Origin of the sequence: Furfurilactobacillus milii, assembly GCF_009863985.1 — a bacterium.
In the GTDB taxonomy this organism is placed as follows: Bacteria; Bacillota; Bacilli; order Lactobacillales; family Lactobacillaceae; genus Furfurilactobacillus; species Furfurilactobacillus milii_A.
Genome location: NZ_WEZT01000018.1, coordinates 70717 through 120286, shown reverse-complemented (window position 1 = coordinate 120286; position 49570 = coordinate 70717). Strand labels below are relative to the sequence as shown.

Sequence of the window (49570 nt, the reverse complement as noted above, 5' to 3'; positions counted from 1 at the left end):
TAACCAGCGACCGCTTAAAATACTCGACTGGCAAACACCGTATCAGGTTATGCTGACAAATTTGTCCAAAAATTCGGATTAAATTTGCAATCTACCTTAATACATAATTAACAACATCAATATTATAAATAGTTGGCTTTTTGTCTTCGTTAAAATCAAATCCTTCTTTTTTAGACGTAGGGCTTACTTGTACAATTTTCCTATTTGCTAAAAATCGAAAGTATCCATACGAATCAGCAATATCTGAAACTATCCTCAACTTGCTCTCTTCCCACTGAGGACACAGCTCGTTGTCCACTTTTTTAACTTGCCATAAACATGCAGCAAGCAGTGTTCTCTCTTTAAGGTTTAAATCCTGATAATTACGTTGGTTTACATCTGAATACTCATATTCAGAAGCTATTGCCTTCGTTGCAACACTATCTGCCAATATATTATTTAATTCTTCATGTTTAACGTATTCTGTAAAGCCACAGCTTAAACACATATCTTCATATCTATATTTTCTAGTTCTAGAAAGCAATCTCGTCCTTACTTCTCCACCACACTTAGAACATTTGTTGTGAAAAATCAATCTCGGAAAGGTCCTTATTAGATTTTTTTCCGAAACTCCATCTATTTGATTTTTAGCGATAATATGTGCAATTGGCTTGTCCTCAAAGTATTCTACAATTACATCCATAATTTCATTGCTATTTAATTTTTTTAATTGTGATGAGATGCTGTCTAAATCAATTTTCAAATTACTATCCCCTTTTACTTTATCAAGAAATATCTTTAGATTATTTATGATACGGACTTCTGTATCGCTTATCCTTGCGGTACCACATCACTTATGATATGGCGAGCCCGAGTTAATCATAAATGCCCTGTATATCTGCTCACTCAGCACTAGACGCATCAGCTGATGTGGCAATGTAAACTTACCAAATGAAATTTGTGCGTTTGCACGCTTCAAAACTGCGGGTGTTAGTCCCAGTGAGCCGCCGATAACGAACGTTATGTCAGAATGTCCGTACGTTCCTAAGTCCTCTATCTCCTTGGCAAACGCCTCTGATGTCCGTTCCTTGCCTAAAATAGCCAACGCATAGACATATTCTTTATCTTTAATATGATCCAGAATTCGCTCCCCTTCTTTAGCCATAACCGTATCCATTTCGGACTGGCTTAAAGATTCGGGAGCTTTTTCGTCCGCAACTTCGACAATTTCAAACTTACAAAACTTAGACAAACGTTTCGCATATTCTGCAATGCCCTGCTTAAAATACTTTTCTTTCAGTTTTCCAACACCAATAATCTTGATATTCACGTGTATATACTCCGTTTCTAAATTTTGTTTTCATCCACAAGCACATCTGTTATGAAAAAGTTATCCACAGCTTTTACTTTTCCTTAACTTTCTTTACCAAAAATAATCGATTTTGCGACGCTATGTGACGCTGTCATTTTAACCTGTGAATAAAAGTTATCCACAGTTATCCACAAGGCATCTTCACACGAACACGCAGCCCGTAACCATTGATAATAAAGGGTTTTAAAATCGAACAGAGGTTTTTATGACCACTTATCCACCGCACTTTTTTGACCTGTGGATAACTTTTCCCACTGTTTCGAAATCCTTAGTTTTCGGCATTTATCCCCAATTCACAAACTTATCCACAGTTTTCCACATAGTTATCCACACCTGTGCAAAACAATTTTTTCATTGCATTTTTCGAAACGAACCACTTTATTTTTCATGGCTTAGTTTGTTCGGAAAACTCGATGCTTTTATGGGGCAATTTGCCGAAAATGGGTAATGTCCCAGGAAAACATTCGGTTTTCCAAATTGGACACCAGCTAACTAAACGATAACTACAGAATGCTGTTTACGTGACGGTGATTATTATGCAGAATTAATCCTGCATATTTACACTTTATTCTGTATAAAGACAGTTTATCCACACCACGTTTCGTTGTTTTATCCCACATTCCGTGACTTTCTCGTTTTCAAAAGTATACATTACATTATTCATTTGTGGATTGTTTACCACCTAATTATAGATAAAAAAAGCTTATAAATACACCCATACCAGTCGTTTAGACTAAATAGAAAGTAATCAAATTTCCCAGGAAATGATTATCATGATTCAATTTGAGTTTGTGAAATCCCCGAAGACACAAAAAAAGAGTAATTGTTTTCCACAATTACTCTTTAAAAGATCTACTTGCTTGAACTACTTAATTGACTCGTACTCTCGCTCAACGTTATCGTACCGGTCTTTTGTTGACCATCACGATAGTATTTCACGGAAACTTTATCCCCAATCTTATGGTTATAAAGCACATCACGTAAGTCTGCTTGTGACGTTACCTTGGTACCATCTATCTCGGTAATAACATCGTACTTCTTCAGGCCGGACTTTTCAGCAGCCGAATTGTTGTAAATTTTAACTAGCACAACACCGCCAGTTACACTGCTTGGCAGCTTCAAAGTATTCTTTTGGCTGGTACTGTCGACACTTGAAAGATCCACAAGTCCGACACCCAACGCTGGACGAATAACCTTACCATTTGTAATTAATTGATTAATGATGGACACAACTTCGTTAGAAGGAATCGCAAATCCAATCCCTTCAACCGACGTACCACTCGAAGATGACGCCAACTTCATTGAGTTGATACCGATGACCTGACCAGATAAGTTGATCAATGCCCCACCAGAGTTACCAGGGTTGATTGCTGCGTCCGTTTGAATAACGGTCGCATCCCCAGTTTGATTACCAGATTCATCTTCTACTGGCACCGTTCGTTTCTTGGCGGAAATAATCCCTTCAGTCACTGATGTTGCATACTGTGACCCAAGTGGTGACCCGATGGCTAGGACAGATTGGCCAGCCTGAATCGCAGTGGAATCACCGAATTGAGCAACCGTGTTGATGTACTTAGCATCCACACGGATAACAGCTAAATCAGTCGTGGAGTCCGTGCCAACTAGCTTACCTGAAATCTTCTTCCCGTTGCTGAGAATAATTTCCAAGGCACTGGAACCTGAGACCACGTGATTGTTCGTCACAATATAGGCATCATTTCCGGATTTCTTATAAACAACCCCGGAACCTTCACTAGCGGTTTCCAAAGATGATTTGCTAGATGAGGAATCTGAGTCACTACCACTTGAATTTGATGATGAGCCACCACCAAAGATACCGTACAAGCCTTCGCTATCACTTGATGATGACTGCTTCTGCATGTTAACAACCGAAACAACCGCGCCCTTAACCTTGCTAAAGGCCTTCGTAGCATCGGAGTTGCTCTTTACAGTGACATTGGCGACCTTAGTCGTTCCATTTTTATATGACGTATCACCATTATTATTGTTATTCAGGGCAGAGGCACCCCCATAGGCAATACCACCACCTAATAATCCGGCAACTAAGCCAACAATGCCGACCTTCACTAAACCTGAATTTGATTTGCGTGGACGTTGTGGTCCTTGCCCACCTGTTTGCTTATTCTCGTCATTATAATCCATAGGCTTTTGCGAAAATTCGCTACCTCCTCTAAAAATTGATTACTCTACAGAGACCATTATACAGTTTCAACTTAAAGCGGGCTTAAACGGATGCCTCGCAAACTCATATTTTTTCTAATGGTGACTATTTGGCTTAATTATTGTTTCATTTACAAACTGCCAATGACGCCTCTGCTTCAGGTAAGTTTTACACCCCCCTCGCGCCGTTTGAAAGGTCTAACTTTTTCGTTTTATTTTTAAACATAAGTGGTGTAGCATTCATGCCATAATAGACGAGGAGCAAATTAACACATGAGTGAAGCTGAACCAATTTACAAAAACGGCGTTCAGGCCACACTAGCCGTCATGGGAAACAAATGGAAACCGCTCATTTTATGCCACTTAGGACACGGGCCCATGCGGACAGCCGATATTCGGCGAAATGTCACTGGCATTTCGCCCAAAGTTCTGACTGAACAACTGCGTGAGCTGGAGCACGACGGCATTGTCACCCGGAAAGTATTCAACGAAGTGCCGCCACACGTTGAATATAGCGTGACCGAATACGGTAAAACGCTGAACAACGTGCTTATTGCCATGTCGGAATGGGGCGAGGATCGAATTAAGATTCTTCAATCGCAGGGGCAAAACGCCTCGTTGCTCTTCCCTAATCATGATGGTTATGAAAATTAACGCAAACAACGGTTTGATTTCGCGTCATAAACGTCGAATCAAACCGTTGTTTTCTTTTTGTCTTTAACCAATCGTCAACTAGTCGTTACATGGCCATGTTACCAATCATGACACCACCGACCACGACCAATAGCAGACCAACAACCGTCCATACTAGGCCTCGAGGAGTGCGGTGCTCACGTAAAATGAAGATGCCGCCAAGTGTTGCCAACACAACATTCATTTGTGAAAGTGTGAAACCAGTGGCCACGCCATTTCGTTGAGCCGAAATCAGATACGTCAGCGCAGCAATGGAAAAAACAACACCATCAATCAAGCTAATCCACGTAACCCGTTCACTCAAAATATGCGGGCCAGCCGTCACAAGCGTCAGTACAAGTGCCATCAAAGCCATTCCCAATCCTTGTGGTAAGAATCCCTGCCATCCGGATACGTTTGCCAAACGTGGAAAGGCTGAGTATCCCACATACCCCAGAGTAGATAGTGCAAAGATCAAAATTGTCACCCAAATTGATGGTCGTTTTTCATCCGTTTGTTTGGCGCCATCAACTGTCGTTAGCACAATGCCAACAACAATAACCACTAGCGCAATAAAGCCGATCAATAATTCCACAGAGCCAGACCATTCGCCGAATGCCAGTACCCCCAACAACGACGTGCCAACTAATTGCAGCCCCGTAGAAATTGGCATCGCCTTCGAAACACCGATTCGCTGAAACGCCATGTACTGAAGATACTGTCCAAATGTCCACGAAGCACCAGACAAAACAGTCAGCCAAAACTGACCAACGCCAATTTCTGGGCGAATGAATAACCACGTGATGATGGCCACAATAAAGGTACCAAATGTCGTGCCAATAATCTGATTAACGGGCTTCCCACCAATTTTAGTTACCACGATGGGCAAAACGCCCCACGCAATTGCCGGAATCAATCCAATCAAAATACTCACAATCGAAACCTCTCTTCTGTCGATATGGCAGCCTTATACTAGCCGCATTTTTTATCTCATCATAAATCCTTGAACGCTAACCCTTACCGTTCTGGAATGAAGGATACAGCGTCATCCCACCATCCACAAACAGAGTCACACCTGTAACGTAACTAGATTGATCAGATGCCAACCACGCTGCAGCGGCCGCAACATCTTCTGGATCACCGATTCGTTTCATTGGTACCATTTCTAGCGTGTCCTTCATTTGTTGTGGATCAGCAAACTTAGCAGCGTTGATTGGCGTGTTGATGGCGCCAGGGCCAATGGCATTTACACGCACACCACGGTTGGCATATTCCATCGCAATCGTCTCATTGAATAATTTCACGCCACCTTTTGAAGCAGCGTAATGGGCAAAGCCAGGCCACGGAATTTGTTCATGAACAGAGGACATGTTGATAATATTGCCCTTCTTATCGTTCTTCACGAAATAATCCAGTGCTGCGCGTGATCCTAAGAAAACACCCGTTAGATTAATGTTCAACACGCGTTGCCAATCTGATAGTGGCATTTCGTTTGTCGCAACACGGTTTTCCATCCCCGCGTTGTTAACCCATACATCAAGCGTACCAAAGTTATTTAGCGCAGCATTTAGCAATGCCGTGGCACCGTCTTCTTCGCTAATATCTGCTTGAACGGCGACTGCTTGGCCACCATTTTCTTCAATCAGTTTGACCGCTTCATCAGCACCCGTTTTATCTGACCGATAATTGATAACAACTGACATGTGCTCTTCGCCAAAGCGTTTTGCAATTGCCTGACCAATACCCTTTGAGCCGCCTGTTACAACCGCTATTTTGTTCTTTAAATCTGAATACATTTTCTTTTCCTCCGAATCTTCTCGTTAATAATCTGAACTCTGTCCGACCATTTAGTTCCTTACATTTTCTTCTCAAAGCCTTCCATCGGCGCGACCGAATTCGTATAGTCCACAACCGGTGTGTGATCATTGCTAAAGTGCATAACCGAATAGAATGCACCTTTTAAATAGTGCTGCATCGCTACTGGGATACCCAACTCGTCCATTTCAAACGGTGAAATCTGGTAGCGAATACTATCTTCATCATCCCCAGCAACCTTTTCGTACCATTGCGGTTCACGAATCATTTCACGACCGATTGCCGCAAAACTAGCACCAGCAGCCAACACCTTTTCAGCATCATCAGGCGTTTCAATCGATCCCACACTTATCAATGGTTTACGGCCATCTAACTGCCGAACTATTTTGTCCAAAATCGGTTCCTTATCCGTTGCGTCATTCAACGAAGTGCGCCATGCAGATCCCATTGAGGTGTGTACATAATCAATTGGTGTCTCACTCAGCATTTCGACAAAAGCCATCGTGTCATCCAAACGAATACCCAGCTCGCCGATTTCTTCCGGCGAAATCCGATAACCTAGCAAGAACTTGCCATTCGTTTCCTGGGAAATAACTTCGTGAACGGACTGAATAACGGCTCTTGCAAAATTCATCCGTTTGTCACGATTACCACCCCAACGGTCTTCGCGGCGGTTGGAATGCGGTGAGTAAAATTGCTGCAGTAGATAAGTGTTAGCGCCATGGAGTTCAACGCCATCGAAACCCGCTTCAATTGCCCTGTGAGTCGCGTCGGCAAATGCCTGAATGATTGACTCAATTTCCGTTTCGGACAACGCTCGTGGTGTTTCCGCATCTTCAGGACGATTAGGTTTTACCGCACTGGCACTGACAGTTTGCGTGCCCCGTAAAATCTGTGAATTTGATTTTCGCCCGGCATGAAAAATCTGTAGCACAGCCTTTGTCCCGTTCCGTTTGATTGCACGGGCCATCTCTGCCAATCCGTCAATGTCGCTATCATCTGCAATCGATAGCTCGCCTTCAAATCCCTTCCCACCAGGCACAACATTGGCAACCTCAGCGACTACCATGCCAACACCACCGGCGCGCATCTTATAGTAGTCAATTTCTTCATTAGTCACATGACCATCATAATAACTGGACATTGTGGTGGTTGGTGCCATCACCACGCGGTTTTTAATCGTGACGCCGTTGGCAAACGTATATGGTTGTTCAAATTGATATTTCATAACTTTTCTCTCCCTCTGTTTTCTTGAATGATTCATAGTTTAATGGCTGCCATCTAAAACTGAAATAAGGCACTTTTTAGTACCATTAAATTGATCTGTCAGTAGCTGCTTCCTGACGATGTTTACCCCATTCAGCCATTAATAATAAAAACGGGCGCGTTGATTGACCGGCTTTTGTTAACCGACAGCTTAATCCCCGATGTGTCGTCAACCGAAGTTGGATCAGACCATTTCGCCATAAACTACATAGTTGAAAGACAAACGAACACAAATTACGTTTCGGTAAGTGTTGATATAAATTCAGTAGCGATTGTGGGCCATCTAGCAGTGCTGTCACAATCAATGGTCGACACGTGCCAGCTAATACGCTGGTTGTATAACGGAGCCCTTTATCTTCATCATCCATTAGCCATCCTCCAATTCCTCAAGTGAATGACGCTAGTGTACTGACTCTGTATGGACAAAAAAAGAAGGCACTTTTGAGTACCTTCCCAAAAAAACATTTGAATTTAACCAACTTGATTCAAAATATCTGCGTAACCGCTGTGATCAGGATTTAAAATTTCAACAGGCTCGCCCGCTTCATTCAATTGCTCAATCCGCTGTTCACCCCAAACGGACATTTGAACCAGAATGCCACCCAGTGTTTTGCCAAACGCCGTTAAGTCATACGTCACACAGAACGGCGCCTTCGTGCCATGAACATGGCGAACAATGATGCCATCGCCTTCCAGCTCACGCAGTTGTTGGGTCAGCACTTTTTGCGTAATGTCAGGGATTTCACGCCGTAACTCACTGCTGCGTTGTTGACCCTTGCCCAAGTGGCACAAAATAATCGGTTTCCACTTACCACCAATCACTTCTAACGTTGCTTCAACCCCAATATTGTATGTCTTTGCCATTCTTACACCTCCTCAACCATCATCAGTTGTTCACCAGTCTACAGGCTTCAACTTCACGTGTGAAGTAGGTACTTTTGGGTAACCTAGCCATGAGCTTAACTGAAGTGTTCGATTTGCTGGCGACTAGCTAGTTTAGAAAGTTTTCACTGATGCTTACAATCTAACCTAATTAGAATCCTGACAGTGAGTAACGTATACTTATGGTACTGAGCGTTTCAAACGAACACTACTGGAGGTTCATATGTATAAAACTTTAATTTATGATTTTGACGGTACTATCGGCGACACACTTCCAATTTGCATCGCTGCTTTCAAAAAAGCAGTAACCCCTTTTTTAGACCGCGACATTTCTGACGAAGAAATTGTCTCGACGTTTGGTCCCAGTGAGGAAGGTACGATTCAGGCTTTAATTCCTGATCACTTCGACGAAGGAATTCACGCTTATTGGCAAGCCTACAAAGAACTGCAATACATGGCTCCTAAAGCATTTGATGGCATTCAGGAATTGCTTGATGACACTGCCAAAGCTGGTTTTCAAAACATCCTCGTTACTGGTAAAGCCCGCACCAGCGCCGACATTTCACTTGAACAATATGGACTCACAAAAGATTTCAAAATGATTCTGACAGGTTCTCCAAAAGGACCTAACAAACCTGAAAATATTGTCAAAGCCCTGAAAGAAACTGGCACTAATGCGTCTGATGCTCTCTACGTTGGTGATGCGCCCAGCGATATCACATCCGCTCACGCAGCTAACATTAAAATTGCTGCCGCACTTTGGGGTAGCATCATCGAACCAGAAAAAGTGGCTGCGTTAAAGCCTGACTATACGTGTCGTAGTGTGGCTGACTTCAGGCAGATTGTGTTACCGGAATAAACTGACAAATTGTTCCCTGTCTTCTTCACTTTTTTGAAGCAATCTAAATTATATATTGAATGACTTTTAATACCGACCTAACCAAACGGATTTCAATTTGGCTAAGTCGGTATTTGTTTCACGTGAAACGGTTCACCTTTTATTTACACTACAGCATTGTTGCCATATTACTCTCGGAAAAAGTTGCAGATTAGACCAATACTGGCATAATTAAAACTATATCTGAATTATTTCAGTCATTATGGGGGAAAGCATGGATAAAGATAATCATACGGGTTCTACACCAGAGGTGCCGCTATCAAGACGACATCATATGAAAATTCCGTGGAAGGATCTGATTGAGGACAACGACGTTGAGGCTCGTGATGCCAGCTTGCAAGAACGGGCATCCATTGTCGGCCGAATTGGCATCACAATGTTGTCCTGTGGTACTGGGGCTTGGCGAGTCAGAGAAGCAATGAACACGGTCGCCAGATCCTTAAAACTAACCTGTTCTGCTGACATCAGCTTAATCTCGATTTCCTATACTTGTTTCAGCGATGAGCACAGTTACACACAGGTGTTATCCTTGCCAAGCACCGGCGTTAACACCGATAAATTAAACATTCTAGAGGAAATGGTCAAGAACTTTAATAACGATTTCTCGTTTTTGCCAGTTAAGAAAATTCATCAGTTCATTGATAAAGTTCAACAACGACCGAAACAATATTCACCATTAGTTTCTGGTTTGGCTGCTGCAATTGCCTGTGCGTCATTTATCTTTTTGCTAGGTGGCGGTATTCCTGAAATGATCTGTACCTTCATTGGTGCAGGACTTGGTAATTTCGTTCGCGCTCTGATGGGTAAACATTCGATTACAGTAATTGCTAGCATTGCAGTTAGTGTCGCCGTGGCTTGTCTAACCTATATGTTTGCTTTCCGGATTTTCGAAATGTATTTCCATGTCTTGGCGCTACATGAAGCCGGCTATATTGGCGCGCTCCTCTTCGTGATTCCAGGATTTCCGTTTATTACCAGCATGCTGGACATTTCCAAGCTGGACATGCGTTCTGGTCTAGAACGGCTAGCCTACGCAATCATGATCACACTGGTCGCAACGTTAGTGGGTTGGTTAGTGGCCACCATCTTTGGATTTAAACCTGCCAACTTCTTGCCGCTTGGATTATCCCCATTAGTCTTAATGCTATTACGTTTGCCAGCTAGTTTTTTCGGAGTTTACGGGTTCTCGATTATGTTTAACAGTTCTCAGAAAATGGCGATTACCGCTGGATTGATCGGCGCCGTAGCAAACACACTCCGACTAGAACTGGTCGACTTAACAAACATTCCGCCAGCATCTGCCGCATTCTTTGGGGCTCTTGTGGCAGGTCTGATTGCTTCAGTGGTTAATCGGTTCAATGGTTACCCACGAATTTCTTTGACTGTACCTTCGATTGTTATCATGGTCCCTGGATTGTACATTTATCGGGCCGTTTTCAACATTGGTAGCAATCAAATTGCGGTTGGTTCCTTATGGCTGACAAAAGCGATTTTGATCATCATGTTCCTGCCATTAGGACTCTTCGTTGCTCGAGCTATCTTAGATAAGAGTTGGCGACATTTCGACTAGGTATGAACCTATGGGCATTTCCCTTACGTTGCCATCCAAACCATGCTGAAGTAATCCGAAATTTAATACTGACTTGTAAAACATCGCATCTTTGCGATGTTTTTTATTTAGATATTGACAATACTTTGTTTTGATTTAAAATGACTATTGGTCAGATTGACCAATAGTCATTTTAAAAAGAAGGTTCTCATATGAAACAAAGATGGACAACAACTGAAATGGGTAATCAAAAGAACAAAACATTCGTGATTACTGGGGCTACTAGCGGTCTTGGCCTAGCAGATACAAAAGCACTTTATGAAAAAGATGCAACTATAATTATGGCGGGACGCAGCGCTAAAAAAGGTCAACAAGTATTAAATGACATCGAAAAATCCGTAGTCACGCATACTGGAAAACTTTTGTTTATTCCTGTCGACCTTGCTAGTCTGGAAAGTATTCACCATTTCGTAGAAGTCCTGTCAAAGACAGTGTCATCCATTGACGTATTGATTAACAACGCCGGTGTTATGGAAATACCAACCAGACAGTTGACTGTCGACGGTTTCGAAAAACAATTTGGAACAGATTTTCTAGGTCCATTTGCGCTCACCGGTCTCATGCTTCCACTATTGAGAAAGTCTAAAAATCCTAGAATTGTTACAATTAGTAGCATTGCTCAAAAAGGTGGGCGAATTAATTTCCAAAACCTACAATCAGAAAAACGATATACGCCAGTCAGTGCCTATAGTCAGGCAAAGCTGGCAGATGTTATCTTCGCCAAAGAATTGCAGCGGCTTAGTGACGAAAATGGCTGGGGACTGCACAGTTTTGCCGCTCATCCTGGCGGTGCCCGAACCAACCTGTCCCGTGGAGCCGGCGAGCATAACTTCAACCGTTTCTTTTTAGACATTACACATCGCTTTTTGATGCCCGCAGAAAAAGGAGCATTATCAACATTGTTTGCCGCAACGAGTGATCAAGCCGAGGATGGCAATTTCTATGGTCCAACTGGCTTTCTAGAAATGTGGGGCTGGCCCGGCATCGCAAAAGCACCCCGCGCCAAAGATCCAACTGTTGCTCGCCGGCTTTGGTCTGTTTCCGAACAATTAACGGACGTACACTATGGTAAAATGTTTGGGGGTACCAAACTATGAAAACCGCAAAAACGGCTGCTCAAAAAAATCAGCGGGCCGAGAAAATTTTAACAACTGCAGCTGAGCTTTTCGATCATAATGACTACAGTCAAATTACTATGAGCGATATTGCTCAGCATTGTGATCTCAGTAAAGGTACTATTTTTAATTATTATCCAACAAAAGAAGCATTATTTCTCAGTTTGCTGAACACTAAGTTTTCTCAGTATATTAGCGTTTTTTCCACAACATTTAACGCTACCGCAGACATGTCAACTGACGAATTCAAAAAAATTATCATCGATTCAGTATGCTCACTGTTTGACACAAAACGTTTTTTAACCTATTTGAGACTTATGGCTATTCGAACAACGGTTCTTAATCCTGGAGCGGACGCTAAAACTCTCAAATTGGTTAATTCAAATTTGTCACAATCAAGCACTGATTTGGCCGTCAATATAAGTCAACATTTGCCAGGCGTTGTTCCACAGCAACTGGCCAATCTTTTTAGCGCCATTAATGCGCTTGTTTTAGGTTTTTTTATTAACACAGATCTATCATCAAATTTTATATTTCCTGAAAGTAAACTGCCACTTATTAGGCAAACCGTTACAGATTATCTCGATGGTTTCTTCAACAATTCTTTAAATCAAAAATAGGGCCCAAACAAAATAAAACAGCTATCAGTCCTTGGCAGGTCGCCACTGGATTGATAGCTGTTTTAATGTCACACGTGAAACATCATATTACAAGGTCATCAGATTCGTTGCTGAATCGGGATCCGTATCTAAAATACGGAAATCATGTTCAACACCAAAATCATGTTCTTCCATCATGGACGCGACTGTTAAGTGAGCCAACGTTTTCATGTTGTTTTCTTTACTCAAGTGGCCAAGAAAAATTCGTTTGGTCCGGTTTCCCAGCACCTGCATCAGGGCATTAGCGCCATCTTCGTTGGACAAGTGACCCGTATCACTCAAAATCCGTTGTTTTAATGGCCATGGGTACCCGCCCATTCGCAACATTTCCATGTCGTGATTACATTCAAATAGATAGGCGTCTGCGTTTTTAATCACACCAGCCATTCGTTCAGACACATAACCTGTGTCTGTTAAAATCACAAACGATTTGCCGTTAGAGTGTAATTCGTAAAATTGAGGGTCCACAGCATCGTGTGACACTGGAAAGCTTTGAACATCCAAGTCTCCCATCGACTGAATTTCACCAGCCTCAAGATCAAACTTTTGGTCCAACGGAATTTTACCAACCTTGTCAGAAATAGCATTCCACGTTTTTTCGTTTGCATACACGTTAATGCCATATTTCCGCGCCAGAACACCAACACTCTTGGAATGATCGGTATGTTCGTGCGTTACAAATAAACTGTCGACATCGTTCAAATCACGCCCAATTTGATGCATCAGCTCATTAATCTTTTTCCCGGAGAGTCCGGCGTCGACTAAGACCTTATGCGTGGGCGTTTCGATATATGTTGTGTTGCCAGTACTCCCGCTGGCCAGCACACTAATCTTCATTTCGTCAGTATCTGTAGATACTGCGTTTAAGGAATACGGATTACTTAAATCAATCACAGAGCCATCTCCATTATTTATGTCCAAATAAAAACTACCACTCATCGTAACATGAAATGCGCGGTAGTTTTAGTGCTGCAATCATATTTTAATTTCCGCTAGTCGCCGTGTTATCTTCATTATCCACGGTAATGCTTGATGTACTGCTACTGCTCCCTGAGGAACTACTGCTATTTGTCACCTGAGTTGTTGAATCTGTCGATTTCATAACAGCGCCGGTAAATGCGTTGACCCGTTTGATGACCACGTTATCCGTGTTCTTCGACTTCAAGGCAATGAACCAGGTTGGCACGTACACATTATTATCCGATACGCGTAACAAACGTGAGTAAGCTAGTTTAGACCACAATACCTTCGTGCTGTTTGGCAACTCGTTGTACTGGTATAACCAAATCAATGCCTTTTGTTGGCTAATGGTGGTGGTTTTTTCTCGAAGTGGTTCAGCCTGAATTACATAACTCTGTGTGTAACTAATCACCTGATTTTTAGCACCGATACGGAAACGCAATTGACCAGAAGGCGCCATAATCGTGCCGGATGGAACTTTCTGAACATAGACTACCTCGTTGGCAGAAACTTTAGAAAGTTCCGCGCTATAAACATATTCATCTCCGGCTGTGACGTTGGTATTGCTCTTAACAAACCGGTTCAATTGCGTTTGTGGCTTTTTAGGACTAACCGTCAATGTCTGATGCAGATAGCTGGTCATTTCAGTAGCGTTAAAACGGAGATCCTGGTAGGTTAAATTATCAACACCTGCGCGCAAACGTGAGAGGCCAGACTTTGCGGATACATAATAACCTTCCGCCTCTTTAGACGAGGGAGTAGTAAACGTAATGCCATCATTTTTCATTTCACGAAGAATGGTGGTCGCATTATTCGCGTTTCGTTGTGAGGATTCCGTTACGGTTGAATCACTCTTCTGCCAAGTTACAAACAAAAAAGTATTAATGGCTACAAAGGCCACAATAAAAATCCATTGAATTCTGCGAAAATCCATACTGCCCCTCCTTCCTACTGGGTGCCACCGCCATTAAGCAGATCCGTGTATAGTTGCCACTTACCACTCGTGTAAACATAATAAGTCGGTTGTAGATCCACAACCTGTTTGGAATCGTAATTATTTTCCCATTGATAGCCGAGCACAATATCTTTAATTTTGTTTTTCGAAATACCAGCCGCCTCAAGTTGCGCCATCACTGTCGATGTTGCTGGCAACGTCACGTTACTATTGGAATCTGTTGGCAGTGGCACCTGAAGATTGGTCAACGTAAAGTCAATTTCTTCGGTACCAGACTTTTTGTTTTTGACCTGAACAGCGCCAAAATCCGTTTGATTAAAAATTGGGAATCCTTCGACAAACGAACGGTAGGTTACTTCCCGACCATTGTTTTCATTGTCAAAATACCGTACAGAATCCAACGGCATGCCAGTGCTGCTCAACCCAGCAAACGAAGTCTTTAGGTTTCTGCCTAAATCACGAGAAATTGAATTCTTAGCGTTGTAGTTTTCAAACATGACCGCGCCCGTCTTATCGTTTACGGTCATCCGTTTGTACGCACCGTCAAAATAAATCGTGTGACCATCATGACGCTGGACACTGACGGAAGTAGCTTCTCCAGAATTCAGCAACGACGTAACAAAAAAGTTTGCGCTCTGTTCACCAATAAGGTAACTGTACTTAGGAATATGAACTTCATTAGTATAGTAAGTTAGCGTATGATCCTTTGACGTAATCTGCTCAACTGGATAACGTTTGTCTCCCTCGGCAATCACGCGACGAACCTTGCTCAACTGCTGTTTGGAAACACTAATTTTATAAATCGTTAAGTCGTTATCGTTCAGCAGGTACAGCTCACCTGGTTTCGTCGTTGAAAACAAAATTCGTGAGAACTTAGCAGTGGGCGACATAAGCAATCGTTGATCATAAGAACTGTTAAAAATAGAGCGGCCAATGTTATCGGCGTAACTTAACTGTACCGTGTTCTTTTGATTCAGCAATTTTTGATAGGCATCTTTATCCTTTTGGCTAACCTTGCGAAAATTCGTCATGCGCCAATTCTTAACTTCGTTTTTAACGGTGGTGACCAAATTAATTTTTGGATTATAAATTGATTCAGCGTGTCCGTGCGAATCCGTCACGATTACCTGCGTTGGCAAGTAAATATCATCAATGGACCGGGTCGATACTGTTGAATGAGTCGACCGGGTCGACGAAGTAGCGGTCCTAGCACGATCAAAACGGGCCGGATTAATCCAAATTAATAGTGATAAAACAATACCGAGTCCGATCAACAACGTTAGTGCGACCGGTAATAAACCATTTCTTAGTCTAGTCCACATCCCAGTCATCCTCCTCAAATTGCTCGAATGGCAGTGAAATATAGAACGTGGAGCCCTTGCCTTCGGTACTATCAACCCAGATTCGACCGCCCAGCATCTGAATAACTTCCTTCGAGATGGCTAGTCCTAGTCCTGTACCACCTTGAGCACGGGAACGGGCCTTATCAACTCGGTAAAATCGGTCAAAGATGTGGGTCAGATCCTTATGTGGAATACCTAATCCCTGATCGGAAATACTCATGATGACCTGGTTATGCGTCTCTAGTAAACGACAAGTAATCACACCACCATCTGGCGAGTACTTGATTGCGTTGTTCATGATATTATCGACCACTTGTGTAAACCGATCAGTATCGATTTCAACCCATAAGTCTTTGTCGGTAAAGTCACGCTCAATTCGATAATGCTTTTCAGGATTGTCATCCGTTTTTATCATCATGTCAAAACGATTCAAAATATAGTTGAACAGTTCGTTCAAATTGACCGTTTCCATTTCAAGTTTAGTGGTTCCAGAATCCATTCGGCTAAGGGCTAACAGATCATTGACCATCCGGATCATCCGTTCCGTTTCATCTTGAGCGACCTTCAAAAAACCAGGTGCGACTTTTTTATCTTCCCAAGCGCCATCGACTAAAGCATCGATGTATGAGCGGACGGAGGTTAACGGTGTCCGCAATTCGTGAGAAACATTCGAAACAAACTGCTTACGGTCTTCGTCTTCCTTCTGCTGTTCAGTTACATCATGAAGAACACAAACCAGGCCTGAAATGAACCCAGATTCACGTTGAATCAGCGAGAACGTCGCATGCAAGATCAGGTCACGACCCTCTTCTGATAAATCAAGAGCGACCTCATCCTGGCTTTCCAGCAACTCCCGGAGCGTATACTGATCACGAATATGCAAAATATCTAGGATAGATGTGCCTTCTGCTTCTATTTCATCGACATTCAAGAAGTCGCGAGCTGCCGAGTTGATGATATTAATGTTTCCGCGTCGATCAGTGGCGATGACCCCGTCACTCATATGGGCCAGCACCGAATCCAACCGGCGTCGTTCAGCTTCTGTGGACTCCTGCGCTTCTTCAACACGCACGGAAAGGTTATTAACCGCACTGGCCAATTGACCCAGCTCATCAGTTCCATAGACACGCACTTGACCAGAATAGTCACCTTGCGCAATTTGAACCGTTTGCCGCTTCATTTCGTCAATTGGGCGGGTTATTGCCCGGGAAATAACTATCGACATAATCAAACCTAAAATGATAGCGACCGCCGCCGCAGATAGGTAAATCAACGTGATGTTATTAATGTTCTGATAAACACCTTCTAGTGAGGCACGAATGTAAAGCACCCCAACCAGCGTATTCCCGTTATTACCGGAGGAGCTTAACAATGGCACAATCGAAACATAGTACCGATTATTATCACGGGCATCGTAAACATCTCGTTGATAGGACCGGTTATTGTAAATTGCGTTCTTAACGTTACTATCCGTGGTCTTCTGACCAACAATCGTTTGATCGTTGACATTACTGGTACCACGGACTGTTCCTTTGTTATCGATAACGCGAATTTCAGTGATGTTCGCGTTATTCACTTCCGATAAGATGCTACGGATTCTCGTATTGGCAGCTGTAGTATTGCTGCGCATCAACTGGTCAGATAATGAATTATCAATATAGGCTGACAATTGAATCTGCTGTCTAAACGTACTCAAGTTCTGCTGTTCCAATTGGCGTACGAAAAAAGCCCCGACGACTTCCAGCGTAATCAATAGCATCAGGGCAAAAATGAGCGCAATTTTAAAATTAATTGATTGGAAAAAACGAATCTTTTTGTTCACAATCCAAACTGCTCCTAGTTTTTAACTTAATCTGTTTCTGGCTTGCGTAAGTAATAGCCGACACCCCGGCGGGTAACTAACCAAGCTGGGTGACTTGGTGTATCTTCAACTTTTTCACGCAATCGTCTCATCGTAACATCGACGGTCCGGACATCACCAAAGTAGTCATAGCCCCAGACCGTTTGTAACAAGTGTTCACGTGTCATAACCTGACCGATGTGCTGGGCAAGGTAGTACAACAACTCAAATTCACGGTGGGTCAATTCAATGTCATCCCCACGTTTGGACACCATGTAGGCATCTGGATCGATTTTTAGATCGCCGACTTCAATTGAGTTGGATTCATTTTCCGCAGCGGCAGAGTTTTTAACCACTGTATCCTGCCGGCGTAAATTGGCCTTCACACGGGCAACCAGCTCACGGTTTGAGAATGGTTTCGTAACATAATCATCGGCACCCAGTTCCAAGCCCAAAACCTTATCGATTTCAGAATCCTTGGCTGTAACCATAATAATTGGCGTGGTGTACTTAGTTCGAACACGACGGGCAACTTCCAGCCCATCAATTTTAGGCAACATTAAATCAAGCAATATCAAATCTGGCTGTTCATCATCAACTTTGGCGATTGCTTCTTCGCCATCAGCCGCCGTGACAACGTCGTAGCCCTCTTTTTCAAGGTTGAATTTGATAATATCAGAGATTGGTTTTTCATCATCAACAACAAGAATTTTACTCATGTAAACATATCCTCCACTGGAGTTAAGTAATTGAATACGAATTTCATATAAAACGTCGCTCAAGACTATGAGCAACCTCTACTATTATATCACAGCCACTAAATTGACTAACGAGGCACGCGTCGAAGCGGAATTAACCATATGATGACGTTTAAAATCATTGATAACAACGCAAACGGCGGGAAAAAGAACGTAATGATGATCACCAAAACATTAATGATCAAGGACCACTGGTTTCTTCTCTCGGAATCGGCCGATATGCCCTCTTTAGTAGACAGTTGATTAGCGTGTTGAACAGCATGGTTCAAGATGATAAACGAAATGTTAAACGGCAAGACAATCAATGGTACAGCATAGCGCTTGGCCTAGCAAAGATATCCGTGCCATACCACGCCGTTACCGCGGGAATTAAGGACATCCAGAACAACAAATTCATGTTTGCCCACAAAACATGTGCATTCGTTTTTTCGACTGCGGCAAACATCTGGTGATGGAAATTCCAAATTTCAGCAATCATTAGAAAACTAGCGACGTACACGACAAACGGCATTCGCATTTGCCCGAACAACGCGGCCCAAGTGTGTTGTTCGGGCAATTTTAGATCCAAAACTAGAATGGTAATAATGATAGCAACAACGCCATCAGTAAATGCCTCTATTCGTGACTTTGACATGTGTTTACAACCTCCATATCAGAGTTTAACAGATTCAGCGTGCTTGTCATTAACGATCCTGTTGTTGGCGCTGATATTCATGTGGGGTCAGCCCAACATAATGTTTAAACACCTTGGCAAAATGACTCTGATCGCCAAAGTGCAACTGATAGCAGACTTCCGTCACACTTTGCTGAAGTAATAGTGTTTTAGCCACCGTCACCTTACGCATCAAAATATACTGTTTCAGCGTCCACCCCGTTTGCTGGTGAAAATGCCTGGTAATGTAATCCGCCGACAGCTCCATCCGTTTGGCAACGTCCACAACGCGCAGACGAGTCTCTATATGTACATTGATATCTTTCACAATCTGGTTCACCAGGTGATCTCCACTGAGGCGAGAACTGTTAACGCGGCGCCGTTCAAACGCCACTACCAGCTGTCCTGCCAGTTTTGCGCTAGTCATATCATCATTGCGGACATCCTGCCACCATTGACTGACAATCTCCGTAAAGTGGCGTAAACGTCCGTTTACCGTCAATTGATGCCCCACAAACAGTCCTGCAATCAGCGTTAACCCGATCAGATGTTGGGGTCTCGGCGTAACTTTGACAAAATGTGCTTTAACAAAGTTACTTAAAACTTCCCAGTTTTCCTTCGCAATGCTTGAATCAACGTGTGCACCGGTTCTATGTGAAACGGTTCAAGTCTGGCTTCGCTGAGTTTCGGTACCACCAATGGCGACCTGCCCAGCAAACCGACATATAAACAGAGCGCACATAACCGTAACTGCTGTTCGTCCATATCTGAAAAACCAACGCCGCAAACGATGACGCCTAACTCTGCCTTAAAACAGAAGGCCTGTCGATGCTTAACTGACGCATGCTTTAACATCGTTATTTCTGTTTGTTGCACCTCCTGAACGGCCGCCTTGATTAAGGCACGATCTAGGATATCGAGGTCATTATCTGTAACGTTTCTTTTTATGTGTCCAAGTTCGTCCAATTCAACCAGTTGAATCTTCATTAATTTAGCAATTTCTGATTCCAATAGACGCTGCTTGCTAGTCATCTTTTTTGCCTCCATATCCACGACGGATTTCAACCATTAAGTCGCCTTTATCATATCTGAATATAGGCGAACTAATTACACTCTAAACAGTTGGTAAGGGTTAGTAATAGACGTCAGTGATTGATTACATTTAGGGGGCTTTAAAATGTTCAATATTGATGAAGTACGTTTGCAAAAACAAACAAAGCAGGAAGCCGTTAAGCATACGATCGAAACCTATTTTCAAGCATTGGATGGGGGAATGGATGCCGCTATGCTAACGAGTCTATTTTGTTCCGAATCCTTTTTACGTTTTAAAAGTCATGAACGGGCTGGTCATGCAGCCATTCTAGAAATGATTCAAACCTTACTAACCAACCCACAACACCTAACTAACATGACGATCGATGTCCCATCACTAGAATTAGTCGCACTTGTTCACGGTCATGTAGTTATCCAAGGAACTGATAATTATTCAGAACCTTATAGCTTCACGATGACACTCGTATCGGACCGCCTGATCCGCAACCAGGATCACAATCGTTGGTTGATTCATCGATTGAATTATCAACCTGTATAATTTGCACTAAAATTGCCGCTGTAGACGAATCACTACGCCTGCAACGGCTTTGTTTTGTCATAATCTAAACTTTTTCTGAAAAACCTGTTGTCAGGGTTTGGAGCATATGATACTATATAAAAGTTGAATTGATATGGATCGCTAGCTCAGCTGGCAGAGCAACGGACTCTTAATCCGTGGGTCCAGGGTTCGATCCCCTGGCGATCCATCAAAACAATTAACCACCAATCACGCTGGCTCAGCCCGTGATTGGTGGTTTTTTTCTATTTTCATAAATCATTAAATATCACCGCAAAGCATGAAAACGTAGCTTTTTTACGGCAAAACGTAGCCAAGCGATAGAACCACTAAAACTAATACTATTTATTGCCTGTGTGGGGCGTTGACCGTATACTTCATCGTACATAGCTTTTATTTTCACTTAAAGCACTGCAAATCAATTCATCATGAACACTCAAGGGGCAAGCAAGGGGTAGCCAAATTAGACAAAATTAAAAACCTACTCATCAGTGGGCAGGCCCTTGCATGATTAATCTATCCATTTTAGAGAGGTAATGCTTGTTCGACGCCGGTATGAGTACGGATTGTTCAAACTCTCAGTATGTAACCGTGGTGGGTACAAAGAAATTTCGTCCTTTTGCCTTTCTAAAACCTAGTATTACTGACTCAAACTGCTCGTTAACCATAAATACAATATCTAACTTAAGTCTATTAGGCTTCATGTTGCTTGTTACTACAAAGGCGGGTATGTCTTGATCTAAAAAAACCGTTGCAGAATGTTGTAATGCAGCATCCTTTTTTAATTTGTTTTCCCCACAGCGAGCTCGTCTTAGCCACTGTTTTAGCTAGGGTGCCCGCTTTAACCTGTCTAATAAGTTGACTAGCGTTTACATTCTTACTAGTTAGCTTTTCCCAACCCATTAAATATGGAAAATCCCGTTCGGTAAAAACAATATCAAACTCACTCAAAAGATTATAATTAGTCTCAATTCTTACTCGATGACCAGCAAAAACATGATCGTAGTCTTCTAACATCACCTTAAAGTCTATTGAAGCCTCATTCGTCACAATAAAGTAGCTTGATGACGGCTTTGGTAATTCATTCATTAAGATATTCCTCCCTAAAAAATAACCGCTAGTATACACTGACGGCTACTGGAGTTTGAGTTAAGAAGCTTCCTTAACTGCGACTAGCGGTCAGATTTAGGTCTCTGCCAGGCAACATAGCAACTCCCTACTATTATCCAATATGCGACACTCAGCAAGGCACCCCCTTGCTCGATAAGTATTATACCGGTTCCCTACTCGCAAAATTAAGTTATTACTGTTTCTATAACATCTCATGAAACTTATTAGGTACTCTGAGTCTAGCATCATTCATCTACTCATCTTTCAGTAACCTCGAAAGGCTTCTGTAGAGTGTACGTATGCTCACCGTTTGTAACGGCTGTACTGTGATTGTCCTAAACAAATGTGCATCATCGCTTCTACGTTGCTAGGTTCACTGGAATGAAAGTAAAGTGCTTTTGGAATCTCCTGAGTTCGGTTAGGACACAGTTCAATGGCAAACTTTAAATGTAACTGCATCACTCAAAAGGTATTCTAAGTCCATGTAGTCTTCATCATCATGGCAAAAGTTCTCTCCATCTTGAACTTTAAAAAAATTCATCAGCGTTACACCAGTGTGATTGCGAACCTGATACGCCTCGCCTGCTCCACTAATCGACGTTACTTGATCCTTTAACATACTCAGTTAACAATTCCTTGTCGTTAGTCCCTAACTTGTGGAGATGATTTGTATCAGTTCGTTCCAGTGAAACCTCTGCAAAATTATAAACATCTGCATAATTTTGTTTTGGCTCAGTTCGAGAAACAGTCGTGGGCACGGTGGAAACGCCTATACTGCGCACTTCGTCATTTACGATTGCTTTATTATCAGCACTTTCTACCGTGCCTTTTTTTACACGGCGAACAGGCTCTTGAGGTTTGTCGTAAGCTTCATACACTGGAGCAGCAAACTTACCGCCCTTACGTCTCTGATTCTTGTTTTTCCTAACAACTAAAGCCAAAGTCCTGCAACTCCTTAATAGCCGTACTGTAAGCCTGTCTTGACAGACCAGCCCGCCGTTGCAACTCGCTGGCGCTAAAATTCCAATCTGGCGTGTTATCTAACATAGTTATCCAAAGAATAATGGCAGAACGGTTCAATTTTCTATGAATCATGCTTTGAAATACGTCCATATTCAAATTCAAAAAACGTGTACGTTCAGCAATCATCTGCTTTGCTGGTGTGGCGTGTCCATCCATGCTAGACCTCCTTTCCTGATGTTCAGATGAATTTAATTGAATAGCAAAACGCCCTATTTCCGGGGAATGTTTTTAGCCAACCATCTAGCAACCAAGTGTCACCCATCTGTTAACTAGCTGCAGAAAATGTTTTTAAAATGTTCCTTAATTACTGGATACATAAGCTTTTATCTGTTGTTCACATTTTCGTCATTCATACATTTTTGTTGTTCAAACGTTGGTCATTCACCTTGGCCATCATGAATAGCTTTTATTTTTTAATTTCTGCACATTCGGAGACAAGGACGGCACATGTGTGAGCTGTCCCAAATCACACAAGGGACACCCCCTTTTTAGTTCGAATTAGTCTCTGACTCATCCTGTTTAACATATTTTAATGGCTGGATTGCAAAAAAATACTTATTAACTTTGCGTGTCTTGATAGTTTCAGAATCAACAAACAAATGAATGAAATGGCGTACTTGATAACGGGTAGTTTTCCAATGCTCAGCTAATCCAAAAACAGTAGCTAACATCTCACCAGCCTCTTGCCCATTGAATGCGATCATTAACCAATCATGGCTTACGGTCTTGCCTTGAATCCTATTTCTAAGCTAAGTACCATTGCAGGTAGTCTGCCGCTTGCTTCTTAGTCATATACCTCGGTGTAGCAGCTTATATAAACGCCTGCTTAGTACTTGTTAAACATCAACAGCTTTAGTTCCTGTTGAGTGCTCTCTGGTAGTGATACTCGTAATTCTGGCATGTTACTTCACCTCATAGCCTAACAACTCATTAGGTGTAATGCCAAAAAAGCAAATTTTCTTCAACGTTTCGAACTGAATGCCTTTTGCTCTTTGATAATAAATACTTGTAAGCGTGAATCTGTGATAATCGTGTGCTATCCCAATTGTCCAATAACAAGAATCCAAGATATCCTTAAAATTATTGCTCATAATTTCCATCTCATTTTTTAATACTAAGCATCCTTGCCAGAAATGGTAAGAATGCTTAGTAAAGAAGTCGATATACTTTTAGCAAATAGTCTTGTCATTTCGTTTTTACAGGTATATGCTAAATTCAAGCAGAAATGAGGTGCATGTATGTTAAAAATATCTCTGAAACAATATATGAATGAACGTCATTTAACTATTCAAAATGTAACAGAGATGACGGGAGTATCCCGTCCTACCATTTCACAGCTTGCGTCCGGAAAAGCAAAAGGCATACAGTTTGAAACTTTATCTAAATTAGCCAATGGATTAAACGCTGACGTTTCAGAATTATTTGATAATCAATTTTCTTTTGAGACGATCCAGTATTATGTAAAACCAGTAACAGAAAGTTTATATACACCGGATGGTTCCATTACTACTGGCATTAACTGCTCATCCACACTAATAGATGAAGATGAAACAACTATTGAAGTTGGCTTCTACTATGACGGTAACATTACCGATGTCGGGACAGTGACAGAATTTAAGGTTCCTACTCGACTTATACTCAGTAACCCGATTAATGGCTCTGATACCGTATATAAAATTGAGTGGCTATATGATGATCTTGGTGAAGCACTAATAGAAAACTATAACGAACAAAAGCTATACGACTTTTTATCATCCTCACCTATCAATTCTCTGGAAAAGATATTAGGTGGAGTATCTCGTGGCATTATTCAGCTACTTGAAACTAGTCTCACTAGCAAATACAAAACAGCTACATACGTTAGCTTCAATTCAGATTTGCCAATTCATAGACTTCCAAATGAATCCTTAAATTTTCTTTGGGACAAGAAGACGCTTCTTAACAAAAAACTATTCGACCAATTGATAGACATTAAATACTGACTACATTAAACAGGTCCTTTCAAACGACCTGTTTTCAACAAATACAAGTCATTTAAAATGATTTATTCTTAACAAACTCAAATCTGCGCTGGTTGAAATACCAACAATGGAGATACCTATAAAAGACACCCCCCCAACCACTCAAAACGGCTCGTTTTTACGGAGGCACTCATGGAACCAAATTATTTTGGTCAGTGGAAGCAATCAATTGTGAAACAACTTCGCGACACAAAAAAAGATAAATTTATTAGAAGACTTGATGACGATAGTCTGGTAATCAATTACCTCACTTACATTCGCGAATGCGTTTTACATTCTGTAACAGTTCATGAATCTAAAGATATACTGAAACAACTGCCTACACTAAGTCCGAATGAGGCAGCAAATTATCAAAGAATAAAGTCCAATCTAATATCTGGAAGTGGCATTTCTCCATATTTATCTACCAACGCCAGTAAGCTAAGACCAGATGATTTATTTCTAGCGCTAGGGATTATGCACCTGCACATGGGTCAAATAATGGATGTAAGCTGATTCCTGAGACAACTTTTAAGAGAGGGTATAATGAATAAATCGTCTCTCAAAAGGAAGAAATTTTTACATGCCAACTCGTTACGACGATCAGCTCCTAAAAGATGGGTTTGTGGTAAACACCATTTTAAAGGAAGCTGATCTTTTTTGTCCGAACAGCGTTCGGATTAATTTTACAATCTACCTTGTTACTTAGTGGCCACCACTTCAACAACCGTTACTATTGCTCCATCAACTGGTGAGGGTGTCGATAGTCAATTTCCGAACAAGACACTTTCAAAAGCTGACCTTTTAAAATCACTCGTTCCAGATGAAACCTATTTGGCTAGTCTAAAAAAGAACACAGCAGCCGCTGAACAAAATGGTAAAGAGGCCTTAGCAGAGGCAAGCTCACTGTCAAACGATGCAAACAGTAGCTCAAGCGATGATGATCAGAGCGACTCAAACAACGACCAGAGCTCAGTTGATTCAGACCAAGACAATGACTCTAACCAAACTGACAGCAATCAAGACACTGACGACGACACAGACCAGTAAAGATATTGTTCTGTTTAACTTCTAGGAGATAAAGCACCATGCTACTGTTACTCACAATCATTTTTTGCTGGGCTACTTATAAATTCTTTACTAAATGGGTTTGGATCCTGATACCAATCGTTTTAGTAGTCTCAGCAGGTTCATGGCTTATTCATCACCCGTCTGCAGTTGTTCTAATAGTCGCTATTATTGCTGGTATCTACGACCTGATTTACAGGCACTACCACAACGGACAAGATCCGTTCTTAAAGCAGACTAAGTAGCACATTACCAGTTCTGAGTGTGTGCAATGAAAGGAGTGAGGTCTATAACTAATGCCGTCGCAAAACGCGACCCCCTCACAAGGATATTTACAACTACCCTTGTATTTTCCTAACAACGCCCCGCACAGGCCGTTGGGAGAAATAAAATGACACAGATTAATTCATACCAAGACAAAGATGGGAATACACTGTACGGCTTTCAAATCTATCTAGGGGTTAACCATCAAACTGGTAAAAAGAAACGTACTCGCCGCCGTGGTTTCAAGACAAAAAAAGAAGCCGCCATTGCTCTATCTCGCTTACAGGTTCAAACAGAGGATAATGGCGACGTTCCTAAAGAAAACAATATTCTATTTGCTCAAGTGTTTAACGAATGGTTTCCAGTTTATCAAAATACTGTCCGTGAAAGCACTTGGGCGAAAACTAACAAAATGTTTGATAACCACATCCTACCCGCTTTTGGTCAGTTTCGCATCCGTACTATTACGATTGCCCAAGTACAATGGGCAGTGAATGAATGGTTCAAGACTACAACTGCTGGCTATCGACGGTGGTACTACTTCACTTCACAGATGTTTCAGTTCGCTATGAAACGTGGTTACATTGACCGCAACCCAGCAGCATTAGTTACTTTGCCAAAGCATGAGGCTACACCAGGGCAACAACGTGAAAACTTTTGGAGTCGTGATAAACTTGCTCATTTTTTTAAATGTCTTGATTCACACACTGAACCTGAAAAGTTTGCCCTCTTCTGGACGTATGCTTACACGGCTGCCCGTAGAAGCGAAATATTAGCGCTGGAGTGGTCAGACATTGACTTCAGTAAATCCACCATGACCATTAGTAAGACACTCTCACAGGGTGTTGGCGGTCATACAGTAGTGAATGCTACTAAGACTGCTAAAGGGATGCGAACCAAACCCCTAGACACCAGCACCGTATACTATTTTCGACAATGGCGGTTAGCTCAGCAACGGTATTTGTTAACAATTGCTAACGTATCTAGCGTAGATAAGCATCAACTGGTATTTCCTAACTCAAAGGGCAAATACAAGTCACTAGACACGCCACACAAATGGCTGGCTAAGATCATTAAGGATAATGGACTACGTTACATCAGTGTCCACGGTCTACGCCACACAAGCGTGTCAGCTATGTTTGCTGCTGGCATCCCCATTAAAGAGATTCAGAACCGTATGGAGGATGCTGATATTCAAACGGTACTCAACACTTATATTCATACGACTGCTGAGCAAGAATGGCATGCAGCTAACCAGTTGGCAGAATACCTAAAGGGTAGCCAAGCACAATAAAGTTCCATGTGAAACACGTGTAACAACTGCTGTTACGGCATTTATCATATCGTTAGGTCTGTTCCCCTGGCGATCCATCAAAACAATTAACCACCAATCACGCTGGCTCAGCCCGTGATTGGTGGTTTTTTCTATTTTCATAAATAAAGGCCTACTCATTAATGAGCAAACCTCGAACAAAATTTTGAAAACCCTAGTTTTAAGTTTCTCGAAATGCCGCAACAGCTTACGTTTGCCAAATCTAGTAAAATTGCTATAATAATGCCATTGGAAAGTGAGGAGAATTTTAGCGGAGACTCCTCGCTCGCTGGTCAAGTATTGTTGGGTAAGCTGTCTACTTTATGTAGTCAGCTTTTTTTATTATCGCAAACGCTTGAGCCAGTGTTTTTACCGACCTAGCTACGATATATAACGACACAGCAAGCTGTATCATTACCCAATCTTTCCTAAGTGATATTGCATGCTCCTCATCCCTTGTTAGTCACTGATTGGTGATGATGAGGATACGTAATACCTGCCAGCTTGAACGACAGCAAGTAATAAGCTGGCTGAACGTCCATGTACTTAGAATACCTAAACCGCCTGCTAATTCATGCTAGTTTTTACATATTTTACACATCAGTGAACCATCTGTTGTCGCAAGTGATCCATTGCGTTCTTTCAATGATTCAAATTTTGGATTCTTTTAAAGGGTACTTAAGGAGTTGAAACAAGATGTTACTATTACTCGCCATTATTTTTTGTTGGGCCACTTACAAGTTGTTTACTAAATGGATCTGGACATTAGTTCCTATCATCCTCATAGTCTCGACTGGTTCATGGTTAACTCATCATACGTCTGCTGTCGTCCTAATTTTAGCGGTCATTGTTAGTATTTACGATGTTGTTTACCGACATTTCCATGATGGACAAGATCCATTCTTAAAACAGAACAAATGACTCACGTTTACCTTTTTCCAAAACACAATTGCACTAAACTATGAAAAAAAATAAATAAAGCGTGTAATCCCTCAAAAAGGGATTACACGCTTTATTGAAATATGCCGAGGGACTCATCGATCGGGAAATTTAGTTTGGTCAAATTAATAACTTAAATTTTGGCTAACATACCTCTGGTTCGTTTGATATGACTCATCATCAGTTGAATCCGTATCTGAATTACTATCGTCAGAATTATCAGTCGAATCTGAGTCGCTATCCGAAGCGTCTGAACTGGAATCATCGTCATTGCTGGAGTCTGAATCACTGTTAGAATCCGAATCATCATCCCCCGGTGTCGACGTATCACTAATTTTCTTGGTAGCATGGATGCTCCTAATCTTGCCAGCGCTGCCAGTACCATCAAGGATAGCCACGTACTGGAAAACCTGCGTATGTGAGGCCCCACTGTCACCATAAAACTTATATTTCACGTTATAAGTGGCCTTTGTTTCAGCGTTCTTATTAGGCACTACGTGGAAGTCTTGGACGGTGAAGTTTACACTACTGATCTTTTTGTCATTATTGTAGTTCTTAGCCATGCTAACAATATCTTTATACTGTTGGCTCGACGTGCCATCGTCAAACAGAGAAGCAAGATCAGAAGGAACATCACCACTAGCTGACAGTAAGTCCATATCTGTGAAAACATCAGAAATTAAATTGTGAGCATCGTCATGAGACATCACTCCTGGGAAGCTGACAGATACTTCCTCATCTTCGTCTGAGTCACGAATTTTGCGTTGATTAGACGTAGCCTTCCCACCGTCGCCGCTGTAAACCATCGTTAATTCCATGTCATTAGACCACGGAATGTCCTGAAGATACAGGGAGCCTGTATTATCCAGGTTGCCATATGATTTGTTGTTGATCCTAACCTCAGCGCCAGGATAACCCTTTGCTGTGAAGGAAATCGTCTTTAACTCTAGATAAACGTCGCTAGCATTACTTGGCGTAAGCCAATAGTTACCGTCATTTTTCATGTGGTGCCCATGAACATTTCCCTCAGCCGTCAATTCGTATTGCCCAGCAATATATGGGCCAAAGCTGTGCGAAACGCTCGTCATTGTGGTTTTGTATGCGTGTTGATTGTTGACCGTCAGTTTGATATTCGGTTGATTGGTTCGTAACTTAGCCGAAAAAGTTTTAACCTTGATTTTATATCGTGGAAATAATAACCATGCCCGTCCAGAAGGGGCAAATGAATATGCGCCATCTTCGGTCACACCGTTATTTTTGAGTTGTGACTCAAACAGCTTCATCCCCGAGGGTTTATTTTTCAATTCCTTGATCAAGGGTTGCAAACTTTTGTGACTCAGTTTGAATTGTTTATCAGAAACCGCAAAGTTTTTTGCTAAATTCTTATCGTTCTTTTTAACAGAGGTCATTGCGCGCTTCAGTTGATTATCTTGGGAATAGTAGTTTTTGCCAAACATATATCCACCGGCTAAGATAATAAGCACAATGGCGGCCGTAATCCACGGCCATTTTTTTGTTTTTTTAGTTCTTCGCGTTGGTGCTGAACTGACAGCTGACGGTTTAGGGGCAGCTTGTGACTGAACAGGCTTACTTGCTTCTCTAGTGCCAGTGTGAAGCACACTATTGCTCTGACTGCCTGGCTGATTTGGTTGATTGAAACGATTACCAGACTTGGGAGCAGCCGACGCACTTGCTGGTTTACTTGCTTGACTTCCGTTACCGACATTCTTTTTTGCCGCTTTATAGTTAGCAATGTTAAATCCACAATTACCACAGAATAGCGCACCTGGTTTTAATTTTGCACCACAATTTGGACAGAATTGTAGTGAATCTTGTTGAGCCATGAGTTGATCCTTTCCTTGTTTTATTTAGTTCAAATAATGCATGTTTTCTATGCGCCTAACTTCCTGGTTAAACTTCGCGCCGTTTGGCATTGTTTTAACTTTCTTGCTTGAAATTGCAGCATCGAAATCAAAACTAGGTTTATGAATATCTAGGAGTCGTAAATGTTTTGTCCCATAAAAATAGTGAACAATTTGCTGACGCGAATTAAAGTTCTTTTGACCTTTGAAATTCTGTGACCAACCCATTGTTTCCACTTTGCCCTTGAAAGTGACCCCAGCTGCAGACTTATCGGACACTCCGAGCGACTTAATCAAATTAATTTCAGCCTTATCATTCTTTGGCAATCCTTTTTGTATACTTGCGAATTGTTCTGGCCAATAAAGTTTCGTTAAATATTGCCCGTCATTGTAATCTAGCTGCAACTGCGATCCTTTTTTATGAATCGGAATACGGCTCGAAACTAAAAATATTTGATTATTATTGTCCGACGGCACCTCAACAGTCACCATATTGATGAAATGATCATTAATTTGAATATATGTCTTAGGAATAAACTTAAGCGTATAACTCTCTGGCGCGGCATCATAGTCATGTGGCATTGAGTAAATGTCATAGCGATTTCCATAATATTGTTTAGCGCCGAAAACGCCTGCCCCAATAAGCACGATTAGACCAACAATCAACGCGACTAGCTTTCCACTAGTAAGTTTCCCATGTCGGCGGGGTTTTCTGGTTTGTTTAGTAGCCTGTTGTTGTGTTGCCAATCCTTGACTCATCGTTGCTTGCTGAACGTCTGTCCCATTGTTGCTCGGAGCAGCCGCTACGCTATTTGCTGAACTAGCATATTCACGATTAGCCGCCCCACAATATGGGCAAAACTTAGTCGTCCGCGAAATCTGTTTGCCACAGTTTGAACAAAAGACCTTATCATCCATTTATCTATACCCCACTAGAACTGTTTAAGCAGCGACATCAAACTTGATAAAGCAGACTGCGCGGCAATATCGGCAACGATGAAAAGAAGTACATTAATGACAACTGTCGTTAATATCGCTGTGTAAGCGGAATCGAAACTACCTGTTACACCCTGTTGTGGTGCAACAGACAATAGGCAGCCACTCAGCAAGATGAAGAGTTGTAAGACGACTAGAATGGTGTAAAAGCCCACGCCATTCGTTGAATTAACAGCAAACGAATCAAGAAATTGAACAACAGCCAAAACTAAAATGCTACTTGTGTAGTGAGCAAGTCTATTCGTGTAAGCTAAGAACGTTTGATCAAGATTGTGCGTAGCATAGTGGCTAAAACAGTAGCTAACGCCAACAAAAATGGCATAGATTACCAAACCGACAAAGATAAATTGCATCCAGAATGACGACTTGGCACCGCTTTGAGTGCTGGCACCAAAGGCTCCAAGCATTGAAGAACCCATTTGTTCAACCCGCTGAATAACGGTGTTGAATGAAAACGCGTTAAGCAAAATAATAATTGCAAAATTGATTAATCCAAAATATTGTCCCGCGCTCTCATCATTATTAAATGGTTTTTTCAATGCATCCCATAACCATTGAAAATAATTCGTTGCATAGCCTTGAACGGCCGTAACAGTTTGGTTAGGTTGTGCTGGCGTAGATGTAGGTGCGGCTTGGGGTTGGCTTGGTTGTACAGGTCGCACTTGTTTAGCAGCCCCACTCGTTTGCCCCTCAACTGGCAAAACGAAACCACACTTGGTACAAAATTTATCATCAGGAGCTATTTCAGCTCCACAATTTGGACAATACTTCATTGTCCATCCCCCCTTTTTCGTAAAAAATATTTATCGAAAATCACCTTCAAATCAAAAATGCAATTTTTAGGAGACCTTCACATAATGAGCACTACATTCGCATTTTATAACAGAATAAAATGCACTTTATATATGCTATGCTAGTATATCCTTTTTACGTTAAATATAAATAATTCATTTTCCGATTTCGAAAAAAATCCTCAGCATCTCGGCCAAAAACCGAGTTGTTGAGGATTCGTTTGCAATCATTTATTGTTTTCAAAATTCAATCAATGTAATAGTTTCAGAATTGCAACATTCGCTATGCAGCCGATGACTATAGTTGCATAGCGAATGTTATTGCGCCTATCCCAGTGTTGTTTACGTCTATTACCAGACAAAAAATCCCGTTACTGACGACTGATATACACCTCATGACTTCTAGGGAACTCACGTTTAAAAGCCTGTCGCAATATCACCTTACCTTCATGATTATCAAGTGAGACGCGTTTCGTTTCATTTCGGTATCCCTGCTCGGTCACAGTCAGTATGTGTTCCGACCGTTCAATCTTTAATGAGCGATCTTTTTTACGCGTTAACAACACAATTGCGACACTTTTACCAGGTTTGCACACTTGTTTCAGGATGTTTTCAGCCTGTTTAACTGGAATTAAACGCATCATCCTCGCTCCTTCAAAAATCGTTCCAATTCGTCAGTGAATGTTCGTTTTTGTAAGTCGGTCGATACGAATAGCACCGTTGCTAATTGGTTGTTAACATAAAAGGCCACCCGGGCCGAACCAATCGTGCCCAAATTTAAACGAAACTCATGAATGGAACGCCCGTTAATTCGCTCATGAGCGGCAATTTTTGTTTTGCTCATACCGCTGTTGATCTGTTCATCAACAGCTTCTAAAATTTCTGTTTGCATCTGATGCTGCTGGCTTCTGAACTTCTTGAAAAAAGACTTGCAACCCGCCTTGTCAAATATCACTTGCATCTTAACGCACTTCCTTCAGTTAAGGCGTACCAGCTTAGGTCCTCCTTGACTATTGAAATTACTACACTTTTTTAATTTACAACAAGTCGCTAAAAAGAAAACGCGGAATTCTGATTTTGAAATAAATCGGAATTCTGCGTTTTACATTTATCGATTTTCTAAAAACATGCGCGCACTACAGTTTCTGATTTACTTCATCTGGCGTCGCTTAATTTCATCCAGTTGATAACTGTAGACTTGATGCGGTTCGTCGATTTTACCATCACGCTGTTCCAAAAAATCTGACGGAATATCATGATCTGATAAAACTTTAACAACGCGCCGCATACCCCAGTGAACCACTCGATGTTGTCCTCAACATATGGTTGTGTGCTTAAACCAAACTCATACACGCGCAATGGATTAATCACAACAAGTAGCTTTTTCTTTCCCGAATCGGTGATGCGATTAACGTGCCGCAACAATTTTTGTGGAGTCATTCTATTCACCCTTCCTGTTGTCCAGTCTAACAGACATGCTGCTAATCTTTCTTTGATTTTGCTTGAAAATCCAAACGGTTAACATAAAATTAATGACCATTTATCCTGTCAAACTGACCGTTTGTCAGTAAAGACATGACAGTGACGCAATTTCTGCGTATGGTTAATTCAACAGAAGGGAGTGCTTACGGTGAAAATAAATTTTGAAATCATTTCAACAATTTTGGAACCATTCATCACCATTCACGCCGCTGAGAAAACGCCACAGCTTGTCCAATTAAGTGATGAGATTCAACAATTATCTAATTCGCTAAATCTAACTGGCTACCGCGACACCAAACGTAAAGTGATCTCCGTTTTAGAGATTAACCGCATTCAAACAAGCGGCAAACGTGTTATTTGCCAGACGCCTGATGGCGAGTACGAACTACATCAACGTATTTATGAGCTCGCTAGTACGCTGCCCCATAATTTATTTATTCGTACTTCAAGTAGTGAAATCATTCGCATAGCCTGGATCAAGGAATTTGCTCTAACACCGACCGGAATGTACCAAATTATTTTACGCGACGGTCAACAAACGTACACTTCACGAAGATACACGCGTGAAATCAGAAAGGAGCTACTCTCATGAAAAAATTAATCAACTATCTTCTTAGAGGAATAACCATTGGTATTACAACTGGTTTCCTAATCAGCCTAGCCTTTGCATTTATTTATCAGAGCAAAGACTACGCGCCTTCCGCGCCAACTTTCATGTCCCATTTCTCCTCGTCTACCTCAGCCACCGCTGTATCTGCATTACTCTGGGCCTTGATCGGATGTGTATTTGCAATTTCTAGCTTGGCGTTTGAAGTAGACCGATGGAGCATTACTAAACAAACAATAGTCCACTTTCTAATTATCTATGTTGGTTTCACCCCGCTGGCCATTCTTTGTGGTTGGTTCCCTTTAAACTTCTTCTGGCTTTCGTTTTTCACCGTCATTTTTGTCATCGTTTACTTCATCATTTGGTTGACTTCCATGACTACGGCCCGTCACGAAGTCCGCGCCTTTAACGCAAAATTACATGATTGAAATCTGTAATCACCATAATTCTCCCATCTAAACCAAACCAATCGGAGCCTAACATGTAAAACATCGATTTCACTAATATCGTCTTGGCACTTTTTGTACTATATGCCGTACTCAAACGTCAATTATCACCTCATCGAATTCAGCTCAATCTAACGTTTTATCTTTTCTTGATTTTGTTTGGCGCTGCATCAGTTTCCGATGCCATTACGCATAACTATTTGATCGTTACAGCAGATGCAGGACTGTTCGTCTTAGGATCATTAATCAGTGCTGTCTTATTTGGTTATCTGCGAACACTTTCTTACCGCCTGTGGATTGATAAAACTGGCACAGTCATGAGACAAGGTAACTGGGAAACAATTGTCTTATGGATAGTTGGTTTATTCATCCATTCTTTAGCCAGCCTGTCTTGGCACGGCAGTAATGCAACCATCTTGTTGTATCTTGGCATCACATTATTGGTTCAACGCGGATTAGTTTGGATACGCGCTAAAAGACAATATCCAGAAGCAATGGCTAACACTGTAACACTAAATGAAAACCGGCACGTAGAACGTGAGCAGCGGCGTCAACGCAGACGTGAGGAACGAATCACACGTCATAACAATGCTTAAAAAAGGCTTGAGAACTCGACCAAATTAGGTCTGCGATTCTTCAAGCCTTTTTAGATGACTAAACTGTATTTCGGTTCCACGTGTAACATTTTTAAACTTTTCAATTACTAGTGTGATTCCGTCAATCAATCTCATCATTTAGAATTCAATCAAATGATGCTTAATAGCATAACGTACCAAGTCGACATGAACATGGATATCCAGTTTGCGCATAATATTTGCCTTGTGTGCCTCGACAGTTTTTGTCGAAATGAACAGTTTGTTAGCAATTTCCTTATTCGAATAGCCGAGTGCTATCAGCGGTAGAACCTCTCGTTCACGTTTTGACAATGCTTGATAGCTACCAAGTTCTACATCAGTGGTATCCGGGTTGATCTTATCGATATCTGATGCCGTCATTTTGATATTACTATCGAGGTATTTCTTCCCGCTCGCAATAACTGTCAATCCGTGAATAACCTCTGTGTCGGGTGAGCTTTTAAGCACGTATCCCATCGCACCATTTTTGATGGCCTGATTAATATAAGTTCGTTCATCGTGCATCGATAAAATCAAAATTTTAGTCTTGGAAAACGCGTCATGCAAACGTTTCGTTGTCACCAAGCCATTTTCACCGGGCGGCATGCTGAGATCCATGACCAATATGTCAATGCCACCTTCTTCTACACGCAAAGATGCTTCAGTTCCAGTCGCGGCCTCGTCAACCACCCTTAACCCAGGCTGTTTATTGATTAAATAAGTCAGACCAGAGCGAACAACCGCATGATCGTCTGCTACTAATACACTAAGCATCCGGAAGACTTCCTTCCATCACTTTAATCGGAAACTTGACGGTAATTGTGGTACCAATGTCAAGTTTTGAGTCAATTTCAAAAACACCGTTTAACGCTTTAATTCGATCTGCCATATCATGTAAACCTAATGAATGACCGTTAAATGCTTGGTGGTCGGCCACTTCAAAACCGACACCATTATCAACAATTTGCAGTGATACATAATGTTGATGTTCCACAAACAAAAGGAGAACTTCGGTCGCCTCAGCGTGTTTCAACACATTATTGATGGCTTCTTGGGCAATTCGATACAACGTATTTTGAACCGCTGGGGTTAAGTTATCGCCAGTTGCATTGCCGGCCACGGTAATCGTAACACCAGTCGCTGTTTCAATTCGTTCCGCCAGTGTTTTAAACGCTTCAACTAGCCCAAAGGCATCCAATACCGATGGCCGAACATTGATTGCCATATCCTTTACTTCATGCAATGTGTCACGTAATTGCGCTTCAATGATTCCTGTCCGTTTGCGCATCACATTAGCACCTTCACAGCAGCAAGATTCGTTCAGTTTACGCACGCCCATTATTGCAGCATAGACACCTTGTGCAATGCTGTCGTGAAGATCTGCAGAAATCGTTTTGCGCGCTTGTTCCTGAGCGGCATTGATCGCGCAACTCTGTTTGCGTCGGTCAGCTAGCATATTCACACGATCAATGGCGCCACAGCTTTTAAGTGTCAACGCAAACGTGTTAGACGCCGCATCAAGCACCGTGTAAGTCATGGCATAATTTGTGAGTTGGCTGTCGGTGCACTGAGACAATACAGGCATTGAAAAGTCAGTCATTGAATCTATCACGCGGCAGTGTTGACAGCGGTCGCGATCATGATGACGACTTAACGTTGCTTGAACAATTTCAATCAAGTACTGAGGCGAAAAGTTTAACTTATTTTCCAAAGTCTGTGCCAAGGCATTACTGGCAACTAATTCGTCGTCTTGAAAGATCAAAATTGCCTCAGGTGCCTGTTCAAAGTAATTATGAATCGATTGATCTTTATCAAACACAAAATAACCCCCTTCAAACACACACTAAACGACTGTTACCATGCTGTTTCGCACACTAACTAAAATCGCTCAAGAGGAGAGGGCTGAACTCCGATAACATCTAAACCTTTTGATTAGAATAGTTCACTATTTCACAAGAAATGAACTATAATCCCTGAGCACGACCGTCTTTATACGGTCACATTGATATAAAATAGCTTAACATATACAGACCGTTTGTAAACGCTTACCGAGAATTAAACTGCACTTCTTATTGGGTTGTACGCAGTCTAAAAGGCTCTTGTAATCCTAGTCGACACGGTTTATGTATCGTTTCTCTAAATAGATACGACACAAACAAAAAACAGCAATGATCTACTCCAAATCGGAGCCTGTCATCGCCGTCTTTTTCGCTGCCTGTTCGGTTAATTACTACATTGTTGTTTAAATTGGCATTTTAAAGCGGCCAACTTCACCTGAACAACCTCATTGCGGTTAATTCGGGCAAAGGCCAAGGTCTCGTCTAACAATTGCTGAATTTCCGTGGCATCATGCCGCAAGTTAATTGCATTTTGTGCGGCCAGAAACTTAATACGCGACAAGTAATATGTCACCCGTTCGTCACAGCAAATTTTCAAACCTGCCTCAATCAGCCAATTACTACGACGATAGTTTTGCTGGGCGGCATAAAATTCCGCCGTAAAGAAAATGAGCGTCAACACCCGAAGATAGTATTGGTTTTCATCCCCCAGCGCCTCGTGTTGATTGAGACGGATGTATTGATACACTTTGTCAAAGTAAAATGATGCCTGCTTTTGCTGTTGATGGCGATCATACATAATGCCCGATCCCAAAAAGGCCAACTGCGTGAAGATTGTTTGATGTTTTTCATCCAAATCATTTAGAATCCGCGCGAAATCAAAGAGAATGTCATCTGGCTGTCGATTAATCAAGGCGTTTACAATACCGCGCAAATAACACAACTGCATCTTACTATTCAGCGCATCAATCTGTTTGTCATCAATTTTGGCGAGGCGTTTGAGTACCCCCTGATAGTTTTCAACCATCAATTCGCGCTCAATTTCGTCTAACTTTGTTTGTAACTCAACGGCGGTCGATTCCCCTTGATATAAGTCGTCTACCGTCATGCCCAAACGAACACACAGTTTACTCAGGATCGACAAGGCCGGCACACGGCGATTGCTTTCAAACTTACTTAAAGTAGCCTGCGTGCAAATTCCCTGGCACAACTTAACTTGTGAAATTTTAAGGGCTTTGCGTCGCTGAACAAACACTTGTGTCTCCATTTTGGCACCTTTCTGTCATCGTTTAATACGGACTTCATTTTGGACGGGCGTCACACCCTTTTATTCATGAATGCCCAATGCCACTTTGGCGTAACGGGTCATCATCCCCATGTTCCATGCTGGCTCCCATACGAGATGAATATCACAGTCAGTAACACCGTCAACTGACAGCGCCGCTTCCGTAATGGCATCATCTAACATGTTCCCCAGTGGACAACCCATAGTGGTCAGCGTCATAGCGATGTCACAATGACCGTCAACGACTGTCACGTTGTAAATGAGACCTAAATTCACCATGTCGATTCCTAATTCGGGGTCGATCACGTCAGCGAGTGCCGTCATAACCGCTGTTTCCGTTTTTGATAATGCCGCTGCTTCTCTTAACATTCGCTGTCCTCATCTTTTCATTTCAATAATTGAACTCAATGCAATTTAACCAATCGATCCTTCCATTTCAAAGCTGATCAAACGGTTTAATTCCACGGCATATTCCATCGGCAACTCTTTAGTAAAGGGCTCAACGAACCCCATGACGATCATTTCGGTGGCTTTTTCTTCGGAAATACCACGGCTCATCAGATAGTACAATTGCTCCTCAGAGATCTTAGAAACCTTTGCTTCATGTTCCATTGAAACGTTGGCATTATTGATCTCGTTGTACGGAATTGTATCTGATTTCGACTGATCGTCCATGATGATGGTGTCGCATTCCACATGCGCCAGAGAACCGTCTGAATGTTTGCCAAACCGCACAGTTCCTCGATAATTCGTCGCGCCACCTGTTTTTGAAATCGACTTTGAGACGATTGAACTAGAGGTGTTTTTCGCATTGTGGATCATTCTGGCGCCAGAATCCTGCAAGATGTGATTACTGGCCACCGCAATGGACAGCATGGTACCCCGAGCACCTTCACCGTTCAGATACACACTCGGATATTTCATTGTCACTTTTGAACCAAGGTTGCCGTCAACCCATTCCATCGTGGCATTCTCAGCGGCAGCTGCACGTTTCGTCTCAAGACTGTAAACGTTGTCCGACCAGTTCTGAATCGTTGTGTAGCGACAATAGGCGTCCTTTTGTACATTCACCTCAACCACTGCCGCATGCAAACTGTCCGAAGAGTAGTTCGGCGCCGTACAGCCCTCAACGTAATCAACCTTGGCGCCCTCTTCGACGATAATTAAGGTTCGCTCAAACTGCCCGGAGTTCTCCGAATTCAACCGGAAATAGGATTGAATTGGTGTACTCGTTTGCACGCCCTTAGGCACGTAAATGAAAGAACCACCAGACCAAACTGCGGCATTCAACGCTGCAAACTTATTGTCCGAAGGTGAAACCAGTTTACCAAACCACTTTTTGAATACATCTGGATATTCCCGAAGAGCAGTGTCCGTATCCGTAAAGATAATACCTAACTTGGCAAAGTCATCACGCATGTTGTGGTAGACCACTTCAGACTCATACTGTGCTGACGAACCGGCTAAGTAATCCCGTTCAGCTTCTGGCACGCCAAGTCGGTCAAACGTTTTCTTCAAATCTGCCGGTACGTCATCCCAATCACGGTACTTTTTATCCGTCATTTTTTGGTAGTAGTGCATGTTGGCCAAGTCCAATCCCGACAAATCTGGCCCATACGTTGGCATCGGCAATGATTGATAAATTTTGTACGCCTTCAAACGGTAATCGAGCATCCACTGTGGTTCGTGTTTGGCCGCCGAAATTTCGCGGACCGTTGCCTCAGTTAACCCGCGCCCCGTGGAGTAGGCCGGCTTAATATCATCATGAAAGCCGAACTCGTAGTCTTCATCTTTAACTGGTACTGCAGTCGTTTCTGACATTACGCCTCACCGTCACTTTCTTCTTGTTGATTGCTCAATAGCGCCCGCTGTAACGCCCACCAAGACAACGTTGCACACTTAATTCGAGCTGGAAAACTAACAATACTGGATAAAATTGCTGCATCATCCAATTCGTCTAAATCTGCTTGATAATGCTGTTTGCCCATAACCATATCAGAAAACGTCTTCGCCATTTTAAGCGCGTCATCCTTAGTTTTGCCAAGAACCGCATCGCTCATCATACTAGCCGAGGATTGGCTAATCGTGCAGCCCTCTCCAGTAAAACCAATATTAGTAATGACATCGTCTTCATTTAAATCAATATCTAAATTAATAACATCGCCGCAGGTTGGATTTTTCACAGTCATCGTTGTCGTCGCATCGGTCAGTGCATGTTTGTGATGTGGATGGTCGGCGTGGTCCAAAATGACTTCCCGATATAAACTATTCAGCTTTGATAAGCTCATGACTAAAGAACTCCTTTGTTTCATTCAGTGCGTGAATTAAGCGATCCACATCATCTTGGGTATTGTAGATATACAGGCTGGCGCGGGCCGTTGCCACTAAACCGAGCGTTTCCATCAGTGGCTGTGCACAATGATGACCAGCGCGGACGGCAACGCCTTCCATATCCAGTGCTGTGGCAACATCATGAGGATGCAGTCCCTTAATATTGAACGCAATAACGCCAGTATGTCTCACAGGATCATTTGGACCGTAAACCTCAATCTGATGATCAGCAGTCAGCTGTGGCAGCAAACTGTTAACTAATTGCTGCTCATGTGCCTGCACATTGCTCATCCCCAGATTTTCCAAATAATCGATGGCAGCACCTAATCCCACTGCACCAGCGATATTTTGAGTGCCAGCTTCAAACTTCCATGGCAATTCATTCCAGGTGCTTTCGTACCTGTGAACAAAATTAATCATCTCACCGCCAAACTGATACGGAGGCATTGCGGCCAACAAATCCCGTTTACCGTACAAAACACCGATTCCGGTTGGTGCCATCATTTTGTGACCAGAGAAAGCGTAAAAATCAACGTCGAGCGCTTGAACGTCAACAGGCATATGTGGCACCGCTTGAGCGCCGTCGCAAACCATAATGGCCCCATGTTGATGTGCCATTTTAGTCAGCGCAACAATGGGATTGACCGTTCCCATTACATTACTGGCGTGAGCCACTGCAACAATTTTAGTTTTATCCGTAATCTTAGTGTCAGCGTCTGCCATGTCTAATTCACCGGTTGGCGTCAGCTCAATGTACTTTAACGTCGCATGTTTGCGCAAAACCAATTGTTGCCACGGAATGAGGTTGCTGTGATGTTCCATAATGCTAATCACGATTTCATCGCCAGCCTCAATGTTGGCTTCGCCATAAGTACTAGCAATCAAATTAAGACTGTCAGTGGCGCCTTTCGTGAAAATTACTTCAGCAGGCTCAGCAGCGTTGATAAAGTGAGTCACTTTATGACGAGCATCTTCATATGCGACTGTTGCACGTTCTGCCAGCGTATGAACGCCACGATGTACGTTGGCATTATCTGTTTGATAAAAGTGTGTCAAAGCGGCCACAACTTGATTAGGCTTCTGGGCCGTCGCCGCATTGTCTAAGTACGTTAATGGTTCATCATTAACTAATTGGTCAAGAATTGGAAAGTCGCCGCGTAGATCACTTATATCAGTTTTCATCAGTCAGCTTCCTTTCAATCGTCGTAATTAGTTCCTGCCGAACAGTCTTGGCTGGAATCGCACTCAGAACAACCCCGAGAAAACCGCGAATGACCAGTCGCTGCGCTTGTTGTCTGTCGATTCCTCGACTCATCAAGTAATACAGTTGCTGTTGATCAACCTGACCTACACTAGCGGCGTGACCCGCCAATACATCATTTTCATCGATGAGCAGAATTGGATTAGCATTTCCGCGCGCTTCGTTTGACATCATCAAAAGCCGGTTTTCTTGCTCGGCCTTAGCCCCTGAAGCACCGTGAATAATGTCACCGATACCATTAAATACCAACTGTGATCGTCCTAAAAGAACCCCGCGTTGCAGAATATTGCCAACTGAATGTTTGCCGCGATTGGTGACGCCATTATTGATGCCCATCCTCACCGTACCATCTGTTATGGCAATCATTTTCGAGTCAGTTTCTGCGCCTTCGCCTAATAAATTCGTATCAATGTTACCAATGGTGTTGCCATCGTTGAGCAGCCCCACCGCCCAGTCAATATTTGCATGATTGGCAGCCAATCCACGACGTTCAAAGTAAGTCACCGTTTTAGGGCCAAACGCATCTAGGGAAGAAAAACGAACCCGACTGTCTTCGGCAGCATCAATTTCAACAAAACAATTTGCTATGTTTGCCGCCTCACCAACCGTTGATAAATGTTGGGTGAAAGCAAACTCACTACCTGCTTCAGCAACAATTAAAACGTGCGAAATCAACGGGTGGTCGGCCTTCGTGCTGTCCTGGATAATATGTGCTTCAATTGGTTGGTTCACCACAACCCCGCGCGGTACATATATGAAGATGCCACTTGTTAACATTGCCATATGGTAACTCGTCAACTTTGTTTCATTCGTTTTAATAACATTAGTCATTAAATGCTGTTTAACCGTCTCAGGATATTCGCGCATGGCATCGAATAAATCCATCACTAGGACACCTTGCTTAGTGAGCTCTGCTGGCAACAACTTAACTTGTGTGGTTGTTTGACCAACCTGAACGATACTAATTTGCTTATCATCCGCTTTTGCGGTAGTTGCATCTAAATCGGATTGAGCCAAACTGGCTGACGATGACTGCCAATGTATTTCCGTAGACGGCATCATTTGCCAATTCCTGTAATCAAATCGCTGAACCCGTGGCATCTTCAACGTTGGCATCTGGTCCATTGCTACGCGTCGTTTGTCTGTCATCCATGCTGGTTCATCATGCTTCGTCACCGTGTCTTCAACCAGTGGCATTGTTTCTTGACTCATGATTACTGCCTCCTAGTTTTCATCCACAAGATCAACATCTAGGCCAAACTCATCACGGAGACCGGCATAACCTTCATCTTCAAGTTTCAAGGCCAGGTCTGCACCGCCAGTTTTGACAATGCGCCCACCCATCATTACGTGAACAACATCAGGTTTAATGTAGTTTAGCAAACGTTGATAATGCGTAATGATTAAGGCACCAAAATTGTCGCCACGCATGGAGTTCACGCCCTTAGCAACCACCTGCAAGGCATCGATATCCAACCCTGAATCAATTTCATCTAACAGTGCAAACGCTGGTTTGATCATTAATAATTGCAGGATTTCGTTCCGTTTCTTTTCACCACCGGAGAAACCTTCGTTTAAGTATCGCTCCGTCATTGCTTCATTCATATCAAGGAGGTCAAGATTTTTATCTAATTCCTTTAAAAAACTCATCACTGAAATTTGGTCATCTTTTGGACGGCGGGAATTAATAGCAGCCCTTAGAAATTCAGCGTTGGTAACGCCAGGTATTTCAGCTGGATATTGCATTGCCAAGAACAAACCTCGACGGGCACGTTCATCTACTGGCATATCAAGGATACTGTTGCCATCCAATAAAATATCACCTTGTGTCACGTGGTAGGCAGACTGCCCCATGATGGTTTCAGACAAAGTCGACTTCCCCGTTCCGTTTGGTCCCATGATGGCATGAATTTCACCCGTACTCATGGAGAGATTAACACCCTTCAAAATTTCCTTGACGGCACCACTTTCACCATCTTGTACTTCTACATGCAAATCCTTAACTTCGAGTGTTGACATTCTCTTTGACCTCCATCGGTTGTGTTCTTGTGATTAATTTCGTGATCTTAAATATCTAAAACAAGTATATTCTGGAATATTCCTGTCGGTATATTAGGCATCTCCCTAATATTTATGAAAACCCTTTCGTGATAATCTTTAACCATTATCAACACAGAAAGGGCGTTATCTTATGGAAATACAGGTCTCGGTCAATGAACAATTAACCGTTCATTGCATGGATCACCTTGAAAAACGAATCTCTAGGCAACTTCATCGTCTAGGAATCGAACCAGGTACCGTCCTAACCGTCGTGCGCCGTTATCCGTTTCACGGTCCGGTAATCATTGAATTCGATGGCCAACGTATCGGTGTTCGTGACGCTGTGTTGCAAACCTTAACGAGGCGCTAATGTCATGACAACCGTTGCACTATTAGGTAATCCGAACACTGGCAAATCGACATTTTTCAATCGTTTGACCAACCAATATGCCAACGTTGGCAATTGGGCGGGCGTCACCGTTGACCAGACATTAGGGAATATTCCAAAATCAAACATTAACATTATCGATCTTCCCGGTATTTGCTCGCTAACTCCAATAACAAAGGATGAAGCCGTCACCGTAGACTATCTGCTGGAAAACAACCCGACTGACGCTATTTTGAACATCGCCAACGTGTGTCAACTCAAACGAAATCTTCTGTTATCTATCGAGTTGTTAGAACTCGGCAAACCACTAATATTGGTCCTGAACATGATGGACGAACTTTCACAAAGCGGCGTTCACTATGATCTCGATATTTTGTCACAACATTTGGGTTGCCCCATACGCGCGACTGCTGCTCGACAAAATAGTGGTGTCGATGAGGTTCGTGCTTGTTTGTCTGACCAAACTACAGTAACCGCATCTGATCCGCTGGAATTGGATTATCCTAAAGCCATTTCAGCAGATATTCGCGACGCCACAACACAATTGGTTAAAAAGCATCGACTCTCACAAAATTTTGCTCGTTGGTTAACTATTCAATTCATGAGCGACAACGATGCGGTGGTTAAATATGTTGATGAACATCGTTTAGACACGTTATCAGAGGGGCGCCAAACGTACCGCGAGCATCATTATGCAGACCAAATCTTTCACGTGCGACTTACTTTCATCGAAGACACGCTTGCCGCGGCTACAAATTTTACTGAAAACCATCCTCAAAATACCGTTACTGCTAAAATTGATTGCTGGGTTACACACCCAATCTTAGGATTGCCTATTTTCGTCGGGATCTTCTGGTTCATGTTTAAGCTCTCGTTTGACTGGATTGGAACACCATTGAGCGATTATTTAAACGCGCTCCTGTCCGGACCACTCTCTGAGGCCGCAAATCATTGGCTAACTGTTGTAGGTGCCTTACTCTTTTTAAGATCACTGATTGTTGACGGTATCATTGCTGGTGTCGGCGGCGTGCTGACATTTATTCCCCAAATTTTTGTCCTGTTTGCCTGCATTACAGTGTTGGAAGATTCAGGTTATATGAGTCGTGCCGCCCTAGTCACTGATCGATTAATGCAGCTCATTGGCTTGAACGGCCAGGCATTCATCCCACTGATCATTGGCTTTGGTTGCAACGTAACCGGCATCATAGCCACGCGAACGATTGAACAACCCCGTGAACGTCTCGTGACGACCTTAATCGCGCCATTTATGAGTTGTTCCGCTCGACTGCCAATCTACAGTCTGTTTGTTACCGCCTTCTTCAATCAACACCAAGCTGTAATCGTTTTATCCCTATATTTTCTCGGTATTGTGATTGCGTTAGCCATGGCTAAATTTTATCAACTGGTCTTTAAATTAAAAGACGCGAGCAACTTTGTTGTAACCTTGCCAAATTATCATCGTCCTCGATTAGACCTCGTCATTGCCGGTGCTTGGGAAAAAGGCAAAGCTTTCGTCAAGAAAACAGGAACCGTTATTTTTGCCGGCACAATACTCGTTTGGTTGTTGTCTAACATTGGTCCACATGGATACGTTATTAACATTGACGCCAGTTTTTTAGCAATTATTGGTCGTTGGTTGCAACCGGCCTTCGCGCCACTTGGCATTACTAATTGGCAAACAATCAGTGCATTGATGACTGGGGTACTCGCTAAAGAAGTCATTAGTTCCAGTATGATTGTCCTATTTCATTTAAGTGGGCAAACCAGCTTAGTGACAACATTCAGCACACTGTTTACGCCGCTATCCGCATACAGTCTGTTAGTTTTCATTCTGATTTACGCCCCATGTTTTGCGACGCTCGGTGCTATTAAAACCGAAACGGGTTCCGTTAAATGGGCCATCTATTCGTTAATTTCAAGTACTGTTTTGGCTTACGGATTGGCGCTAATTATTTTTCAAGTTGGCTCGTTATTCTGACAAGGTTTGAATCAGTTCTTATGGGAGGTTAGGTTATGGCCGTTTTAATCAATGTGCTGATTTTCGTCGCTATCGTCCTCATTGCGGTAATCATCGCCGTTCACACCATGCGGCAGTCAGCAACCAAACCGCCCTGTGAGAGTTGCGAATATGCCTGTCCCGCAAGAAAATTGATACAGCACCGTGGGCCACGTAATTAACAATTATGCCAACTAAAAGTAGCAGGAACTAAGCTGTATATGACTTCCATCCAAAATAAATACGATCCTGATTTGCTCAAAGAACAAAATCAGAATCGTATTTTTTAATTATTTAACTTCTTTTTCTTTAGTTAATCTACCCGCCTCGATTGATGGACGTGCATCCTGTTTTCGCTCTGGAAACCAGCGAAACATTAACTGATTGAAGTAAAATGAAACTATTAAATTTTACCAGATTTACTGAACTGGGTGTGTCAAACGTGAAGATTCAATTTGAATATCTTCTGGATTACCTTTAGTGCCTGGTTTCATAACCACTTCGCCGGTTGTGATCGCACCAACAGGACAAACTAAGTTACATAGGTGACAACCGACACATTTGCTAGTGTCAATGGATGGACGACGTGTCTTAATATCCCATTTAATCGCTTGGTGAGCACCATCAAAACAAGAGATATAACAACGACCACAGCCAATACATTTGTCCCAATCAATCTTCGGATAAACTTTGTAATCACGATCCAAATCCTCAGCAGGGACAATGTTCTTGTTGGCAACACCGATCAATTCGCTTAGATGTTCAACGTGCTGATCTTCCATGTAATGCATCAAACCATTCTTCATATCTTCAACGATTCGATAGCCATATTGCATAACCGAAGTGGTCACTTGCAAGGTTGTTGCGCCCATCAGAATGAATTCAGCAGCGTCCTGCCAAGTTTCAATCCCACCAATCCCAGAGATTGGTAATTGTTCCAAACCAGCGGCCGTTCTCAATTGTTGTAGGAAACGAAGTGCAATTGGTTTAACAGCCTTCCCTGAAAATCCGGAGATTGAAGACTTACCATTCACAATTGGCAAACCAACTTTACGATCCAAATCAATGTTGGCCACAGATTTAACCGTGTTAATCGTGGCAATCCCGTCAGCACCACCGTCCATGCTGGCCTTGGCAGCAGGAACCATGTCTGTAATATTAGGTGTCATTTTAGCCATCATTGGCAGATTTGAACCACGTTTAACCGCTGTACAGTACTTTTTAACCAGTTCAGGGTTAGTCCCAACATCGGAACCCATTTCGTGAGAGGTCATTTGAGGACACGACAGATTCATTTCGATCATGTCCGCTCCAGCTTCAGTTACCAGCTGAGCCAGTGTTTCCCAGTCCTCTTCGTTTGTCCCCATGATGGATGCAATGACGACCTTGTTCGGGTAGTCATCCTTCAAATGACGTAAATCGTGAAGGTTTTCCTCCAACGAATGCTCAGCGATTTGTTCCATGTTTTTGAATCCAACGAAGGGTGTTCCTTCTTTTGTCAGTTCATCAAACCGTGGCGAGACTTCATTGATTTTAAAGTGTTTCGGACCAATTGTTTTGAAAACAACTCCGCCCCAGCCTTCGTCAAAAGCCTTAGCACACATCTCGTAACAGTTGTCGACAGGTGAAGAAGACAGGAGGAACGGGTTCTCAAAATGAACCCCCAAAAATTCCACTGATAGATCTTTGCTAATCATTATTTGTTACCTCCTAATAATGCCTGATCAATTTCTTCGGCAACTGCTTTACCTTTACGAACGGCCCAAACGACGGTCTTGTCACCTTGGGCAATATCACCAGTGAAGAACACTTTTTCGTCATCAGTCTTGTAACCGGCATGCTGAACTTCACCATGATCGGTATCTACGCCAAGGTTGTCTGTGTTAACTTGTTGACCAACGGCCAGAATAATCAAGTCGGTCTTAATGGTCATTTCACTGTCTAAATGACGATGTTTAAAGGTAACGGTATTGCCATCTACGTCAGTTGGAACGTAGCCATCAACAATGGTGACGCCGGCTTTCTGAGTTGCATCAAGTTCCTTCTTAGAAGCCTTGAATTCATCAAATTCTTCATAAACGAGGTCAGTGACATTCTTAACATCCAACCGCTTTAAAGTCGTCGCAACATCCATCGCAACATCCCCACCACCGACAACAACTGCACTTGCAGGAATGTTGTCGATGTCACCCTTGGCTTCCTTAACACGTGCTAAGAAATCAACAGCAGTTTCAACATATGGATTACCTTCAAACATTGGTAACATCTTCGCTTCACTAGCACCTACGGCAACAACAACAGCGTCGTGATCAGCCATTGTGACATCTTTACCAATAGTGACGTTGTACTTGATTTCTGCGCCCAGATTGACGATCCGGTTGATTTCAACATCGACAATTTCATCTGGTAAACGATATTCAGGAATTCCATAACGAAGGTAACCGCCGGCCTTCTCATTCTTTTCGTAAATGTCGACTGCATAACCTTTTTGAAGCAGCGTTGCCGCCGTTTGTAACCCAGCAGGGCCACTGCCGACGATAGCAATGTTCAATCCATTTGAATCGCCTTTGCGAAGAATGTCCATTTTTTCTTGTTCTTCGTAGTCAGTCACGAAGCGTTGAATGCCACCAATATCAATTGGGCAGTCAATCCCCGTTCGCGAACAAGCAAGTTCACAATACTTTTCAGTCGGACAAACGCGAGCACAAATTGCACCCATAGCGTTATTTTCACGAATCGTTTCGGCAGCACCCTTCAGATTTCTGAAACGAACACTACGGATGAAACGTGCTGGATCAGTTCCGGCAGGACACGCTTTAGAACATGGCGCATCGTGACAAAGTAAGCACCGCGCAGCTTCTTCCATCACCGTTGTCATTGTGTAACTAGGTGCTTCCTTTTCGTATTTTGTACTCATAAGATGTAACCCTCGCTTATTTGTTATTTAAACGTTCACATGGTTCATGTGTTTACGTCTTTGAGGTTATCATCGGCACTAATAACCAGCAAAAATCCCGGTATAAACTAAGGATTCATCATGGTTAGAGCCTTCTTTTTATACGCTTATGTATATAAGAAAAGTAAGGCTTAGCAGGTTCCCCAAGACGAATTAGTAACCACTAACTGTTATTAATTGCTTTAGAAACACTGCTGTTACTAGGTTTGTTCGTGTTCATCGACAAAATGGCGATTGGATTAATCGGAATTTAATTGGCTGATATCTCTTTTTACCCACTATTTCTATATATTTTTGGCTTGAATTTACACTTTAAGTGCAACACTAATTAAATAAAGAATGGCCCATGGCCAAATTTCTGTAAAATGATGTTTGCGAAAACAATCATGAAAGGAA

General features: G+C 42.4%; 52 protein-coding genes and 1 tRNA gene. 16 read left to right on the top strand and 37 right to left on the bottom strand.

The window, feature by feature from the left end; all coding sequences use genetic code 11:
- Nucleotides 1–91: 91 nt before the first annotated feature.
- From GB992_RS08745 to GB992_RS08735, 3 genes are all read right to left on the bottom strand, one after another.
- Nucleotides 92–742, bottom strand: coding sequence for a hypothetical protein (locus GB992_RS08745; RefSeq protein WP_161002090.1), 651 nt, complete (start codon nt 740–742; stop codon nt 92–94).
- A gap of 87 nt (nt 743–829) precedes the next feature.
- Nucleotides 830–1309: a 23S rRNA (pseudouridine(1915)-N(3))-methyltransferase RlmH gene (rlmH, locus tag GB992_RS08740; RefSeq protein ID WP_161002089.1), complete on the bottom strand. Its 480-nt coding sequence runs from the start codon at nt 1307–1309 to the stop codon at nt 830–832.
- Between the two features lie 894 nt (nt 1310–2203).
- Nucleotides 2204–3514 carry a S1C family serine protease gene (locus GB992_RS08735; RefSeq protein WP_162855664.1) on the bottom strand — a complete coding sequence of 437 codons (1311 nt, stop codon included), beginning with the start codon at nt 3512–3514 and terminating at the stop codon, nt 2204–2206.
- A 291-nt stretch (nt 3515–3805) separates the two neighbouring features.
- Here GB992_RS08735 and GB992_RS08730 point away from each other — a divergent pair, with 291 nt between their 5' ends.
- The gene (locus GB992_RS08730) at nt 3806–4186 is read left to right on the top strand and encodes a winged helix-turn-helix transcriptional regulator (protein WP_161002088.1); all 381 of its coding nucleotides are present in this window, start codon (nt 3806–3808) and stop codon (nt 4184–4186) included.
- Nucleotides 4187–4271: 85 nt separating this feature from the next.
- On the opposite strand, the gene GB992_RS08725 is transcribed toward GB992_RS08730, so the two are convergent.
- From GB992_RS08725 to GB992_RS08705, 5 genes are all read right to left on the bottom strand, one after another.
- Nucleotides 4272–5138: a GRP family sugar transporter gene (locus GB992_RS08725; RefSeq protein ID WP_161002087.1), complete on the bottom strand. Its 867-nt coding sequence runs from the start codon at nt 5136–5138 to the stop codon at nt 4272–4274.
- A 76-nt stretch (nt 5139–5214) separates the two neighbouring features.
- Nucleotides 5215–6000, bottom strand: coding sequence for a glucose-1-dehydrogenase (locus GB992_RS08720; protein ID WP_161002086.1), 786 nt, complete (start codon nt 5998–6000; stop codon nt 5215–5217).
- A 59-nt stretch (nt 6001–6059) separates the two neighbouring features.
- Nucleotides 6060–7247: an NADH-dependent flavin oxidoreductase gene (locus GB992_RS08715; RefSeq protein ID WP_161002085.1), complete on the bottom strand. Its 1188-nt coding sequence runs from the start codon at nt 7245–7247 to the stop codon at nt 6060–6062.
- Between the two features lie 85 nt (nt 7248–7332).
- On the bottom strand, nt 7333–7653 hold the full coding sequence (locus GB992_RS08710; RefSeq protein WP_161002084.1) for a winged helix-turn-helix transcriptional regulator: 321 nt from the start codon (nt 7651–7653) through the stop codon (nt 7333–7335).
- Nucleotides 7654–7756: 103 nt separating this feature from the next.
- The gene (locus tag GB992_RS08705; RefSeq protein ID WP_161002083.1) at nt 7757–8149 is read right to left on the bottom strand and encodes a winged helix-turn-helix transcriptional regulator; all 393 of its coding nucleotides are present in this window, start codon (nt 8147–8149) and stop codon (nt 7757–7759) included.
- A gap of 241 nt (nt 8150–8390) precedes the next feature.
- Here GB992_RS08705 and GB992_RS08700 point away from each other — a divergent pair, with 241 nt between their 5' ends.
- The 4 genes from GB992_RS08700 (at nt 8391) to GB992_RS08685 (ending at nt 12409) form a co-directional block, all read left to right on the top strand.
- Nucleotides 8391–9026, top strand: coding sequence for an HAD family hydrolase (locus tag GB992_RS08700; RefSeq protein ID WP_161002082.1), 636 nt, complete (start codon nt 8391–8393; stop codon nt 9024–9026).
- A gap of 253 nt (nt 9027–9279) precedes the next feature.
- The gene (locus GB992_RS08695; protein WP_161002081.1) at nt 9280–10635 is read left to right on the top strand and encodes a threonine/serine exporter family protein; all 1356 of its coding nucleotides are present in this window, start codon (nt 9280–9282) and stop codon (nt 10633–10635) included.
- Nucleotides 10636–10826: 191 nt separating this feature from the next.
- Nucleotides 10827–11771, top strand: a complete 945-nt coding sequence (locus GB992_RS08690; protein WP_161002080.1) for an oxidoreductase — start codon at nt 10827–10829, stop codon at nt 11769–11771.
- Entirely contained in the window at nt 11768–12409 is a 642-nt protein-coding gene (locus tag GB992_RS08685; protein ID WP_161002079.1) for a TetR/AcrR family transcriptional regulator, read from the top strand. Before GB992_RS08690 ends, GB992_RS08685 begins: the two co-directional genes overlap by 4 nt.
- 87 nt (nt 12410–12496) lie before the next feature.
- Here GB992_RS08685 and GB992_RS08680 read toward each other — a convergent pair whose 3' ends face one another.
- From GB992_RS08680 to GB992_RS08645, 8 genes are all read right to left on the bottom strand, one after another.
- A complete protein-coding gene (locus tag GB992_RS08680) occupies nt 12497–13285 on the bottom strand; it encodes an MBL fold metallo-hydrolase (protein ID WP_161002127.1) in 789 nt (262 codons plus the stop codon).
- Between the two features lie 145 nt (nt 13286–13430).
- Complete coding sequence (locus tag GB992_RS08675) at nt 13431–14342, bottom strand: two-component system regulatory protein YycI (RefSeq protein ID WP_161002078.1); 912 nt, start codon at nt 14340–14342, stop codon at nt 13431–13433.
- 14 nt (nt 14343–14356) lie between these two features.
- Complete coding sequence (locus GB992_RS08670; RefSeq protein ID WP_161002077.1) at nt 14357–15685, bottom strand: YycH family regulatory protein; 1329 nt, start codon at nt 15683–15685, stop codon at nt 14357–14359.
- Nucleotides 15675–17528: a cell wall metabolism sensor histidine kinase WalK gene (walK, locus tag GB992_RS08665; protein WP_017262497.1), complete on the bottom strand. Its 1854-nt coding sequence runs from the start codon at nt 17526–17528 to the stop codon at nt 15675–15677. The genes GB992_RS08670 and walK overlap by 11 nt, the downstream gene beginning before the upstream one ends.
- Nucleotides 17529–17554: 26 nt before the next feature.
- Entirely contained in the window at nt 17555–18265 is a 711-nt protein-coding gene (yycF, locus tag GB992_RS08660; protein ID WP_161002076.1) for a response regulator YycF, read from the bottom strand.
- 340 nt (nt 18266–18605) lie between these two features.
- A complete protein-coding gene (locus GB992_RS08655; RefSeq protein ID WP_161002075.1) occupies nt 18606–18938 on the bottom strand; it encodes a TMEM175 family protein in 333 nt (110 codons plus the stop codon).
- Between the two features lie 49 nt (nt 18939–18987).
- Nucleotides 18988–19470 carry a helix-turn-helix domain-containing protein gene (locus tag GB992_RS11955; RefSeq protein ID WP_161002074.1) on the bottom strand — a complete coding sequence of 161 codons (483 nt, stop codon included), beginning with the start codon at nt 19468–19470 and terminating at the stop codon, nt 18988–18990.
- A gap of 83 nt (nt 19471–19553) precedes the next feature.
- A complete protein-coding gene (locus GB992_RS08645; RefSeq protein WP_161002073.1) occupies nt 19554–19988 on the bottom strand; it encodes a hypothetical protein in 435 nt (144 codons plus the stop codon).
- Nucleotides 19989–20133: 145 nt separating this feature from the next.
- Here GB992_RS08645 and GB992_RS08640 point away from each other — a divergent pair, with 145 nt between their 5' ends.
- Entirely contained in the window at nt 20134–20547 is a 414-nt protein-coding gene (locus GB992_RS08640; protein WP_161002072.1) for a nuclear transport factor 2 family protein, read from the top strand.
- A gap of 135 nt (nt 20548–20682) precedes the next feature.
- Nucleotides 20683–20755: transfer RNA gene (locus GB992_RS08635), tRNA-Lys, on the top strand.
- A gap of 503 nt (nt 20756–21258) precedes the next feature.
- On the opposite strand, the gene GB992_RS08630 is transcribed toward GB992_RS08635, so the two are convergent.
- The 4 genes from GB992_RS08630 to GB992_RS11950 all read right to left on the bottom strand — a co-directional run bounded on the left by GB992_RS08630 (nt 21259) and on the right by GB992_RS11950 (nt 23789).
- On the bottom strand, nt 21259–21654 hold the full coding sequence (locus tag GB992_RS08630) for a hypothetical protein (protein ID WP_161002071.1): 396 nt from the start codon (nt 21652–21654) through the stop codon (nt 21259–21261).
- Between the two features lie 611 nt (nt 21655–22265).
- Nucleotides 22266–22616 carry a hypothetical protein gene (locus GB992_RS08625; RefSeq protein ID WP_161002070.1) on the bottom strand — a complete coding sequence of 117 codons (351 nt, stop codon included), beginning with the start codon at nt 22614–22616 and terminating at the stop codon, nt 22266–22268.
- Nucleotides 22600–22854, bottom strand: coding sequence for a hypothetical protein (locus tag GB992_RS08620; protein WP_161002069.1), 255 nt, complete (start codon nt 22852–22854; stop codon nt 22600–22602). Before GB992_RS08620 ends, GB992_RS08625 begins: the two co-directional genes overlap by 17 nt.
- A 746-nt stretch (nt 22855–23600) precedes the next feature.
- Complete coding sequence (locus GB992_RS11950; protein WP_347877379.1) at nt 23601–23789, bottom strand: helix-turn-helix domain-containing protein; 189 nt, start codon at nt 23787–23789, stop codon at nt 23601–23603.
- Nucleotides 23790–23936: 147 nt separating this feature from the next.
- Here GB992_RS11950 and GB992_RS08615 point away from each other — a divergent pair, with 147 nt between their 5' ends.
- The 4 genes from GB992_RS08615 to GB992_RS08600 all read left to right on the top strand — a co-directional run bounded on the left by GB992_RS08615 (nt 23937) and on the right by GB992_RS08600 (nt 27324).
- Nucleotides 23937–24680, top strand: a complete 744-nt coding sequence (locus GB992_RS08615; protein WP_161002068.1) for a helix-turn-helix domain-containing protein — start codon at nt 23937–23939, stop codon at nt 24678–24680.
- A 171-nt stretch (nt 24681–24851) separates the two neighbouring features.
- A complete protein-coding gene (locus GB992_RS08610) occupies nt 24852–25214 on the top strand; it encodes a hypothetical protein (RefSeq protein ID WP_161002067.1) in 363 nt (120 codons plus the stop codon).
- Nucleotides 25215–25406: 192 nt separating this feature from the next.
- Entirely contained in the window at nt 25407–25748 is a 342-nt protein-coding gene (locus GB992_RS08605) for a hypothetical protein (protein WP_161002066.1), read from the top strand.
- A gap of 409 nt (nt 25749–26157) precedes the next feature.
- A complete protein-coding gene (locus tag GB992_RS08600; RefSeq protein ID WP_161002065.1) occupies nt 26158–27324 on the top strand; it encodes a tyrosine-type recombinase/integrase in 1167 nt (388 codons plus the stop codon).
- Between the two features lie 1082 nt (nt 27325–28406).
- Here GB992_RS08600 and GB992_RS08595 read toward each other — a convergent pair.
- From GB992_RS08595 to GB992_RS08570, 6 genes are all read right to left on the bottom strand, one after another.
- Nucleotides 28407–30125, bottom strand: coding sequence for a zinc ribbon domain-containing protein (locus GB992_RS08595; RefSeq protein WP_161002064.1), 1719 nt, complete (start codon nt 30123–30125; stop codon nt 28407–28409).
- A 24-nt stretch (nt 30126–30149) separates the two neighbouring features.
- Nucleotides 30150–31061: a zinc ribbon domain-containing protein gene (locus tag GB992_RS08590; RefSeq protein ID WP_161002063.1), complete on the bottom strand. Its 912-nt coding sequence runs from the start codon at nt 31059–31061 to the stop codon at nt 30150–30152.
- A gap of 14 nt (nt 31062–31075) precedes the next feature.
- On the bottom strand, nt 31076–31912 hold the full coding sequence (locus tag GB992_RS08585; RefSeq protein ID WP_161002062.1) for a zinc ribbon domain-containing protein: 837 nt from the start codon (nt 31910–31912) through the stop codon (nt 31076–31078).
- Nucleotides 31913–32301: 389 nt separating this feature from the next.
- On the bottom strand, nt 32302–32574 hold the full coding sequence (locus tag GB992_RS08580; protein ID WP_238331084.1) for a hypothetical protein: 273 nt from the start codon (nt 32572–32574) through the stop codon (nt 32302–32304).
- The gene (locus tag GB992_RS08575; RefSeq protein ID WP_161002061.1) at nt 32571–32822 is read right to left on the bottom strand and encodes a hypothetical protein; all 252 of its coding nucleotides are present in this window, start codon (nt 32820–32822) and stop codon (nt 32571–32573) included. Before GB992_RS08575 ends, GB992_RS08580 begins: the two co-directional genes overlap by 4 nt.
- A 258-nt stretch (nt 32823–33080) precedes the next feature.
- A complete protein-coding gene (locus tag GB992_RS08570; protein WP_161002060.1) occupies nt 33081–33233 on the bottom strand; it encodes a hypothetical protein in 153 nt (50 codons plus the stop codon).
- Nucleotides 33234–33560: 327 nt separating this feature from the next.
- Between GB992_RS08570 and GB992_RS08565 the strand changes: the two genes are divergently transcribed.
- From GB992_RS08565 to GB992_RS08555, 3 genes are all read left to right on the top strand, one after another.
- On the top strand, nt 33561–34004 hold the full coding sequence (locus GB992_RS08565) for a LytTR family DNA-binding domain-containing protein (protein WP_161002059.1): 444 nt from the start codon (nt 33561–33563) through the stop codon (nt 34002–34004).
- Nucleotides 34001–34447, top strand: coding sequence for a DUF3021 domain-containing protein (locus tag GB992_RS08560; RefSeq protein ID WP_161002058.1), 447 nt, complete (start codon nt 34001–34003; stop codon nt 34445–34447). The genes GB992_RS08565 and GB992_RS08560 overlap by 4 nt, the downstream gene beginning before the upstream one ends.
- 83 nt (nt 34448–34530) lie before the next feature.
- Nucleotides 34531–35061 carry a hypothetical protein gene (locus GB992_RS08555; protein ID WP_161002057.1) on the top strand — a complete coding sequence of 177 codons (531 nt, stop codon included), beginning with the start codon at nt 34531–34533 and terminating at the stop codon, nt 35059–35061.
- Between the two features lie 138 nt (nt 35062–35199).
- Here the strand turns inward: GB992_RS08555 and GB992_RS08550 are convergent, their stop codons facing one another.
- The 9 genes from GB992_RS08550 to sufC form a co-directional block, all read right to left on the bottom strand.
- Nucleotides 35200–35853 carry a response regulator gene (locus tag GB992_RS08550; protein ID WP_161002056.1) on the bottom strand — a complete coding sequence of 218 codons (654 nt, stop codon included), beginning with the start codon at nt 35851–35853 and terminating at the stop codon, nt 35200–35202.
- On the bottom strand, nt 35846–36898 hold the full coding sequence (locus GB992_RS08545; protein ID WP_161002055.1) for an ATP-binding protein: 1053 nt from the start codon (nt 36896–36898) through the stop codon (nt 35846–35848). Before GB992_RS08545 ends, GB992_RS08550 begins: the two co-directional genes overlap by 8 nt.
- Nucleotides 36899–37302: 404 nt before the next feature.
- On the bottom strand, nt 37303–38184 hold the full coding sequence (locus GB992_RS08540) for a helix-turn-helix domain-containing protein (RefSeq protein ID WP_161002054.1): 882 nt from the start codon (nt 38182–38184) through the stop codon (nt 37303–37305).
- A gap of 60 nt (nt 38185–38244) precedes the next feature.
- Complete coding sequence (locus tag GB992_RS08535) at nt 38245–38571, bottom strand: metal-sulfur cluster assembly factor (protein ID WP_161002053.1); 327 nt, start codon at nt 38569–38571, stop codon at nt 38245–38247.
- A gap of 45 nt (nt 38572–38616) precedes the next feature.
- Nucleotides 38617–40023, bottom strand: a complete 1407-nt coding sequence (gene sufB, locus GB992_RS08530; RefSeq protein WP_161002052.1) for a Fe-S cluster assembly protein SufB — start codon at nt 40021–40023, stop codon at nt 38617–38619.
- On the bottom strand, nt 40023–40490 hold the full coding sequence (gene sufU / locus GB992_RS08525) for a Fe-S cluster assembly sulfur transfer protein SufU (protein ID WP_161002051.1): 468 nt from the start codon (nt 40488–40490) through the stop codon (nt 40023–40025). Before sufU ends, sufB begins: the two co-directional genes overlap by 1 nt.
- Nucleotides 40468–41715: a cysteine desulfurase gene (locus tag GB992_RS08520; protein WP_161002050.1), complete on the bottom strand. Its 1248-nt coding sequence runs from the start codon at nt 41713–41715 to the stop codon at nt 40468–40470. Before GB992_RS08520 ends, sufU begins: the two co-directional genes overlap by 23 nt.
- The gene (sufD, locus tag GB992_RS08515; RefSeq protein ID WP_161002049.1) at nt 41705–43006 is read right to left on the bottom strand and encodes a Fe-S cluster assembly protein SufD; all 1302 of its coding nucleotides are present in this window, start codon (nt 43004–43006) and stop codon (nt 41705–41707) included. Before sufD ends, GB992_RS08520 begins: the two co-directional genes overlap by 11 nt.
- A 12-nt stretch (nt 43007–43018) precedes the next feature.
- Entirely contained in the window at nt 43019–43813 is a 795-nt protein-coding gene (sufC, locus tag GB992_RS08510; RefSeq protein WP_161002048.1) for a Fe-S cluster assembly ATPase SufC, read from the bottom strand.
- A gap of 172 nt (nt 43814–43985) precedes the next feature.
- Here sufC and GB992_RS08505 point away from each other — a divergent pair, with 172 nt between their 5' ends.
- Together GB992_RS08505 and feoB are read left to right on the top strand one after the other, a co-directional pair.
- Complete coding sequence (locus GB992_RS08505; RefSeq protein WP_161002047.1) at nt 43986–44204, top strand: FeoA family protein; 219 nt, start codon at nt 43986–43988, stop codon at nt 44202–44204.
- A 4-nt stretch (nt 44205–44208) separates the two neighbouring features.
- Nucleotides 44209–46200 (top strand): ferrous iron transport protein B, encoded by a 1992-nt coding sequence (gene feoB / locus GB992_RS08500; RefSeq protein ID WP_161002046.1) that lies wholly within the window; start codon nt 44209–44211, stop codon nt 46198–46200.
- Nucleotides 46201–46637: 437 nt separating this feature from the next.
- Here the strand turns inward: feoB and preA are convergent, their stop codons facing one another.
- A complete protein-coding gene (gene preA, locus GB992_RS08495; protein WP_161002045.1) occupies nt 46638–47915 on the bottom strand; it encodes an NAD-dependent dihydropyrimidine dehydrogenase subunit PreA in 1278 nt (425 codons plus the stop codon).
- Nucleotides 47915–49135, bottom strand: a complete 1221-nt coding sequence (locus tag GB992_RS08490) for an FAD-dependent oxidoreductase (RefSeq protein ID WP_161002044.1) — start codon at nt 49133–49135, stop codon at nt 47915–47917. The genes preA and GB992_RS08490 overlap by 1 nt, the downstream gene beginning before the upstream one ends.
- Nucleotides 49136–49570 lie beyond the last annotated feature (435 nt).

Excerpts from the sequence above, each read along its gene's own strand:
- GB992_RS08540 (WP_161002054.1), bottom strand. The coding sequence starts at position 38,184 with ATGGAGACACAAGTGTTTGTTCAGCGACGCAAAGCCCTTAAAATTTCA.
- GB992_RS08710 (WP_161002084.1), bottom strand. The coding sequence starts at position 7,653 with ATGGATGATGAAGATAAAGGGCTCCGTTATACAACCAGCGTATTAGCT.
- sufC (WP_161002048.1), bottom strand. The coding sequence starts at position 43,813 with ATGTCAACACTCGAAGTTAAGGATTTGCATGTAGAAGTACAAGATGGT.
- GB992_RS08690 (WP_161002080.1), top strand. The coding sequence starts at position 10,827 with ATGAAACAAAGATGGACAACAACTGAAATGGGTAATCAAAAGAACAAA.
- GB992_RS08585 (WP_161002062.1), bottom strand. The coding sequence starts at position 31,912 with ATGAAGTATTGTCCAAATTGTGGAGCTGAAATAGCTCCTGATGATAAA.
- GB992_RS08600 (WP_161002065.1), top strand. The coding sequence starts at position 26,158 with ATGACACAGATTAATTCATACCAAGACAAAGATGGGAATACACTGTAC.
- GB992_RS08580 (WP_238331084.1), bottom strand. The coding sequence starts at position 32,574 with ATGATGCGTTTAATTCCAGTTAAACAGGCTGAAAACATCCTGAAACAA.
- GB992_RS08520 (WP_161002050.1), bottom strand. The coding sequence starts at position 41,715 with ATGAAAACTGATATAAGTGATCTACGCGGCGACTTTCCAATTCTTGAC.
- GB992_RS08675 (WP_161002078.1), bottom strand. The coding sequence starts at position 14,342 with ATGGATTTTCGCAGAATTCAATGGATTTTTATTGTGGCCTTTGTAGCC.
- GB992_RS08535 (WP_161002053.1), bottom strand. The coding sequence starts at position 38,571 with ATGTTAAGAGAAGCAGCGGCATTATCAAAAACGGAAACAGCGGTTATG.
- GB992_RS08640 (WP_161002072.1), top strand. The coding sequence starts at position 20,134 with ATGTTCAATATTGATGAAGTACGTTTGCAAAAACAAACAAAGCAGGAA.
- GB992_RS08680 (WP_161002127.1), bottom strand. The coding sequence starts at position 13,285 with ATGAAGATTAGTGTGCTGGCCAGCGGGAGTACTGGCAACACAACATAT.
- GB992_RS08550 (WP_161002056.1), bottom strand. The coding sequence starts at position 35,853 with ATGCTTAGTGTATTAGTAGCAGACGATCATGCGGTTGTTCGCTCTGGT.
- sufD (WP_161002049.1), bottom strand. The coding sequence starts at position 43,006 with ATGAGTCAAGAAACAATGCCACTGGTTGAAGACACGGTGACGAAGCAT.
- GB992_RS08490 (WP_161002044.1), bottom strand. The coding sequence starts at position 49,135 with ATGAGTACAAAATACGAAAAGGAAGCACCTAGTTACACAATGACAACG.
- GB992_RS08655 (WP_161002075.1), bottom strand. The coding sequence starts at position 18,938 with ATGTCAAAGTCACGAATAGAGGCATTTACTGATGGCGTTGTTGCTATC.
- GB992_RS08685 (WP_161002079.1), top strand. The coding sequence starts at position 11,768 with ATGAAAACCGCAAAAACGGCTGCTCAAAAAAATCAGCGGGCCGAGAAA.
- GB992_RS08730 (WP_161002088.1), top strand. The coding sequence starts at position 3,806 with ATGAGTGAAGCTGAACCAATTTACAAAAACGGCGTTCAGGCCACACTA.
- GB992_RS08620 (WP_161002069.1), bottom strand. The coding sequence starts at position 22,854 with ATGGATGGACACGCCACACCAGCAAAGCAGATGATTGCTGAACGTACA.
- GB992_RS08505 (WP_161002047.1), top strand. The coding sequence starts at position 43,986 with ATGGAAATACAGGTCTCGGTCAATGAACAATTAACCGTTCATTGCATG.
- GB992_RS08715 (WP_161002085.1), bottom strand. The coding sequence starts at position 7,247 with ATGAAATATCAATTTGAACAACCATATACGTTTGCCAACGGCGTCACG.
- preA (WP_161002045.1), bottom strand. The coding sequence starts at position 47,915 with ATGATTAGCAAAGATCTATCAGTGGAATTTTTGGGGGTTCATTTTGAG.
- GB992_RS08630 (WP_161002071.1), bottom strand. The coding sequence starts at position 21,654 with ATGAATGAATTACCAAAGCCGTCATCAAGCTACTTTATTGTGACGAAT.
- GB992_RS08720 (WP_161002086.1), bottom strand. The coding sequence starts at position 6,000 with ATGTATTCAGATTTAAAGAACAAAATAGCGGTTGTAACAGGCGGCTCA.
- GB992_RS08560 (WP_161002058.1), top strand. The coding sequence starts at position 34,001 with ATGAAAAAATTAATCAACTATCTTCTTAGAGGAATAACCATTGGTATT.
- GB992_RS08590 (WP_161002063.1), bottom strand. The coding sequence starts at position 31,061 with ATGGATGATAAGGTCTTTTGTTCAAACTGTGGCAAACAGATTTCGCGG.
- feoB (WP_161002046.1), top strand. The coding sequence starts at position 44,209 with ATGACAACCGTTGCACTATTAGGTAATCCGAACACTGGCAAATCGACA.
- GB992_RS08610 (WP_161002067.1), top strand. The coding sequence starts at position 24,852 with ATGGAACCAAATTATTTTGGTCAGTGGAAGCAATCAATTGTGAAACAA.
- GB992_RS11950 (WP_347877379.1), bottom strand. The coding sequence starts at position 23,789 with ATGAGCAATAATTTTAAGGATATCTTGGATTCTTGTTATTGGACAATT.
- sufB (WP_161002052.1), bottom strand. The coding sequence starts at position 40,023 with ATGTCAGAAACGACTGCAGTACCAGTTAAAGATGAAGACTACGAGTTC.
- yycF (WP_161002076.1), bottom strand. The coding sequence starts at position 18,265 with ATGAGTAAAATTCTTGTTGTTGATGATGAAAAACCAATCTCTGATATT.
- GB992_RS08735 (WP_162855664.1), bottom strand. The coding sequence starts at position 3,514 with ATGGATTATAATGACGAGAATAAGCAAACAGGTGGGCAAGGACCACAA.
- GB992_RS08615 (WP_161002068.1), top strand. The coding sequence starts at position 23,937 with ATGTTAAAAATATCTCTGAAACAATATATGAATGAACGTCATTTAACT.
- GB992_RS08695 (WP_161002081.1), top strand. The coding sequence starts at position 9,280 with ATGGATAAAGATAATCATACGGGTTCTACACCAGAGGTGCCGCTATCA.
- GB992_RS08670 (WP_161002077.1), bottom strand. The coding sequence starts at position 15,685 with ATGTGGACTAGACTAAGAAATGGTTTATTACCGGTCGCACTAACGTTG.
- GB992_RS08700 (WP_161002082.1), top strand. The coding sequence starts at position 8,391 with ATGTATAAAACTTTAATTTATGATTTTGACGGTACTATCGGCGACACA.
- GB992_RS08705 (WP_161002083.1), bottom strand. The coding sequence starts at position 8,149 with ATGGCAAAGACATACAATATTGGGGTTGAAGCAACGTTAGAAGTGATT.
- GB992_RS08575 (WP_161002061.1), bottom strand. The coding sequence starts at position 32,822 with ATGCAAACAGAAATTTTAGAAGCTGTTGATGAACAGATCAACAGCGGT.
- sufU (WP_161002051.1), bottom strand. The coding sequence starts at position 40,490 with ATGAGCTTATCAAAGCTGAATAGTTTATATCGGGAAGTCATTTTGGAC.
- GB992_RS08645 (WP_161002073.1), bottom strand. The coding sequence starts at position 19,988 with ATGACTAGCAAGCAGCGTCTATTGGAATCAGAAATTGCTAAATTAATG.
- GB992_RS08595 (WP_161002064.1), bottom strand. The coding sequence starts at position 30,125 with ATGGCTCAACAAGATTCACTACAATTCTGTCCAAATTGTGGTGCAAAA.